The organism is Cellvibrio sp. OA-2007 (assembly GCF_000953825.1).
Taxonomy (GTDB): domain Bacteria; phylum Pseudomonadota; class Gammaproteobacteria; order Pseudomonadales; family Cellvibrionaceae; genus Cellvibrio.
Genome location: NZ_BBUL01000089.1, coordinates 1 through 57,671 on the forward strand (window position 1 = coordinate 1; position 57,671 = coordinate 57,671).

Genomic DNA, 57,671 nt, shown 5'->3' on the forward strand with positions numbered 1-57,671 from the left:
GCCGCGAGTTCATCGCGGCGCGCTTTTTTATTTTTAAAGATATTTTATTTGTTTGCAGCTAATTCAAAATGATCGATCAACTCCATCGCTGCCACAATTAAGTGGTAGAGCGTACTGGCTGGAGCAACATCAACGACAACTTCGTCATTTTTGCCACGCTGATCCACGTAAGAACCCGGTGTTGATGCGCAGAGATAATAGGTAAATAAATCATCCACACCTTTCACTGCGATCGCCTCTGCATCTGGATTTCCTTCACGGATCTGCACCAAACTCGCTTTGATTAATTCAGTGATGCCCCAGCAGCGTTTGTTGGAATCAATCACTGCTCCGGTATAACTCACCGCATCAAACAACAAGCCGGATTTATCCATGCCGATTTCCAAGCCGCGCGCATAAAGCACTTTGGTATATTGCGCAACTGGCCGACCGGTGCGGCGGTGATACCAATCGAGCAGCCATACCCATTCCATCATATGACCTGGCTCTACAGTATCGCCTTTGGCGTTGGGCAAACGCGTCCAGTTATCGTCAAAAAATTCAAACAGTACACCATGTTCTGCATCGAAAAAATGCGATTGAAACAGTACAAATAATTCACCGACTCGCGCAAGGTATTTAGCATTGTTAGTTGCATCGTACAATGCGAGAAAGGCTTCAAATAAATGCATATGCGGATTCTGGCGGCGACAGGCGTAGTCGTAATCACCTTCAATCCAACCGCCCACAGCCGAACCAAAACACGCATCCAAATGGGCAATTAATTTGTCAGCCTCTTGCAGATAAGATTTGTCGTCAAACGCGCGATAACACCATGCATTGGCTAGCAAAAAGAAGGCGTGATCGTAGAGGTCTTGCTTGGTATCAACTACCACAAAATCTTTATCCAGCAGATGGGTATAACCACCACCCGCCGTTGGATGAGCAGCCGCTTTTTGCACAAACGCGAGTAAATTTTTGGCAACCTTTTTGCCCTCGGGGCACCAGCCGCGATGATAGGCAGCCGCAAAGAAAAATGCCTGACGCGCCTGCACCCGCACACGGGTACTGGACTCCAGATCGGGCAGGCCCGCTGGGGTTAAACGCTCGTAATTAGCGTTGGTGTTAGGTTCTATGCCGCGCGCCAACCAAAGTGGCAGGGCATCCTGTTTGATCCAGTGTTCGAGGCGACTGGCCGCCGCACGCAATGCTTGTGTCATAGAGATTCCCAATTCGCAGCGCCGCCCCTGGCGAGAAAAATAATGATCGGATTGATTGCGGCTGATATAGCAGTGGCATTTTGCGGGAGGATTACACCAGGCGCAAATAAAAAACCCCGGCGAACCGGGGCGAAAAAACACAACAGCGGGCTATGGCTTAACAATTCATCACTTACAACTACCGGCAATCCTGGAGTACCGCCTATCGTTAAAATACGACTAACTGTAATCGATTACCAGCAACCAACTGAGAATTAACAGGCCTTAGCGGACAGTATTATCCCTATAAATGTAACCGGTTTCAATCTTTGTAGCAAATTTATCTAAAAATGATTCACACTAGCAGATAAAACAGAGAAGAATTAAAAACCCCCGATCACTCGGGGGTTATGGGAGGCGGGACTATTGCGGTAAAAAATCGAAGGTTTGGTTGAGCGTGGTTCGCGCTACATTGGACGCTGGGAAAGTAATCAGCCGAATGCGCTGCAATATTTTGCCTTCTAACTCTTTATCGCCCAATTCGCTGGAAACCAAACTGGCTTCAACGATTTTGCCATTGGGGTCTATAACTATCTTGACCACCATTTTGCCTTCCAGCGCCGCGTTCTGGCGCAAAGCGCGATTGTAAATTGAATAGATGGCGCCCTTGTGCTGCTCCATCACTTTACGGATTTCCTCTTCGCTACGCGCTGCACCGCCTGCGCCATTACTATTACCAGCAGTTGCCTGACCCGATTTTTTAGTACCCTCTGCCAAGCCACTGGAGACCTTGGTGGTCTCGCGCCCGGAAAGCGCCACACCGCCGGTATCGCGGCTTAACGCGGCAGTATTAATACCGCCACTGGCCTTCTTGGCGCCGCTAGTGATCATCGCCCGGTCGATCTGGGCTGCCTCACCGGTGCTATTGGTTACAGTGGTGGCTGCAGTTTCCACTGCGGAGGTTTGCATCATTTCACGCATTTCTGCGAGGTCGTCTTTGAACTGCATAACACCGCTGTTCTCCGCTTGCTCACGGGCTTTTTCCAGCGTGGGCTTAGGCGGTGCCTTAACTGGCTCTTTCGGCTTTTCTACCGGTTTCGGCTCTGGTTTTTTATCCTCTGGCTTGGGTTCCGGTTTTTTTTCTTCCGGTTTCGGCGGTTCAATCGGTTTGGGTGGCGGCAGCTCTTTTTTCTCCAACACCACACGCGCCAACTGCGGCGGCAACTTTTCTTTTTCGGCCCGCGCAATTTCCGGCAAATTAACGATGGTGACCACAGCACTCATCACTAACATTACCGCTAAAAAAATCAGCAGAATTTTAGTGAAACGTTTGTCGTCATCAATCGATGAACTCCAGGGAAGCTCGAGATTAGGCATCACAATACTCGCCATATCAGCCACCTCCCGCATCGACGCTAACTTCTTTTTGCGTCACTGCCAATGAGATAGCGCGATACTCTGCCGCTGCACAAGTTGCCATTACCTTTTTCAACAGTGCATAAGGCAATTTCTGATCCGCCATAATCGTGACCGGACGCCCAGTGATCAGATCGGTTTCTTTTAAAGGCCCGGCTTTTTGCGCCTGATATTTTAATTCGGCTTCCAGCGGAAGAAATTTATCATCAGTACTGGCCATTAACTCGGTAAGTTTTCCCACACTGCGGCCACCGACTACTACATCGGTTGCACTAACAACGACCAGCAAATTATTTTCGGGCACTTGCTCCGAAACCGAAGCGGGTAGTTTGATGCTTTTATCCGCTTGCAACACTTCTACATCACCGGAGTTAACCAGCAGGAAAAAAACCAGAATGGTAAAAATATCCATGAGCGAAACCAGATTCACTTTGGATGCTTGATTCAAGCGACGGTGGTGTTTGGCCATACGCTTGGCGCGGAGGGATTGTTTCATTGGTCACCTCCTGCTGTGGGTGCCAATGCACCGGTTGACTCGCCTGGTGGTGGCGCATCACCCAAGGCAATTTCCGGAAACAATTCCGCATCGACAACAGAGGCAGCCACTACCGCTTTAAATGAACGCGCGGTATCCATAGTGCTGACCAGCGTTTGATAGTCAGTTTCTTTTTCCGAGAGGATATAAATATCTTTTTTCTCTATGCCTTTGTTTTCTAACAGGCGTTTGGTTTCTTGTAAAACAGTCGCTAGCAGTGCGTAGTCGTACTCACCGGCGGGAGTTTTTTCAATCCATTTAAGTTTAATCCCGGCTGGGTAATTCACTTCAAATTTGTCTGCGCGAATAATCAACTCTAATTGCTGAGGCGGCTCCTCTGTAGGGGGAACACTGGAATCGGCCATGTCGGGCAGCTTTAAATCCAGCACAGTGGTGCGCGCGAGCACCATGCTCATCAACAATACCGGCACCAATATGATCATCAGATTCATAAAGGAGGTAATGTCGAGGTCAGCATCCTCTTTAAATCGGCGTTTAATACGCATAGGTAAATCCTATTCGTTAACTTGGCTATGCAGGGTATAAAAAGCGCTTATTGCGCAGCCTGTGGTTTTGCACCTGTGTCCTGCGTGCGTGTGCGCGGTACATCTTGCACATGGGAAATCATATTCAGGCATTTCACGCCGGCCATTTCCAAGCTATCGATAATTTCAGTGGTTTTACTTTGCAACATAGAGTGAATTAACAGCAGCGGAATAGCAGCGATCAAACCAAATGCCGTGGTGTTCATCGCTACCGCAATAGATGACGATAGCAACGCCGCTTTTTCGGCCGGGTCAGCACTGGCAACTGCAGTAAAGGCTTGAATCAAACCAATGATGGTGCCGAGCAGCCCCAACAGCGTTGAAATATTGGCGAGTGTGGCGAGATAAGCCGTGCGTTTTTCCAAACGCGGCATAGCTTCCATTACACCTTCTTCCATCGCCAACTCAATATCGTCGCGGCGCGGTGATTGCGCCATACGAGCAATGCCTGCAGCAATAATACGGGCGATAGGTGCATTAATACTTTTACCCAAGTTCACCACACCGTTGTAATCCTTTTTTTGCAGCAGCGGCAGTATGCGATTAAAGGCCTGGCGGTTTGCACTTTTTGCATTCGACAACACCAACCAACGCTCAACAGCAATCGCCAAACCAATCACCAATACCACAGCGATGGGATACATAAAGGTGCCGCCATCTTGAAAAAAACGAATCAAAGTATCCATAACCTTATTAACCTCGAAGAAAGAAAATCGTCACAATAATTATTAAAAACTGGTTTAAAAAATAGGTTTAACAAATGCTAATCATCCGCCTGATCCAGCTCGCCAGCGGCTTCCAGGCTGCGCTGCATTTCATCGCGCTCGACATGGCCGAACACGGCATCTTCCTGACTGCTTAACATCTCCATTTCCAGATCCGGACTCAGCGGCGACTGCCAAGGTAAAATATACATTACCCGCGGCTGCTCCTGATTGCCCGTCACTGTGGTTTGCAAATTGATATTGGCAGAACCAATCATTTTTTTATCGTTTGTATTTTTATTGCTCGCAGCAGAAACATTTTGATCGGATACTGGCGCAGCAGCATCAAGTTCCGCTGGCGTTTCTGGCGCTTGCGCATATGCCCCCAGGGTTGCGATACACAAGATTATAAACAAATACTTATTCATCACTCACGTCCTCTGCTGGGGCCTCGGTGGTAGTTGGCGCTGCCGCTTTAGGTTTTGGCGAAACACCCAAGCGCCGCTGCAAATCGGCAATCCAACTGGTAGCCTGCTTATCTTCACCGCCACGCAACTGTAAATAAGCTTCGTAATGCGGCAATGCCTCCGCACTTTTCCCCATATACAAGTCGTAAAGAATGGCGATATTTTTATGGCTCTCGGGATGAAATGGCCACAAGCTCAAGGCTTTTTTATAATTGAGCTCCGCCTCAGAAAAGTTACCTGCTTCACGCTGTAATATCGCCAATTGATTGTAGGCATCTAGGTTGGTGTGATTCGCGGTGATTGCATCATTAAAGGCTTGCGCTGCACGCTTGTCTTCTTTTTGCGCGCGATACACCAAACCCAAATTGAGATAGGCGCCGGATAATTTATTATTTTCCGCAATCACTTTTTGCAACAGTGATTCGGCCAAGGCCCATTGCTTGTTGTTCATCGCCCGGGTGGCATCGGTAAAATGTTGTTGCGCCTGCCGGCTCACTGAAGGTTTATTTTGCAAATAGGGATTCGGAGTTGCAGGCCCAGCAGGTAATATTGATACGCCTGCCGCAAGTGGCGCGGCAGAATCGTCACGGGTTGTTTTAGTTTTTTTACTGGGCCCGGATGAGCAGCCAATCAATAGAGACATTAATGTCATTAGCAATAAACTGACAATGAGCTTAGTGAATCTCATTGCTCACCTCCAGACGTGTTTCCGGTTTGTTGTAGCGCGCGGGCAGGAGTTTGGCGAGCGCATCAAAACTGCGTTTTACCCCCGCATCATAAGTGCCCTTCCAGCTGCGCTGAACATTCACTTCATGAATTGCAATGGCTTTTTCTTCAAACGGATAGGCTTGCTCTTCCAATAAAATTTCGTACTGCTCTAAGGCTAACTCATCCAATTCTTTGGGCCGCTGCGAATTCATTAAATCGCGACTGAGTTGCGCATAGATTTCACCAATTTTAAAACTTGCGTTGGTGGTAAATTCACTCACGCCAAACGCCAAAATTTGCTCTTGGGCTTTAAGCGCTTTTTCCAGTGCGGCGCGTTTGCGCTGCAGGCTATTTTTAAGCGGAAGGGTTAATTGGATGCGAGTAAATTCATCGTAAGCGGGCTGCGCCAATTCAGTTTGGGCGCTTGCCGCCAACCACGCAGAGCGGTCGGTTTTGGCACTGCCCGCGCGGTTGTGGGTGTTAATAATATTTTGCAGCCAATACAGACGTTTTTCTTTATCACCCGCTGCACCATACAATTCGGTTAATTTAAATTGGGCTTCAAGATTATTCGCCAGCGGACGCGGATATTCGGTGGCGTAGCGACGATACTGCTCAATCGACTGGGCGCGCCTACCGGATTTTTCATACAGCTCGGCGCCCATATACAGCGATTGGCGTTTTACATCCGGGTCAGTACTGGTGCGCTCCATTACTACCAATTCATCCGCCGCCAATTGCCACTTATTTTGGTTTTGATAAATCAACACCATCTTCGCTGGCAAGGTAGATGACAATGAATGATCAGGGTATTTTTTGCGGAAACCTAAATACACATTCTCCGCCTGCGCCCACTTTTCTTGTTCAATCAAATAGACACCGGCATCGTACTGGGCTTTGGCGGCAATCTCGGTATCGGGTGTGACCTGGGTGATACGCAACAATTGTGCAATGGCAGCATCTTTATCACCGAATTCCAAACTGGCTTCTGCCTGCCGATAAATGCTCGCCGCAATACGTTCACGCACCTGCTGTGCATTGGGCGCGCCGGGGTTTTTACTGTACGCGGGCAATAACCTTAATACTTCTACATAAGCTTGTTCCGCTGCGGCGTATTCTTTGGTTTCAAAACGGCTGTGACCTAATATCAACCAACTGGAAAATAATAATTTACCTTCCGCAGCTGGCTGCCATTCAATCACCCGTTCCGCCACCATTTTTGCATCGACAAACCGATTTTGCTGCAACAAATCATTTGCTGCTTCGGCGAGCACAACCACTGCGCGCGGATCTGTGTGATACACATCGGCGAAATTTAACGCGTTTTGAATTTTGCGATTCTGCCACTCTTGCAGGCGAGTGTCGGGCAAGCTGCGCGCCGATTGAATTAACTGCTGCGGTAATAAAATCGCCGCATAACCCGCATCGGCGCCGCGCAATTTATCCATATAGCCATAGGCGACTTGCTCGTAAGCATCCATCGCCGCCGGCAGGTTGCCCGCTTCATTGAGGCATTCAGCGAGTAGAAAAGTCATTTCAGCCACCTGTGCATCTTTGGCAAAGGTCTGCACAAATTCGCGATACCATTTTGCCGCGCGCGCAAATGCAGCCGTGGCTTCGCTATTATTTTTTGCTTTGAAGCTTTGCGCCTGCGCGTGCTCAAACTGCGCCAACTCTTGCAAAGATTGATGTAAATAAGCGAGGGCGTTATCGCCAATGGCACCTTGGCGCTGCGTCCAATAATTGCTGCTAATACCGTAGCGCTCTACAAAATCTTGTTTCGCAGGCAGGATCAAACTGGGGAAATCCCCTTCTTGATACACATCGATCACTTTAATACTAAAGCTGGGGGCAAAATCGGAATTGGCATTGTGCTGTACATAGTGTTGATAGGTTTCAGCGCTATCGGTAAAGCGTTTTTGATCCAGATACAATTGCCCCAATTGTTGATAGAGCAAATATTCGTAAGCGCGCCCACCGCCCAACTGGGTTTGCAAATCACTAATGGATTTTGCGCCTTCCAGATAGGAGAGCGACAGCGCCATTACGCGCAAGGTGTCTTTCACCAAATTGGCTTTAGACGCGCCGATTTCCGCCAGCGCGGCATCGACATCTTTTGCGTTAGTCGCATGACCAATTAATTGGTCGAGCACGCCAGCAAATGAATTGAGTGCAAGATCGTAATCGCTGCGTTTAAATTGCGCCCACCCTTTCATATAGAGCGCATTTTGTTGCAGCTCCGGGTTACTTCCTTTTACCACTGCATCGTAATTGCGCTCAGCGGCAGCGTAGTCGCCATCGGCAAAAGACTTTTCTGCGCGGCGAAATTGTGTTTCCGCCATAAATTTGGAATTCGGATTGGTATCTGCTAGTTGATCCAGCACGACTGCGGCCTCGTCATTGCGACCGTCGAGCGACATAGCTTTAGCCAATTTATAGCGCAGTTGATCAGCGGCTATACCTTGCACTGGCTGCGCACTTTCACTCTGCATTTTCAACAGCTCGCGATACATGGCAACTGGTTTGTCGTAAAAACGCCGCATATCCGTTGCATCAAGTTGGGCTTTTTCACTTCGAGCCATTTCCAAATCCGCAAGACGCACCATAATTTGTTGGCGCAGCGCCGGATCTTCTGCCACCGATAATGCACGTTGGTAACTTTCTTCGATGCGCGCCATATCCAACACCGCCACTTTTGCTTTGGCATCGGGCATTTTTGCGGCGGGCAAATCGGCGAGGGTTTTACCGCGTCCGTCATCGCCCATACCAATCATGCTGCAACCTTGCAATTGCAGTGCGGCGCTCACTGCCAGCGCGATAAGCGCGGGTTTGATTGTTAAAAAGTTAAGGCGCTTCATTCAGGCTGCCTCCTTAACTCGGCATCGTATAACCGCGCTACTGCGAGGTGCGCTTGCGCGAGATAATTATTTAACCGCTTTTCATGTGCCGCTAATTGCCCATCAACCTGGTGCCGCAAGACCCGGCTTTGCTGCGCGATCAACTGATCGGTATTCGATAGTTGCGCATCGACATCTTTTTGCAGAACCTGCAAACGCGCCAACGTCGGCTGAATATCCATACTGGTTAAACTAATCTCTTCAATGTTCTGGCGAACCTTGGCGATCTGCGCAAGGGTCTCATCAATCGTATTTAATTCTGCTTGCTGGGCTGCAAGTTGTGCGGGATAGGCTTGCGCCGCGCGCCACATTAGAATTCCGCCAAACATTTTTATACGGGTTTCCAGTTCGCGTGTATCTTGCCCTGCCGCTTTCATTCGTGCGATGGTTTGCTGCCCGCGCTCGATACGTGCGTAGAGCTCTTGCGTTTCTTCATCGGCCAATGCCATGTAGTTTTCGCTGCTGCTAATCTGCGCCAACTTCTGTGCCAGTCGATCTCGCTCAGCGCGCAACTTTTGCTCTTGTTGTGCAACAGTATTTTGTGCAATTTGTTGCTCTTGGCGGCTGCGCGCTGCTTGTTTTTGTAATAGCAGTTCGTTGTACGCATCGAGTTTAGGCAGCCAGTTTTGCAATAGGGTTTGCACGCGCAACAGATCGCGCAAATCCAGCACTGCTGTTTGAAAGGCGTTTTTAGCAAACAATTCATTGAGATAAGCAGAGCGGGTTTTGATAATGCTGGTGCTATCTAACTTCAGCCAATTTTGCCCGTCATCGGTAACAACCGCGGTGAGTGCACCTTCGTCCGGCGAATTACCGCGCAAAATTGTTTTTGCCTCTTCAGCAGGGAGCGGCTCGCTGCCAATCAAGGTGAGTAATTCACCTTCGGTGAGTGTTGCGCGCATATCGCGGATTAATTGTAGCTCTCGCGTTAATAATTCTTCTGCAGTTTGATAGGCATTAACCGCCTCACCCTCTGCGCCTAATTTTTCGTAGGCGTACGGCACGGCCAGCAGCGATTCCTGCACAGCGGGATACATCAAACTGCGCGTGCGCAATAGCTGCCAGGGCTTTAGCGCAACATCATATTCTTCTTGCGCAACCGCAGCCCAACCGTAACCCAGCAATGCTTGGTTGGCGAATACACCGTTGAGGCGCACTTTGGTAAATTCACGAATGGCGGCGGCGTATTTTTTTTCTGCGAGGTAGGAGTAACCAATGGCGGTGTAGGCTTTGTCTTGCAGCGCCCACTGCTCTTTGCGACGCACCGGGTTATCTGTGATATCTATATCGCTCAATTCGCTAAAAAACTGCTGCGCGCTGGCAAAATTTCCTTCGCGTGCATGGGCCGCGCCTAAGTTGTAGAACGTATAGGGGCTCCACGAACGCAGCTCATCGGCATCAATATTTTTCAGCGTTAGATCAGCGTAATTGTTATTGCGAATACGGATATTAATTTGCAGCGCCTGCATTTGTGCACGCAGTGCCGGTTTAAATTTATTGCTGACACGCGCAAAACTCTGCTCGGCTGCATTCCAATCGCCACGGGTGTAATAGAGTTTGCCAAGATAAAACCAAGCGGCATCGCGCACGGATTGTGGGCGGCTCTCGTCCTGCAAAATCTCCTGGAATCCATTTTCTGCATGATTTTGCATGCCGAACGCCAGGCTAACGCCGCCCGCAATTAATTCAGGATTGTCACCGTGCCCCTGAATACCATCGCGAGTATCAGCTACCATTAACTCGGCAAGCGCTGCCATGTAATCTTGCTGATAATAATGATAGAGCGCTACGCCGTAGCGCAAATCGGCCACGGAGGTTTTGGGTTTTTCTTTTGCCGAACAGGGCGATGCGATAATCGCCGTGGTCAACACAAGAAAAAAGCGCAGACTAACCAGCAGCAAGCGCATTACATCTGCCATTGTTTGATTTCAAAAACAGGCTGTAATTGCGCGGTGGAATCGACAATGCGCAGTTCCAACACCACCGGTTCCTGATTTTTGTTAATCACAATCTTAGCGCCGCGCTTGTAATCCTGCTGCGGGCCACGCCCGGTAAAAAATGCGCTGATTTCATGCTCACCGGCTTTTAAATTGCCGATATACAAACGCTGCACACCACCGCGAAACAGGGCTTTGGTTTGTTTTTCGGTATAGAGCTCGCTGGCGACCAGTTTGTTATTGATCTCCAGTTTGATCGCGTCCAGCGCAAAATAGTTGCCCAAATCCATAGACACATAAACGGCAACCTGACTGCTGGCAGGATAGAGCAGCTCCTCTTCCAGAATTAATAGATCGCGGTTAAGAGTCAGCACTGACTCTTTTAGAGATTCCACTTGAGCTGCACTTTGGGCCGGCACGTCTGCTTGTGCAAATACAACTGAACAACATAGCAGGGGAATCAACATTACCAGATGAAACCACTGGCGCAGGGGATGGATCATGCTCTCTCTCCGATTTCTGAGTGGACGACTCTCGTTATCAACAGGCTATTGCCTTGTCCATGGCGGGTAAAGCGCGATCTTGGCATTGGTCGCCGCAATAAACGAATCATTCTAGAAGCCAAACGGTTTCTTGGATGTGACAGTGAGCACAGTTGATCTGGCGCCTGAGTTATTTTTTGATACAGGCTTCAATAACGTTCAAATACTGCCCAATCCATAGAATTTTCATCTAAAGAATCCAAGCTTAGTCGTTTTCATGAGGATTGTAAGTAGCATCGAATCGGCCAGCTGCATCTGCTACAACAAAAAACCGGTGAGCCGCTCGCCGACTCACCGGTTTCTTGGGGCTACTGGCACAGCAGTTACTTATTCTGTGATGCGAATCGTATCGAGATAGATGTAACCAAACGCAAAGGGAGTGCCGGTCGCGTAGACGTGAAAGCCCAAGGTTTTTACGTTGTCGCCATTAAACCCATTGGCGAAGCTACTGCCGACTTGAGTGGTCAGGGTATGCCACTCGGTATCTATCATTGCCGCACTGCTGAAACGCTCGGTAGTTACCGCTCGCCCGGCACCATCCGTTGCTACCAAGGCAAACTCTACCGGGCTGGAATAGCCGGATACGATTGCTGAACGCAGCTTCACTTGCATACTGACTTTTTTATTTTTAATGCTGATGGCCTTCGCTAAACTGGTCTCAAGCGCCCAGTGATCAACACTGCTTTGCCATTCCGGGTAAGTACCTAAACCTTGTGAGAGATGCTTATGTATTTCAAATATCGAGCCGTCATAACGCACAAACTTCCAATTATCTGCCGCTGCAGTGGTATTAAAGTGTTCCGCGTAAACCTCTTTCGGCGTTGCGACTGAGCCGGTTCCTTTAACCCATTTGATATTGTCCAACTGAAATTTAACGCCGGTTTGCGCACCGTGATCGATGGAAGGACGAATCAACAGTGCAGTATCAACCCGTTTCAAGTCCAATCCATCGCGCACCAAATCAGCAATACTAATACCGACGGTTTGCCATTGATTTAATATATTGACCGGCACTTTTACCGAGTGCGAAAGACAGGGCCAGACACACTCTACGATCACATCGAATAGCATTTGCGCTTTGTTGTAATCATAGGCATCGCCATAGCTCAGCACATTAATATCAAAACTCAGCTTACCGGTTGCATAAGCACTGCGATCAACTGGATCGGTATTCACATAGAACTGGCTCTCGTAGCCGGTTTTTTGCCCATACGTCACTTCAACCACTTTTCCGTGTCCGGCAGCGGCAGAGTCCGCCAGTTTCCATTGCACATTACTCCCATTGATCTCGGTCTTATAACCTTGACCTTGGCCGGTGACTGCGTTGCTTTCCCATACCTGAAACGCACCCCACTCTTTGTTAATACATTCCGCGAATATCACCCCTGCTTCACTACAGCCACTGCTGATGGTGCCGGCTGAACTCACTCCGGTAGATCCACCATTATTTCCTCCACCGCCACCACCACCGCCGCACGCAACCAACAACACACTTGCGAACGCCGCTCCCAGTACCGATTTCATAACAACTCCTTAAGATAAATGTAACGCGGCTGCTGTACCTGAAGGCCTCAATAAAAGCAGCCAGAGCGCACCCGATTGGGCGCGCTCATTAGAGCAGAAGGGAGGAATGAAACATAGATTGGCGCGACAAAAGCGTGACACACTAGAGCTCAAAGAGGGCTGGCGAGACCTTCGCTATAAAACACTTTGCCATCGCTGGTAATAATCACTGCATCAAAGCCAGGCAGCTTGTCGATTAGCGCCAAGCCTTTTTCCACGCCCAGCACAAACACCGTGGTTGAGAGCGGGTCGGTATCAAACCCGAGCGGGCCAATGATGGTGACGCTGTTGATGCCATTGGTGGATTTGCCGGTGCGCGGGTTGATGATGTGATGCACCCGCTCGCCCTTGTTATCGATAAAGTAACGCTCGTAATCACCCGAGGTAGAGACAGCTACATCCGCCAGCGGCAGGGTGATAGCCACGGCATCGGCGCGTGGGTTTTTGATGCCCACCATCCAGGGGCGACCAAGTTTATCGCCTATAACGCGGCTATCACCACCGGCGGTAATGCTCGCGTGCTGCACGCCAAACGATTGCACAATCGCAATCGCGTTATCCACCGCATAGCCCTTGGCGATGCCACCCAAATCGATATACAACTTGGGATGCTCAAACCAAAGGGTATTGTTATTGGCGTCGAGATGAATCAGGCGGTAATTGATCGCGGGCAGTAGCGCTTCGCGCTGCTGTTCGCTGGGGGAAAGTTTGTTGCGGTAGTCGTAGTAGCGCCCGAGGGAAGCGAAGGTGATGTCGAACGCACCCTCACTTAAGGTGCTGTAATAATTGGCTTTTTGGATAATTTTCGCCAGCTCGGGGGAGATGCTGATTGGCTTGTCGGCGCTGGCTTTGGGCGCTAATAGATTGACGCGGTAGAGTTCGCTGGTTTCGATATAAGGGCTGAAGTGGGCATCGATACGGCGCATTTCAGCCATTACCGCCGCAACCGCTTGCTCAGCTTTTTCATCGTTCTCTAACCAAAGTGCAACACTGACTTTGGTGCCCATAATATCTTGCGTATCGCCATGCCATGCGGCCCAACCAGATTGACCGCCAAGGGACAATAGGGCGCAGATCAGCCACTGCGACAGACTTAATTTCACAGATTTATATCAACTTGATAGTGAGTTTTGCCCGCTTCATCGACCCGGTTTTCCTGGGCGAACATAGCGAGCATATCTATAGCATTAGCGGCCTCAAAAAAGGCTTTTGGCGCCGCTAACTCACCGGTGACTTTGCCACCACTGGGCGCCGCCAATTCAATTTGCAGGTTCACATCCACCGGCCCGGTCAGCTGGAAGAGTTTGGCGCTAATGCCATTATTGCCATTGTCGCTCAGCTCTGCGCCATAGCTGCCGATATCCAACCAGTTAGTCCCGGTATTCACCCGAGCGCCATTCCACGTGAGGTTGCCTTTAAGTTTGAGCAGTACATTGCCCCGCAATTCAAGTTCATTAATATGGGTCGAGAATTGACCTTGAATCGGTACCGGCAGCTTGGGTTGCAGGAGCGCAACCGGCAGTAACAGATCCGCATTGCGCACCTTAATCGCGCCACCAGAGCCACTGCACAGTTCACCGTCGAACGTTTGCATCGGTAACTTGGCGGCCACCTGCGCACAGGGCGACAGAGTCAGCAATGACAGCGGACTGAGGCTCCAGCTTAACTGACCCAGTGAGTATTCTTGATCGACCGTGCGCACGCTGGCCAAACTGGCGCGGCCGTTCCAGAGCGTTCCAGTGACGCCACTGAGTGCTATGCCGGTACCACGAGTCAGCAGATAAGCGCCCCAAATCGCCGGGATACTACTGATTACAAAGACCAGAAATAGCACGACTCCGAGTGGAATCCAGAGTTTTTTGTGAGTTTTTAATAGCACAGGTAAACGGCTCATAGGGCTGATTTCAATCGTGTACGGGTTGTATCGATGCGTTAGCAAGCAATCGACAGGAGCATCAACTGATCGTTAATGTAGCGTGTTAATTAATTTTTTTGCAGGCGCAAATTGACCGTAACCTGTCCGGGATCATTAGTCGCGGCAATCGACAAATCGCTCACGCGAATCCCCTGTTTGAATTCAATTTCATACAGCCATTGCATTAACGGACCGTAACCAGCGCGATCCAAACGCACTCGCACTTCACCATTAGCGCCTGGCTGAAAACCGCTCATCGACAAGCCATTTGCACGCAAGCTGTTATCGATCAAACCACTGATATTCTCGTTGCTGACACTCGCCCCGGCGTTGCGCGCCTGCTGGATTTGCGCCGCTGCAATTTGCACCCGCCCAAGCGTTTGGGTAGAGGCAATATTGGCCGCCAGCAACTGGTCGCGCTTCTTCTGGATCGGCGTGAGCACTACCAGCCACAGCAGGTACAGTGCCACCGCCACACTACAGCCTAAAATAAGCATTTGCTCGCGGCGGTTGTACTTGTTGAGCAGGGCCAACAATTGATTAATCTGGTTCATAAAGGCCTACCGGTTAAGGATTCTTGGTCACTTTGAGGCGCGCAGTCTGCACATTGCCTTGGGCATTAAAACTCGATGTCTCTGCGTTCAGGCCTTGATCGCGAATTTTTTGGCTGAGCGATTCAAACGCGCTAAAGCTGTCGGCCTGAATATTGATATTCAATTCGCCCGACTCACCCGCATAGGCAATACCTTTGATAATGACATTTGGTTCCTGAGCGATCAGCGGCAGCACCTGTGCCATCAGCGCGACCACGCTGGCCGACTGCCCAACCGGTTTGGATTGGCGCAGCAGGTTGTTGAGTTGTTTTTCCGGATCAACAATACGCCCCTGGGTGATAACACCGCGCGCAGTCGTTTCAATTTGCTGGCGAATTTTCAGGTTTTCGCCACCGAGTTTATGAATTTCAAACATGAGGGTGCCGAGATAAACCGCGACACAAACACCGGCAAAAATCGCCACGGATTGCCAGAGTTTCCACCAGCGCTCAATTGGCAAACGCTGGGAAAAATCGCCTTGGCACAAATCAATCGAGCTATTACTGAAGTCCAGCGCCCACTCATCGGCAAGGGTTTGACTGGCGATAGAGTTTTGCAGCTCGGCAGGAATCAGTTCGCCCAAGCTGGCGAGATCACCCTCAGTGGCCGCGCGCAGGTGCAGGTTGGGCAAGCGATCTACTCGCTCCTGATCACGCAGTAACATTTGTAGTGCCATGCGCGCATGTTGCTGCGCCACACTGAAACCCAGCGTAGCGGAATAGCGCAAGTAAACCTGATCTTGATACAAACCTAACGACCAGTGATTGTCTGTGTCAGTCACCGCTTCAGCGGCGAGCGGCAGTGTCAGCGGCGCAGTCCAGCAGCGGGTCACTTCGATACCCAAGGCGGCAAGCTCAGCAAAAGCGGCTTGCAGCCAGATTTTGTCGGCAAAAGCGACGACGACTTTGCCATCGGCCGGGGTACCCAATGCAAAGTGAAGATCTTCCACATCACCGACTACCGAGTCTTCCAGCTGAAACGGCAAGAGATTGCGCAGGTGTTTTTTCTCTTTTTCGCTGTATTCCAACTGGCGTGTATTCACGCGGCTGCCGGGCAGGATAAGCCAGGCCGATTGTGGATTGACCGGTTTGTCACTCAGCGCGGCACGCAGGGCTTCGCGGTTGCCAGTCTCGCCTTCGCTGGCGGGCGTACCGTCGATACCCAGCCAGCACCAGCGAAACTGATCCGCCAGCGTTTTGCCGTCATCGGAGGTGGTTACAGAGAGCACCAATTGCATGGACATAATTTGCTCTAACTCGTTATTAAAATCAGCTTGTTAGGAGTCTGATCGGGGTTAAGGCTATTCAACCAATTCAGTATCGCCATCGTCATCTTTTTCGCCGCGATCTACGGTGGGCAATTCAAACACATCGTCGCGGCGGATCACTTTAAGCGTGCCCGGCTCAGCGCCGCGCATCAGCAAACTGCGCATGCTGCGGCGCTGATCAACTAGCTGCACAGTGGAATTCAGCCAAAAATATTTGGTCGCCGTGTTGAGCCCGTCTACATCCAGCGGTTTGCCGGCAAACATGCTATCCCAGGCGGCGGATATAGCAGCCTTGTCCGCAAACCCTGTCTGCGGGCGGCTGGTGATAAACCGCTCCATATCGGCGGGGTTCATAGGTTCCAAATCACCCGATCCGTTAAGACACAACAACAGGTTATTCATGCCCTTGCCATAGGGGCTGATCAAGTCCAGGGTATTGATATTCAGTCCGGCATCTGCCACAGGTAAGGCAGTAATATAGGGCTGCAACAGTGTTACCAACATCGGGCTTTCATTAAAACCGCGCACCAGACGCAGTTCATCTACCGATTTAAACATGGAGTTCGCCGCGCGATAGCGCTCTTTTAACCCCTGATAATAATTGGACTCTGCACCGCCCGAACCGGACTCAGCATCATCTGCATCAATCCAATCAACTACGCCAGCCAACAGCATTGTTGCTTGGTTTGTATCGAGGGGCAGCTCAGGAAACGTCTGCAACAAGCGTATAAAACGCCGCTGTGGTTCGCTGTAGCGCTCAGGCATTCCTTCGGTTATGTTCGGGTCGATAGGGCGCGCCAAGTCGTTCAGATTTAACTGGGTAGTGGCATCGGTCATTCTGGCAAAGCCGCTGACGCCTTCATCCTCAATCGGAACCTCACTGCCCCAAGGCTCACCTAAATAATCGATAGTTGGGTCGAGATCCGCTTCGCGGAACATCAATTTGGCCACCTCTTCGGTGCCTTCCAAAAATGCGCGTGCTTGTGCGCCGTGCCAGCGGGTTTCTGCGCGCGCCAAACCCAACTGATATTGGGCGGCAAATTTGACACTGAGCCCAGCCACCAGCGCCACAATCAGCAATACCAGCACCAGCACAGTACCCTGCTCTGCACTTGGCTTGTTGGCCGGAAGACTACTGTTCAGGCATGGCAAAGAGACGCACACTGCTGCCAACTCCTTTAAGTTCGATGGTGATCTCTACTGCCAGCGGCAGATCCTGCGCACTTGCGCCCTGCTGATTATTATCCGGCCACTTTTGCAGCCAATCCTCCGAGAATTCACGCCCTTCCAGCGCCGACTTACCTCTGGATGTGATCGCTCCCTGAAACAATAAACGCAGCTGAAAATCCTCAACATCGTCCAGCAATAACTGGTGGACACCGTCATCCTCTTCCAAATCTACATCGGCTAATTCGAGATTTCGCTCGGGTGCAAAATCGCGCCACAACTGACCATCAACCACCCTGTACCCCACCAGTTGTAGATCGCTACGGGGCAAGTTGGAAAAATTGACCCAACCGCGACGTTTAAATAACAGCACTAGTTGATCGGCATCTTCACCCGAGGAGCGCAGGCTCTCCGCTTGAAACACACTATTTTTATCTGCCGCTGCCGGAGGTATTACATGACGTAAATCCGCTGCGATGATCTGCCAAGCGCGGTCGAGGCGATTGATCTCTGCCAATACCTCATTCGTGCGCGTGGCACCGTTATCGGCTGCATTGAGCGATTCAAATGCCATCACCGCGATTAGCGCCGATATCACCAGCGCAATCAGTACTTCTAATAAAGTGAAACCCCGCGACCGATTCATTGGATCACCTGCACCAGCTCAGGGTCGCTGATATAACCAGTCAACCGCGCCAGCGCTGGCTGATCTTCGTCAACCGCCGAGCGCCCCAAACTCATGCCATCGGCGGTGCCTAACAGGCGCACGGCGATTTCGACTCGTTTAAAACCGGGTACCGGCAAGGTGTCCATGGCGATAGTTTTTAGCTGCCACTGCCAGCGCAACCCCATCATATCCACAGTTCCAGCGTCTTTTTCTGGCACTTTGTAATCGACCAGCGCTTTCTTGGCTTTTTGTTGCTGCAACAGGCGCACTCGCGCCAGCTGGTTTTCCGCCACCCAATAGGCGTAGGTTTTATCGCGGATTGCCGCTGAACCATCTAATTGAGTCATCACCAGGGTAATCAGCGCGGGCAGCGCCATCGCCACAATCATCAATGCAATCATGGCCTCCAGCAGGGTAAAACCGCGCTGCCTAGTGCCCGCAGCCGAGGGGCGCAAGAGAGAGAATTTCATCGCCCGCGCTGCTCCTCTTCAACTCGTTTTTCTTCGCTGAGCCAATGCAGCTCACCGGCCAGATCCAATTCAAATTGCTCGGTTTGAACTATTGCACCGCTGGCTAATTGATCGGCATAAATGCTGATTTCAACCTTGCCTGAGCCATCGCCACTGGGGAAAAAACCCATTACCGGGTCTTGATACTCCAGCTCCGGATCAAATTCCCAAAGCTCATCTTCCACCACAAAATCGATCTTCTGCCCTTCCGCTAAGCAGTGTTGGCTCAGCTCGGGCAAATCCTGCCATTGGCGGTCACGCACCCGGCGCCATTGATAGCACCACTGCTCCTGCCCATCTATATCCTGCGCTGGCCGAGGCTCAACAAACAGGCCGTGGGTTTCGCCCTTAAGCACCGATTGCTCGGCGATATAACTGGCTTGAAGCATAAACTCTTCGGCTTCTTTGCGGGTCATATCCGCCGCCGCATTACCGCCGACTGCGATCGAAATCACACCCACTGCCATACCAATAATAAAGACCACAAAAATGATCTCGATCAGGGTAAAGCCTTGCTGGCTGGATTTCACTGGCGCTGCCTTTGGTGGTTAAAACTTACTGCTCGTCCCAGACGCTGATGTCGGCGTTTTGGCCTTCACCACCACTCACACCGTCGGCACCCAGACTGTAAATATCATATTCATGGCCTTCACCTGGGCTCATGTATTGATAGTCATTGCCCCATGGGTCTTTGTTCAGGTTGTCGATGTAACCGCTCGACTTAAAATTGCGCGGTACCGGTGCGATAGAGCTTTTAGTCACCAGCGCTTCCAAACCTTGCTCGGTAGTGGGGTAATTGAAGTTATCGATGCGGTATAACTTGAGCGCGGTTTGCAGGGAGCTAAAATCCGCGCGCGCTTTTTGCACATTGGCTTTATCCAGGTTGTCCATCACGTTGGGCACTACAATACCGGCCAGCAGGCCGATGATAATTACTACCACCATGATCTCGACTAGCGTAAAACCCGCTTGCTGCGCTCTTGTTTTCATCGATCTTATGTTCATTGTTGTACTCATGACTGTCTCCTGAAATATCACTATAAACGGCTATCAACATCAACTCAGTCGCGTTAACCGAGCTTGGTCATTTCGAAAATCGGGGTGAGAATCGCCAATACAATCACGCATACCGCTCCCCCCATAAAAATAATGGTGGCCGGTTCCAACAAGCCCATGGCCACACCCAACATCATTTCCAATTCGCGCTCCTGATCTTTAGAGGCGTTATCTAACTGTTGCGGCAGAGTGCCATTGGTTTCACCACTGGCGACCAGCTGCACCAATAGCGGCGGAAAATGACCGGTATTTTCCATCGCCCGGCTCAGGCTCATACCCTCGCGCACCGAGGCGGCGACCGTATCGCAAGCCTCTTGCAGGATTTTATTGGTCATCACCTGACCGGAAATATTCAGTGCCTGAAGCAGCGGCACACCACTGGCAGACAATAAACTCAAGGTGGCAGCAAAACGCGCCGAGTTAATCTGTTTCACCAACTCGCCAATCACTGGCAGCTTCAGCTGCACCACATGCCAGGCACGCAGGCGTTTGGGGTCGCGCATCAAGCGCTTGATGAAAAAATACACCCCGATCAAGGCAAATAATAAATAGACGCCGTAATTCATTAAAAAACTACTGGTGGCAATAAGACCCTCGGTCAGCGCGGGCAATTCGCGCTTGCCCTGCTCAAAAATTTTGACCAGTTTGGGCACTACCAGCACCATCAACGCAACAATTACCGCGAGGCTCACCACCAGCATTACCACTGGGTAGATCATCGCCATTTTGATGCGCTGTTGCAGCTGCTGGCTGGTTTGGGTGTAATCCGCCAAGCGCTCCAGTACCGGGCTCAAATAGCCAGATCCCTCACCGGCGCGTACCAGTGCGCGATACATATCGTTAAAGGCGACCGGATTGTCGCCCAGTGCCTGCGCCAAACTAAAACCTTCCAGTACTTTGGTGCGCACCTGTAGCACAACACGTTTAACGTTGGCTTTTTGCGATTGTTTAGCGGTTGCATGCAGGGCTTCGTCGAGCGGCAGACCAGATTTGACCAGCGAGGCCAACTGGCGGGTAATCAAGCTGAGGTCGCGCGTACTTAACTTGGATGCACGGCGGCGGAAACTGGCAGCGATATTACCGCTCTCGCTATTGGCTGCTGCGGTGCTATCACCCGTGGCGCTCACCACCTCCAGCGGCTTTAATTTTTTCGCCCGCAATTGCGTGCGAATATGCCGCTCGGAATCCCCTTCCAGAATCCCTTTTACGGTTTTGCCTTCATCGGTCAGCGCTTTGTAACTGTATGCACCCATAATCTACGTCCGCTACAGCTGGGTGGTGACGCGCAGCACTTCTTCAATGCTGGTGACGCCGTTGAGCACACACTGACGGCCATCGTCGCTCATGGATGGGCTGTGTTTGCGCGCTTCGGCCAACAATTCCTGCTCGCCCGCTTGCTCGTGGATGAGATGGCGCAAACGCTCGGTAATCTCGATTAATTCGTAGATCCCCTTACGGCCGCGATAGCCCTGCTGATTGCAGTGTTTACAACCGCTGGGCGCCGGACGCCAGATGGGCGTTTCTTCCGGTAGTTTGAGCATCTCGCGCTCGGCGTCGCTGGGCATATATTGCTCTTTGCAGTGGCTGCAAAGTACACGCACCAAGCGCTGCGCCATGACCACTTCAATACTGGATGCCAGCAGGAAGGGTTCTACGCCCATATCTTTCAAGCGCAACACCGCGCCAATCGCGGTATTGGTGTGAAGTGTTGATAGCACCAAGTGACCAGTCAGCGATGCTTGAATCGCAATTTCGGCAGTCTCGCCGTCGCGGATTTCACCGATCATCACCACATCCGGGTCTTGCCGGAGGATTGCGCGCAGACCGCGCGCAAAGGTCATATCAACCTTGGTATTCACTTGCGTCTGGCCAATACCAGGCAACAGATATTCGACCGGGTCTTCGATGGTGAGGATATTGCGGCTGCGGGTATTGATATGGCTCAGGCCCGCATAGAGTGTGGTGGTTTTACCCGAGCCGGTCGGACCGGTTACCAGAATAATGCCGTGGGGTTTAAGCAAGTTTTTGGTCAAGCGATCATAGACCAGCTGCGGCATCTGCAATTGCTCAAGCTTAAGTTGGCCTGCGGCTTGATCGAGAATACGCAATACAATCCGCTCGCCGAACGCAGACGGAATGGTCGATACACGAATATCTACCGCATGGCCTGCAAGGCGCACGGTAATACGGCCATCTTGCGGCAGGCGTTTTTCGGCGATATCCAAACGCGCCATTACTTTCAAGCGCGATACCAATACCGGCGCCAATTCCGCCTTGGGCGAGAGCACTTCGGTTAATACACCGTCGATACGGAAGCGTACCGATACGCGGTCTTCAAAGGGTTCAAGGTGGATATCTGATGCACCTTCGCGCACCGCCTGGGAGAGGATCGCATTGATCAAGCGAATGATAGGAGCGTCATCATCACCGGCGAGCAAGTCAGTACGGTCGGCCAAATCATCGGCCATAGACGACAAATCAAATTCGTTGCCTAAGTCTTCCGCTGCACGCTGCGCTGCGCCATCGCCACTTTGATATTCACGTGTCAGGCGTTTCTGGAAGTCTTCGGCGGGCAGCTCTTCCAGCACCAAATCGGCACCCAAAATACGCTGCAGTTCCAACAATACATCCAGTGTCAGCCCAGGGCGATGCAACACCCGCGGCATTAAACCGGGCGCCAGCTCTTCCAACATCACGCCATGTGCGGAAGCAAAACTGAACGGCAAACGCTCATAGACCGGGGGTTCGGCTACAACTTCGTCAAGGACCTCATCGGTCAGCACCAGCGGCTCCAACTCTAGCTCGCTCACGGCTTACTCCCCGGTTGCGTCGGCAGCATTTGCTGCTTCGGCTTGCTTGGTCTCTTCGAGATACTTCTTAATTTCCGCATCCCACTCAGGCAGTACCGGAACTTCGCGCTTAGGCATCAAAATGCCACGTGAGCGCTGGAAGTTAACTTGCTCTTCGCGAATCGTCCGGTATTTTTCTGCGGTAGCGCCGGTTAACACTTCGTCGGTACGAATAATGGTTGAACGCAGAAAGATCAACAAATTGGTTTTGCGCTTGGAGGCGCTCTGGGTGCGAAACAAGTGGCCAAGAACTGGAATACTGCCCAGCACCGGTACCCGCGAATCACCCTTATTGACTTGATCCTCAATCAAACCGCCCAGTACCACGGTTTGACCGTCACCCGCCAGAATTTGGGTTTTGATTTCACGTTTGCTGGTGGTAGGGCCATTGGGAGAGTTTTGAGTATTGCCAATCACCGAGGAGATCTCCTGCTCGATATCCAATACCAAGCTGTCGCCTTCATTGATGTGTGGCGTCACCTGCAGTTTGATACCTACATCTTCCCGGTTAACTGTATTAAATGGACTAGCAAAAGAATTCGCACCGCCGGTAGTGCCAGTGTTAGCTCCCGAATAGGAACCGGTGACAAACGGCACCTGTTGCCCTACCAATATGGACGCTTCACTGTTGTCGGTGGTCAATAGGCTCGGTGTGGAGAGGATATTTGATGATTCCGTGGTCTGCAGCAACTTCAGCACTGCCAAAAAGTCGATGCTTTTACCCAAACGCCCAACACCAAACACAGGCGATTTAACGGTATTTATGCCACCGGCTAAGGCGCCTAGCGCAGTAGTATCATCGGGATTTTCCAATATATTCAAAGCTGGCCCAGCCACGCTACCCAGCGCCCCACCGGAAGTGAAACCACCAAAGCCTTGCTCATCACCTTGATACATCCACTCGATACCAATCTCTTTGGCGTTGTTTCCGGTAATCTCAACAATAATCGCCTCAACCAATACCTGCGCACGGCGAATATCCAAGCTATCGATAATCGACAACATGGTATCCATTGTGTCTATATCGGCGGTGATTAACACCGAATTGGTTGCCTCATCGGCCTGCACCGCAGGTGGCGTAGAATTGGCGGGCGCACCCTCGGCGTTTTTACCTTGCCCCAAGCTTTGCATCATGCCCGACAATACTTTCGCAACATCTTCTGCCTTGGCGTATTTAAGATATTCAACCCGCACATTGTTGTTTTTGGATTGCGGGCGATCCAGATCATCGATCAGGAGTTTAAGCCGCTGACGAGTGAGGTCATCACCACTAATGACTACCGCGTTAGTGCGCTTATCCGCCACGATCACCGGTGGTGATGTAGTCATACCACGGTTGGGATCGGGTTTCTCCAACTGCGACAGCATGGCAACTACGTCAGCAGAGTTGGCGTAGCGCAGTGGAATCACATCGGTATGGGTCACGCCGATTTTATCCAGTTGCACCACTAATTCGTTCATCCGCGCAACGTTAGCGCGAGTGTCGGTAATAATCAGGGCGTTGCTGGGCTCATACGTTGTGAGATGGCCATACTGTGGCACCAGCGGGCGCAAGGCCGCGAGGATCTTGGCAGCACTGGTGTTTTTAAGCGGAATCACCTGGGTGATATAGAGGTCGTCTTTGTTGGTGACATTGTTCTCGGTCGGGATAGGCAGGTTGCGCGCGTCGCGGTTCATCACGATCCGCACAATATTGCCGCTCTCTACCGCGGTAAAACCATGCACATCAAGCGATGCCAGAAATAGCTCGTACAACTCTTTGGCATTGAGTGGCTTGGAATTGATCACCTTGATCGGGCCGCGCACTTTGGGGTCAATGATGAATGTTTTACCCGTCAGACCGGCGATGGATTTGATCACATCCTGAATATCGGTATCGTTAAAATTGACCGCCCAGCGGGTTTCGCCTGATGCGTCAGCCGGCTGCGCTTCTACCTGAGCGAAGACAGCGCCACTCATACCCATAAGTGTCGCCAGCAACAGGCCGCTGATGATGTTGTTATTGTTACGACCATGAAACCGGATCACAAAAACCTCACTTGAGCATTACGTCTAGGTTAACTGTACTGCCACCGCGTCTGATTTCCAGATTCGCCGATGTGGCACTACCCATACTTTTGTAAATTTCCATAATCTTTCCCGGGCTGCTCAATGGCACGCCGTTGACTGAGGTGACTATGTCATCAGTCTGCAGCCCCAGTGAATTAAACATCTCCGCATTGCGGCCAGGGCGAATTTTGTATCCCACCACTTTGCCGCCTTCACGATAAATACTCATCGCCACTACATCGGCGAGGGTTTTACTCGCGGCAGCGGCTGAGGGATCAGCCCCAAAACGCGGAGAATTAACCGCTGGGCTTTTATCGACATAAAGTGGCGGTTGCTGTTGATAAGGTGGGTTGGCATAACCACTTGGCGATACCTGCACATCACTCGTTTGAGGGGACGCAAACGAAGTGGTGAGCTTGGGGGCATTTGGATCTTCTTTGAACAGCCAGAGCGATTCAAAGGAGCCGTTGTTATTGATAATAACCCGCCCATCCAACACCTTGGCGAGGGTCACGTTGTTGCCCACAGGCAGGGTATCGCCTACCGCATACACATCGGCACGCTCACCTGAAGCGATAATAGCCCGACCGGCTTTTTCTTCATTGCTGCCAAGCACCCCGCGCAACACCAAGTTGAGTTGAGTATCGGCAGCATCATTTTCAATGCCCTGAGCGACGGGCTGGGCATCCACCGGCGGAGGCGCTTCCTGAGCGACATCACCAAAGGGAGCCAATGACGTAATCTGACTTATGTTAACGGATTCGGGTGCCGCCCCCGATGGCTGTACATCAGCGGCGACCAGCGACAAGGTTGCCGGCGGAATCACCGGATTGGGAATGATGAGCCAAAACAAGCGCGCCAGACTGTGACTAAGCCAAATCACCAGCAATAGCATGACCAGCCACTGCCAGCGCTGCAGTGACACGCGATTCAAAAGCGCAAAAAAGCGCCTGAGTTGGATTTCCAACTGGGCAGTACGCTGCTCGAAGGCGGCTCGATGACTAAGTGATCTATCTTGCATAGGTCTGATTGAATCCCCACCCGGGCTGTACGACAAGAATCAGTGTGATGGCAAATAGTAGTCGTATCAAAAGCTTAGTGCGTTATGTTTATCAAAGCCATGAGATTCTACTCCATCCATATTACAAAAGCGAAGCACTAACACTGCAGTGTCAAGTCGCTTGGGACGCGAGTTTCGGCGCATTTTGGACGGCAGAACAGCGGGGAAGTTGCACATTCAATGAAATATGCGACAGAGGCCGCAAAATAGACAGCTAAAAAAGCAAAAAACCCTGATTGCAGGAGGGGGCAATCAGGGTTTTTACAGGATGACAGGCCAGACCTTGGCGACAGATGTGCTCGATTCCATTTTACTCCTTGCCAGAGCCGCTTCCTGCGACAATCTCCAATGGCTGTCATTATTGATGAATTAAGCGTCACACAATAGTGGCTAATGTCGGCAAGTTTTGTAGGAGATATCTCACAAGGACACCAATCAAAACGACTGCAGTTTTGCGCGTGCAGGTTTATAATCCGCCGCCCTCACTCAAATTCAGCGAGAAAACACCATGCCGCCCAAGACCTCATCACCCAAAAAGAAAGGTGTCGATTTTGAGCAATCGCTCAGCACCCTCGAAAGCCTGGTGACCCGTATGGAACAGGGCGATATGACGCTGGAAGAATCGCTGCAAGCATTTGAGGCGGGCATTGCACTCACTCGTGAATGCCAAACACGCCTCGCCGCCGCCGAACAGCAAGTGAACAAATTAATCGAGCAACAGGGCAACATCAGCCTGGAACCCTTTCATGCCGATGAAGGCGACGCCTGATGCACAGCGACTTTAAGCAATTTACCCAGCTCTGCCGCAACCGTGTTGATAGCGCCCTCGACCTTTATCTCCCCCTCGGCGAAGACCCCACGCAATTGCGCGCCGCCATGCGCTATAGCCTGTTCAACGGCGGCAAACGTGTGCGCCCGATTCTTGCCTATGCCGCGGCACTGGCGATCAAACCGGAAGCCGATCTCAGCCTGATCGACCCCATTGCCGCTGCACTTGAGTGCCTGCACTCCTACAGCTTGGTGCACGACGACTTGCCCGCCATGGACGACGACGACCTGCGCCGCGGCAAACCCACCTGCCATATCGCGTTTAATGAAGCCACCGCCATACTCGCGGGTGATAGTTTGCAAACTCTGGCGTTTGATTTGCTCACCCAATCTGATTTGCCGAGCAGCATCCAAATCCAACTGGTGCGCCAATTAGCGCTAGGCTCAGGCGTGGAAGGCATGGTGCTGGGGCAGGCAATCGATTTAGCCGCAGTTGCTCATCAATTGAATTTGACGCAACTGGAGCAGATGCACCGCCACAAAACCGGTGCTCTGATTCGCGCCAGTGTTGCTATGGGCGCCATTTGTTCCGGTGCGGATAAAACCCAACTGGCGGCGCTGGATAACTACGCCGCCGCCATCGGCCTCGCCTTTCAGGTGCAGGATGATATTCTCGATGTCACCGGCGATACCGCCACCATCGGCAAACAGCAGGGTGCCGACATCGCCCGCAACAAACCGACCTATGTATCGCTGCTGGGGCTGGATGCAGCCAAAGCCAAAGCGAGCGAATTACACCGTCAGGCACTTGACGCACTGAGTGGTTTTGGCGCGAGCGCAACACCGCTGCGCCAATTGGCCAGCTATATCGTCGAACGCTCGAACTAGCCAAGACTTAGACAAGCCGCCTACAATGGTCGGCCTTGAGCGGCAAACCGTACAACTATAAATGATGACTTGCATGCATAACGAAATCCCCACCAGCCGCCCGCAGACACCACTGCTGGACAGCATCGACTCCCCCGCCGATCTGCGTGCGCTGGATGAAAAGCAATTACCCCAACTCGCCGACGAGCTGCGTGCGTTTTTGCTGTATTCGGTCGGCCAGACTGGCGGGCATTTTGGCGCAGGTTTAGGCGTGGTCGAGCTGACCATCGCGCTGCACTATGTTTATCAAACCCCAGACGACCGCTTGGTGTGGGATGTGGGTCATCAAACCTATCCCCATAAGATTCTCACCTCGCGCCGCGAGCGGATGCACAGTATTCGTCAGGGCGATGGTTTGTCCGGCTTCCCGAAACGCGAAGAGAGCGCTTACGACACCTTCGGCGTCGGCCACTCCAGCACCTCCATTAGCGCCGCACAAGGTATGGCGATTGGCGCCAAAATGGCGGGCATTGAGCGCAAAGTGGCGGCGATCATCGGCGATGGCGCCATGACAGCAGGCATGGCGTTTGAAGCCTTGAATCACGCCGCACACACCGAAACCGACATGTTAGTGGTGCTCAATGACAACAACATGTCGATCTCGCCCAATGTTGGCGGCTTTTCAACTTACCTATCCAAAATCTGGGCAAGCAAGTTCTATAACTCGCTCCGCGCAGGCAGCAAACAGGTGTTGGGCAAGATCCCGCCGGTGTGGGATTTGGCGCGCCGTACCGAAGAACATTTTAAAGGCTTTATGTCGCCCGGCACTTTATTTGAAGAGATGGGTTTCAACTATGTCGGCCCCATCAACGGTCATGATTTAGGTGATCTGGTGCTGTGCTTGCGCAATTTGCGCGACATCAAAGGCCCCAAGTTGCTGCACATCATCACCCAGAAAGGCAAAGGCTTTGAACCCGCCGAGCTGGACCCAGTGGGCTACCACGCACTGAATAAAATCGAGCCAAAAAAAGCGGCGATTGGTGCAGTTGATGCGCCGAAAAAACCAAAATATCAAGATGTGTTCGGCCAATGGCTGTGCGATATGGCCGCGCAGGATAACAAGTTAGTCGGCATCACCCCTGCCATGTGCGAAGGCTCAGGCATGGTGAACTTTGCCCAGACTTATCCCGAGCGGTTTTACGATGTCGCTATCGCCGAGCAACATGCAGTAACCCTTGCCGCCGGTATGGCTTGCGAAGGGCAAAAGCCCGTAGTGGCGATTTACTCCACCTTTTTACAACGCGGCTATGATCAGCTGGTACACGATGTTGCCCTGCAAAATCTTGATGTCACCTTCGCCATCGATCGCGCTGGCCTTGTCGGCGAAGACGGCCCCACTCACGCAGGCAGTTTTGATATTAGCTACTTGCGCTGCATCCCCAATATGGTGATTGCTGCGCCGAGCGACGAAAACGAGTGCCGCCAACTGCTCTACACCGCCTACCAGCACCAAGGCCCTGCGGCGGTGCGCTACCCACGCGGCACAGGCACAGGTGTGGCGATTGAAAAAAACATGACCAGCCTGCCGCTTGGCAAAGGCCTACTGAAACACGAAGGCAAACAAGTCGCTCTGCTCTGCTTTGGCACCCTACTGCCAGTGGCGCAGCAAGTGGCCGAACAATTCGGCTACAGCCTGTGCGATATGCGTTTTGTGAAGCCGCTGGATACCGAACTAGTTGAACAGATGGCCGCCAGCCACCAATTGCTGGTCACGCTGGAAGAAAATGCCATCGCCGGTGGCGCTGGCAGCGGCGTGTGCGAATACCTCAACAGCCGCGCCCTGACCGTACCGGTTTTGCAGCTGGGTTTTGGCGATGAATTCGTCGAACACGCCAGCCAAAAACAGCAACTGGCCAGTCAGGGGCTGGATGCAAAATCTATCGCCGAACGCATCAGCCAGCGCTTGAGTACCGCCGCCAACACCCGCTTAGCCGCACGCTAAGCTCGATCTTGGCGGTGCAAGCGCCAAGTGGTGCTAGTATTGATTAACACCACCACTTTCCATCGATCTAATCTGCGAGGAGCGTTTTACCTTGTCATCCTCTAAAGCCGATCACTCCCAAGGGCTACTGTTATTCAGGCTGCACAACCAACAGGTGTTCGGTTTGGGCACCCTCAAAATTCAAGAGTTAGTGCCTTATCAGCCCGTAACTGCCATGGTCAACCAGCACCGCAGCATTTTGGGCGCACTGAATATTCGCGGGCACACCATGCCCATAGTTGATCTGGCAGCAGCCGTTGGCAAAGGCGCAACCCCCAAAGACGCGCTGGAGAACAGCTTTATTATCGTGACCGATGTACAGCGGCAAAAAGTCGGTTTTCTGGTGCGGCAAATAGAGCGCATTGTGGAGACTAACTGGCGCGACATCCGCGCGCCGGACAAACTGTTGGGCAACAGCATCTACATCACCGGCGTCACCCGGGTGAACGACCAACTGGTGCAGCTGTTGGATGTAGAAGTGATTATGGCGCGCCTGTTCCCACTCGACCCCTCCAAAGCCACCGCAACCATTACCGATGTAGAGCGCGAACAACTGCGCCCTATGCACATCTTATTGGTCGATGACTCACGCACCGCACGCAAACAGTTAAGTGACTCGCTCGATGCCATCAATGTGCGCTACCAAGTAACGGATAACGGCCAAAAAGCGCTGGACATCATGCGCGCTGCCGCCAGCCAAGGGCAGCCTATCGACCTATTGGTAAGCGATATAGAAATGCCCGGGCTAGACGGCTACGAACTCGCCTTTGCCGTGCGCGACGATAAAAAACTGGCCAGCGCCTACATTATTTTGCACACCTCACTGTCCAGCAGCATCAGCGTAAGCCAAGCCCGCCAAGTCGGCGCCGATGAAGCCCTCAGCAAGTTTGACGCGCGCGAATTGATCGATGCCATGCTGCGTGGGGCGGGAAAGAAAACACATTAATCACTCAGCTTGGCACCCCACCCGCAAACCTTTCCGCTAGAAAATCAATAAACAACCTCACCTTGGGCGCCAAGTGGCGCTGCTGGGGGTAGACGACCCAGACGCCAGCGCCTTTGAAGCGGTGGTGGTCGAGTACGGCGATGAGGCGGCCGCTGGCGATATGTTCATCCACGTAATAGTCGGGCAGTTGCGCGAGTCCCAAGCCTTTTAGGGCGGCATCGACCAGTGCGGGGCCAGAGTTGGCTTGCCAGTTGCCGTGCACGACTAAATCCTTGCGCTGCCCCTGATCTTGCAGCAGCCAGTAACCGCGGGTGCCGACTAAACAATTGTGGCGCTCCAGTTCGGTGAGGGTTTGCGGGGCGGAGACGCGCGCGAAGTAGTCGGGCGAGCCGACGATATATTCCTGCCGGTCGCACAAACGCTTGGCGATGAGCGTGGATTCACGCATCACCCCCATGCGGATCGCCAGGTCAAAACCCTCTTCGATCAACTCCACCTGCCGGTTGCTGAAATACATATTCACTTTGAGCTGCGGGTGCAGCAGCTGGAAGTCATTCACCAGTGGGGCGATATAGCGGTCGCCAAAAGTAGTGGCAGCGGTGATTTTGAGCAAGCCGGTCGGCTGCCCCTGATGGTGCTGTAGTAGGGATTCGGCCTCGCGCAAGCCATCAAACAGATGGCGACAGCTCTCGTAATACAGCTGACCTGCGTCGGTCAGGCGGATTTGGCGGGTGGTGCGATAGAGCAGCTGAGTACCGAGCTGCAACTCCAACTGGCTCACCAAGCGGCTCACATGGGAATTGGATACCTGCAGCTCGCGCGCTGCTGCCGCAAAACTGCCAAACCTGACCACGGCGATAAACGCCTCTACCCGCTCCCAATGCTGCATTGTTGCTCCAGAGCAATAATTAAGTGACTTTTAGCCAGCTTATTGCCAGCGAGTCACTAGTCTACACTTTGCACCCAGAAAATCCTCTTACACCGGAATCAGGAGTCATTATGAAATCACGCGCCGCCATTGCCCTTGCCGCTGGCAAACCCTTGGAACTTGTTGAGATTGATGTTGATGGCCCAAAGGCCGGTGAAGTGCTGGTGCGCATAGTGGCGACCAGCGTGTGCCATACCGATGCTTACACCCTCTCGGGCGCTGATCCTGAAGGCGTATTCCCGGCAGTGCTCGGCCATGAGGGCGCAGGAATTGTAGAAGCTGTGGGTGAAGGCGTGACCAGCCTGAAAGTGGGCGACCATGTAATTCCGCTCTACACCGCCGAATGCGGCAAATGCAAATTCTGCCTGTCGGGCAAAACTAACCTGTGTGGCTCAGTGCGCGCCACCCAAGGCAAGGGCTTGATGCCCGATGGCACCACCCGCTTCTCGTTTGAAGGCAAACCGCTGTTCCATTACATGGGCACCTCGACTTTCTCGGAGTACACCGTACTGCCGGAAGTGTCGCTCGCTAAAGTGTCCAAAGAAGCACCGCTGGATAAAATCTGCCTGCTCGGCTGCGGCGTTACTACTGGCATAGGCGCAGTAATCAATACCGCCAAAGTCACTCCCGGTTCGACCATTGCCGTATTCGGCTTGGGCGCTATCGGCCTAGCGGTGATCCAAGGTGCGCAGATGATGAACGCCAGCCGCATCATCGCTATCGATGTAAATCCCGACAAGTTTGAACTCGCCCGCCAGTTCGGTGCGACCGATTTTGTGAACCCCAAAGACCATAGCGCGCCCATCCAGCAGGTGATTGTGGATATGACCGACGGCGGCGTGGACTACTCGTTTGAATGTATCGGCAATGTGAACGTGATGCGCTCGGCGCTGGAGTGCTGCCACAAGGGCTGGGGCGAATCGATCATTATCGGTGTCGCGGGTGCAGGGCAGGAAATCTCAACACGCCCATTCCAATTAGTGACTGGCCGCGTGTGGAAAGGCTCGGCGTTTGGCGGCGTAAAAGGTCGCAGCCAATTGCCCGGTTATGTGGATCGTTACATGAAAGGCGAGATCAAGATCGATGAATTTATCACCCACGATATGCCGTTCGATAAGATCAACGAAGCCTTTGAGTTGCTGCACCAAGGCAAAAGCATCCGCACCGTGTTGCATTACTGATCGAGGGAGCGACCATGAGCCAAATAACCGAGATCGCCGCTAATAAAAGCTTTGGCGGCTGGCACAAACGCTTCAAGCATTACTCCAGCACACTCAGCTGCGAGATGATTTTTGCGGTCTATCTACCACCACAAGCAGAGACACAAAAAGTGCCGGTGCTTTGGTGGTTGTCCGGCTTGACCTGCACCGACGAAAACTTTATGCAGAAGGCGGGCGCCCAGCGCATCGCGGCGGAACTGGGTATCGCCATTATCTGCCCGGATACCAGCCCACGCGGACTCGATTTGCCCGGTGAACACGACAGCTACGATTTTGGTTCCGGCGCCGGTTTTTATGTGAATGCCACCCAGGCGCCCTGGAAAACCAACTATCAAATGTACGATTACGTGACGCAGGAATTGCCCGCATTAGTGATGGCTAACTTACCGCTCAAGGGCCGCGAATCCATTAGCGGCCATTCCATGGGTGGCCATGGCGCACTGGTATTAGCACTGCGCCAACCGGATCGCTATGCCTCAGTATCGGCATTTGCCCCCATTACCAACCCATGCAATTGCCCTTGGGGCGAAAAAGCTTTTAGCGGCTATTTGGGCACTCAGCGCGGCACCTGGGCACAATACGATGCCTGTAAGCTGATTTCCACTCGCCAATCGCGGCAGGAATTATTTGTCGATCAGGGCGAGGCTGATAGCTTTATCGCTGAGCAGCTCAAGCCCGAACAGCTGCTGGCAGTTTGTAAAGAAGTGGGGCATCCGCTGATTTATCGCAGCCACGCCGGTTACGACCACAGCTACTTTTTTATCGCGAGTTTTATTGAGGAGCATTTGCGCTATCACGCAACGCATTTGTTCAGCAGTTAAGACAACCAGCGGGAGCATCAGAGAAACACAAAAGAGGGTTATTCAAGGAAGGTACTACTGGGGGAAGGGTGGAAACTCAAATCCTTTTGAGCTCACTAAACCACTCACTCATATCATGGTCATGCCAGTTATTTATACACTTGGTTTTTAAAAAAACCCAATGTACCGCAACACAAATGTGACGTACGTCCTGTATTTGTCGCCAAATACATCTAGATATTACAAAGCATTACAGTATTTTTGTGATTGGCATCAAATAACACCTACAAAAAAAGCGCCAAAGGGCGCTTTTTTTGTAATAAGTGGAATCAGTTAATTGCTGTGCGCAAAACGTTTACGCAAGACAAACAACACAGTGAAAGCAACAATCAGGAACGCTGGAAACAGAGCAAGATTTTGCAATGTTGCCTGGCCTGCAGTTAGCTCTACCGCCTCAGCCGGAATACCACTGGCAATCGCTTCTGCTTTAGCATCATCCAGCCATCCACCAATTACCGGATTCCACATGCTCATGGAGAACATGCCCGCACCACCCAATAGTGACATACCCAGGGCGCCGGTTTTGGGTTGGTATTCGCTGATAAACCCAATCATAGTCGGCCAGAAATAGGTTACGCCCAGCGCAAACACCATCGCAGCGATATAAATCAATCCGCCAGAGGCGATGCTCAACAAGTAGATTCCAATAGTGGTCACCACCGCCGACATCAGCAGCACACCAACCGGGTTAAGCGCTTCCACAATCGGCCCTGCAAAAAAGCGCCCCAGCGCCATCAAGCCGGTAACCAGCGCAAGCACCAACATAGGGTGCGCACCCGATGCGCCAAAAATACGGTCTACCCATTGCTGGGTGCCGAATTCAGATGCGGCAGTTACGGTCATGCAGAAGAACATAAAAATAAACAGCGGTGAGAAGAGCGCTTTAATATTGGTTTTAGTCGAAGTCTCGGAGTTCGCCATAGTCGGGAACGGCTGCCCAAAAATCATCACGCCGTAAATAATGGTGGGGATAATCATAATCGCGATTTGCCACTGCCAATCAAGCCCCAGCTTGGTCATCAGGCTCGATATCAAAGCACCAATCACAATGCCGCCGGGGAACCAGACGTGGAATTTATTGAGCATCGCCGTTTTGCGGGTGTGATAAATGTCGGCGATTAATGGATTGCAAGCGGCTTCCACCGAGCCATTAGCAAAGCCAATAAAAAAGCTCGATAACAACAGCGTGACAAAACCATTGGCGGTAATGGTCAGAATCAAACCGAGCAGATGGCAGGCAAATGCCAAATACATCAGTGTGCGTGCGCCCACGTGGTTGTAAATCAAACCGCCAAACATCATCGCGACCGGAAAGCCGAGAAATGCCATGCCGTTGATCCAACCGAGTTGGGCGTTAGTGAAATCAAATTCGGCGCTAAGTTGGGTGAGGATACCGGCGCGAATTGCGAAGGTCATTGCCGTCACAATCAGCGCAACACAGCAGGCGGTAAACAGCCGCTGTGGATTAATAGTTACAGTGGAAGTGGTCATCATTGTTATACCTTTTGTTATTGTTAATCACACATAAAAAATTATATCAGCGGCGTCCAAACACCATCGCGCTGGGATGAGGTTAGCACGGCTTGGATAAAGCGCATACCTTCCACACCTGTGTCTATATCCGGCACCCAGTGTTGTAGAAAATGGGTTTCACCTTGCTGACGCGCGACCAAAATATCGGCGATGTCTTTATACAAATTCGCAAAGCCTTCGAGATAGCCTTCCGGATGTCCGCCCGGTGTACGCATCCCGCGCGCCGCAATATCGCTACCTATATCACCACGACGGGTGATGCGCTGACGCGGTTTATTTAATTCGCCAAACCACAATTCATTAGGATTTTCCTGCGCCCATTCGATCCCGGCTTTTTCACCGTAAACGCGAATGCGCAAACCATTTTCACAACCCGGTGCAACCTGGCTGCTCCACAGCATACCTTTTGCGCCGCCATCAAAACGCAGCAGCGCATGCACGTTGTCATCCACCGCGCGGCCATCCACAAAACTGGTCAGGTCCGCGCTCACTGCACTGAGTTTTTGTTGCGTAATAAAACGCGCAAGTTGAAATGCGTGCGTGCCAATATCGCCCAAGCAACCTGCAGCACCCGAACGTGCGGGATCAGTGCGCCATGAGGCTTGTTTGTTATCGTCCGCGGCCGCTTCCGTTAACCACTCTTGCGGATATTCCACTTGCACTACGCGGATTTTGCCGAGCTTGCCCTGCTCTACTAATTCACGGGCATAACGCACTAATGGATAAGCGCTGTAGTTATGCGTGAGCGCAAAAAAACAGCCGCTCTTTTTTACTATCTGCTCCAGCTCCAGCGCTTCTTCTAAAGTGCGCGTCACTGGCTTATCGCAGATTACATCAATACCCGCTTCCAAACAGGCTTTAGCGACGGGGAAGTGCATGTGATTCGGCGTAACGATGACAACAGCTTGAATGCCATCGGCACGTGTTTTTTCTACGCGCAGCATTTCTTCATAAGAGGTGTAAGCGCGATCCGCAGCGATATGTAAATCGGCCGCTGAAGCTTTGGCATTTTCCGGGTTAGCTGAAAGCGCACCGGCAACCAATTCAAAACGATCATCCATACGCGCGGCGATGCGATGCACCGCACCGATAAATGCACCGCGACCACCACCGACCATGGCATAACGAATTCGTGGAGTTGTCATAGCGTTGCTCCTTATTTTTATAGGCCGAGGATTCGGCGATTCTTGACTTCATCAATTCCGCTTTTAGCAAAATCATCAAATGCGCGCTCAGTCACTTTAATAATATGCTGCTGAATAAACGGCGCACCTTCTGCTGCACCTACCTCTGGGTGTTTCAAACAACATTCCCATTCCAACACCGCCCAACCGTCGTAATCGTAAGCGGCGAACTTGGAGAAAATTTGTTTGAAATCCACTTGGCCATCGCCGAGTGAACGGAAGCGGCCAGCGCGATCTACCCAGCTCTCGTAACCGCCATAAACGCCTTGCTGCGCACTCGGATTAAATTCCGCATCTTTTACATGGAACATTTTAATGCGCGCGTGATAGCGGTCGATAAACGCCAAGTAATCGAGCTGCTGCAACACAAAATGGGATGGATCAAACAAAATATTCGCGCGTGGATGATTATCTACCGCCGCGAGGAAGCGCTCGAACGTTGCGCCGTCATGCAGGTCTTCACCCGGGTGAATTTCGTAGCAGACATCCACACCGGCCTTATCAAAGGCATCCAGAATCGGCAGCCAGCGATTCGCCAACTCTTCAAAACCTTTCTCTACCAAACCAGCAGGGCGCTGTGGCCAGGGGTACAGATAGGGCCAGAGCAAAGCGCCAGAAAAAGTGGCGTGCGCAGTGAGGCCAAGATTTTTACTCGCCTGAGCTGCAAACATTAATTGCTCCACCGCCCAAGTTTGACGCGCTTTGGGATTACCACGAACCGATTCGGGCGCAAAGCCATCAAACATATCGTCATACGCTGGGTGAACCGCAACTAATTGACCTTGCAGATGCGTTGATAACTCTGTCGCTACCAAGCCGTGTTTCGCTAGCGTCGCCTGAAACTGAGCACAGTATTCAGGGTTTTTCGCCGCCTGCTCCAAGTCAAATACGCGCGCGTCCCAAGTGGGAATCTGCACACCTTTAAAACCCAAACTTGCCACCCATCCGGCAATGGCATCAAGGCTGTTAAAGGGGGCTTCATCACCTAAAAATTGGGCTAGAAAGATGGCGGGACCTTTGAGGGTTTTCATAGCGTTTCTCCGAGCAGTGGCAGAACTTGGGATTTTTAATTATTGGCTTTGCAACCCACATGCAGGGCGCAAGGCGACAAATATCAGATTTATTATTTCAGGCGCAAGACTTTATGCCATGTCGCTCTAGGGCGCGATACTAGAAACAGTTATTTACACTTCTTATAACCATTGGCTGCGCAGGTCGCCGCCAATGGCTTGAGAATAGAACAATTTACTGCAAAGCAGCCAGTATCACTGGAAACGACACCTCCGCCAGCGCACCAAATGCACGATGGGATTTCAACGTGGAGCGGCTAGTCGCTGGGCTGGGTAAGCCGCACAAAAACCGCGCCAATTGACGCGGCTGGCGCAATACCGCGTGACCTTCGCGGTTAAGATTAGCGATCAAGCTTTGCTGTGCCGTGGTAAGCGGTGCTGCAGCGGGTAAATTAACCGGTGCCAGTGCAGTGCTGCGGCAGTGATTACAAATGCCGCAGGGCTGCGCACTGGCCTCGCCAAAATATTGCATCAGTTGTTGGCTCAAGCACGCGGGATTATTGGCAAACGCAAGCACGCTGTGAATGCGTTTGATATCGCGCGCTTCGCGTTCAGCAAATAAGGTATTTAAATGTTCGCACAGCGCAGCAATTTGTTCGGGCGATTTGACCGTCTGATTATTCTTGTAGCCCTGGCGCAAATTGGCGACAGTTAATTCGATCCAACCTTTCTCGGCGATGTAATCCAGTGCTCTGGTGATACGTTCTTTGGATTCATTTAATTGCAGTGGGATGGTGAGCATATCTAGCGATAGCCATTTTCTGCCCATGCGTCCAGCGGCAAATAACTGCTGTAAAAACGCGGCGCGATCTGCATCAAATTGGGAGAGGATAAATTGTTTATCCTGAATGAAATTGACTTTGTATTCAGTGTAAAACGGACTCTGCGCGCTAATCACATGTTGCAGCTCAAGATAGGTGAGCGCGGTATTTAATACCAGCGGACGCAAATCAAATTGGTTGGATAATTCGTAGGTAGAAATATCAAACACATCATCAAACGCGAGCAAGTGCTGAACCAGCGCGCGCAAACTCTCCTCCGTAGGTGTATCGCCGTAGGTGAAGTTTTCCAATACACGAATATCATCACCCACCGCCAACATTTCACACAGCGACGGATTGCCATCGCGGCCGGCGCGGCCAATTTCTTGCACATAGTTTTCAATCGATTTAGGCAAATTGAAATGGTACACCGCGCGGATATTGCTTTTATCGATCCCCATACCAAAGGCGATGGTCGCCACCACAATCGGCACTTCACCGCTCATAAATTGGTTTTGCACTTGCTCGCGCTCATCGTCTTTTAAACCAGCGTGGTAATGCGCAGCATTCAAGCCCGCTGCGTTAATTGCTGCAGCAACTTCTTCTGCAGTTTTTTGCAGGGTGACGTAAACAATGGTGGCGGCATCACGCGGGTGTTTGTGCAAACGGGCGAGCAATAAATCCATGCGCGACTCAACCGTGCAAGGCGTAACACGCAATTGCAGATTGGGGCGCGCGAAGCTAGTTTGAATATGGTGCTCAGGTTGTATCGCAAACTGTTTGCAAATGTCAGCCGCGACACTCGGCGTTGCGGTCGCGGTTAAGGCGAGCACACGACCGACACGCAATTTTTTCGCAAGATCGGCAAGCAGTAAATAATCCGGGCGGAAGTTGTGACCCCACTCAGAAATACAATGCGCCTCATCAATCGCCAACATACTGATATTTAACTGACTGAGCCGCTGCACAAAACGCTCGTTCTTTAAACGCTCAGGCGATACGTAGAGCAACTTCAAACTGCCGTTTTGCAGCGCCGTATAAATTGCTTGGGTTTCATCTTTATCGAGCGATGAATCCAAGCGCGCCGCGTTAATTCCCAACTTCTGCAATGAATCCACCTGATCTTTCATCAACGCAATCAGCGGCGATACCACCAGCGTTAAACCTTCAAGCAGTAATGCGGGCAATTGATAACAGAGACTTTTGCCGCCGCCGGTGGGGAATACGGCAAGCGCCGACTGCCCATGCAAAAGCGCGGTGATTACCGCCTCCTGGCCGGGGCGAAATGCGGGTAATTTAAACGTATTATTTAACAGTGTTGCGGGTGTAGTCATAAGGGTTTCCGTTGTCTTTAATTTATCTTCCATGATGATTTGAGGGCTATACAATCCCTCTGGCTTTATTCAGAGGGATTGTAAGATTAAGCTTAGATGAAATTTAACAACTAACGCAAACGCTTCACCAATTCCACGCGGCGATTTTTTTGTTTGCCTGCATCGCTGGTGTTATTGGATGCTGGTGCGTAAGGGCCAACACCCTGTGCTTGCAAACGGTTGCTAGCGACCTGGTAATTTTTTACTAGTTCAGCAACCACTGAATCAGCGCGCTGTTTGGATAAAGTTACGTTAGCAGCGCCATCTCCCGTATCATCGGTATGGCCAACCACATAGAGCAACAAATCCGGATTGCGCTTTAATAGTTCGGCGATGGCATCCAGTGTGGGTTTGGATTCGCTTTTAATATCGGCTTTGCCGGTATCAAAATAAATACCGTAAATCAGCGCTTTGCCGTCCGCATCGATTTGCTGTTTTAAACCATCGGCATTTACATTTACCAAACCGGTTTGTACCGTTTTCTCTTGCACAATGATTTGCTGCACACCCACTTCAGCTTCGTAACCGCCAATAAATAAACCGATATAGACATTGCCGGTTGGCAGGGATTTTTTGGCTAACAAGTAATAGGGTTTGCGATACCAGTTATATACATCACCTGACAAGGCCAATTGATCACCAAGGTCATTTACCTGCTTTTCAGTACCGCACTGCTCCAATTCGCATTGGGAAATAAAATTAAATCCGGCACTAGTTAACGCCGCTTTGTAATTTTCATACACTTTTAACGTTGAAATATTTTCCATTGTGTAGGTGTGCTTGGTTAAATCACCGGTTAACTGCAGCGGCGTTTTTTCTGCCGCATTAATCGCAAACGGAATTTTTACTATTTCGGTATCGATTTTTTTATGATCATAAATTTTTGCCCCAGGGTAGCGCGGTAGCATAGGGTTATCTTCTGCTTTCTCTTTTTCTGACAGCGGCTCAACATGCGCTACTGCTTGCCCCGCGTAAGCAGCATCCACTTTAATCAAACCCGTTTCAAGCGATTCAGTTTCGACAATCACCTGCTGCACATTGACTGTATCTTCATAGGCGCCCACAAACCAGGCCACCACAACCTTCCCTTTAGGTGAGTCTTTTTCACCGATCCAATAATAAGGGTTGCGGTAGTTGTTATACACACTTCCACTGATTGCCAGCTTTCCACCAAGAGCTTTGGCATCCCGCTCTGCCCCGCAGGCATCTAACGTACAAACAAAAATTTCCTTGAAGCCTAATTGCTTAGCTGCGGCCAAATAATTCTCATATACCTTCAATGATGAAACATTTCTTATCTCATAAGTGTGGCGATAAAGATCCCCTGTCAGCGCCAGTGGTGTGAATGTTTCGGGGTCAGACTCACCATTTACCACAGACACCGGCAAAGTGAATTTTTCATAATCGATCATTTGCCCATAATTAATACTGGCTTGAGGATACGCGGAAAATAGCGGGTGATCTCTGTCATAACCCGCATATAACGGCTGACTAAATAAGGCCAGAGAAAATGACAACAACGATAAGGTGCGAAGCAGCATAACAACTCCTTGATTCATTTGCAGTGAGGGACAAACGCGAGAAAGGCAACAGAAAGATTGCAAGACTAACCACAAAAGCTGAACAAACGATGAACTGGAATCACAAAAGCCGTTTTTTAAAGTGAACAAACGCCACCGAGAGATAAGTGGCGTTATCTAACAGCGTATATGACCTAGCACTGAACCACTTTGGTTTTAGCAACCAAGTCATGAATGCAGCGTTTTTCTTTAGTAAAGATAAAGAGAATGTTAATTAGATTAAAAAGCTGGCCAACAAAGGGACTTGCCCAGGTAAAAAATAGACTGCGTAGCGAACGAGTAAGTGCGACCACCTCTATTCTATTAACACAGATGTGTCTTTAATTAGCGCACAGAACTATAACGAGAATCAGCAAGTTTGTGAAGGCACAGGAAATTTCAAACTGAATGGGTATTGCGATGGGCTTAGCAAACTCGCCATTAATGCAGGAGGACTTGTGCAGGATTTAGGTAAAACGCCTTCTTCCAACCCTGCGTTGTACCATCAATCCGCCAAAGGTAGGGAACCAAGGTCACAACCGAATAATGCAAATGCGGCTGTTTACCTTTGGCATTGCCGGTATCGCCAAGAGCCGCAATCGTTTTACCACTCCACACCGGCTCACCGATAAAAACCGAATCGGAATTTAAGTGCGCGTAATAATGCACTCGCCATTTTGGCCCCAATACCGCCACCACTTTGCCACCGCGCGGCAATTCGCCTGCAAAAATCACCACACCATATGTGGTCGATAAAACGGGGGTATTCATCTTGCCAAAAATATCAATCCCCTTATGCACCCCGGATTTCCCCCAAGGCTCAAACCAAAATGATTTTGTATTCCAATCTTTTGCAGTGGCATTTTGTACGGGGATTTGGGGGAATTCGGGCAGAAATAGAATGATTACGAAAATTGCGAGAAAGATTTTTAACGCTTTGCGTTTTTTGGTCATGGCAGTTTGCCTGTTATTTTTGTAGGTTGGCGCTGAGCGCAGCGATGCCCAACATGAATATCAATAAAAAAGCCGATTCTCTCGAATCGGCTTTTTAAATTTAACACTCAATTATTCATTAAAAAACTTCTTAACCCCATCAAACCAACTCGACTGCTTGGGGGAATATTTTCCGCCTTTCATAGTCGCTTGGAATTCTTTGAGCAGGTCTTTTTGTTTGCTGGTTAAACCCACAGGAGTTTCAACTACTACACGGCAGAGCAAATCACCGACACCGCCACCGCGCACTGGCGTTACACCTTTGCCGCGCAGTTTAAACAGTTTGCCAGTTTGAGTTTCTGGCGGGACTTTTAATTTTACGCGGCCATCCAGTGTTGGCACTTCCAATTCGCCGCCGAGTGCTGCATCGACAAAATCAATCGGGACTTCGCAATATAAATCGGCGCCGTCACGCTTGAAAATATTGTGTTCGCGCACGTGAACTTGTACATACAAATCACCGCTTGGGCCACCGTCTGCACCTGCTTCACCTTCGCCGGATAAACGAATACGGTCGCCAGTATCCACACCTGCTGGCACTTTAACGGAAAGCGTTTTGGTTTCTTCTACGCGACCTTGGCCGTGACACGATTTACACGGATCAGAAATAATAGTGCCGCGCCCGCGACAGGTTGGGCAGGTTTGTTGTACCGAGAAAAAGCCCTGCTGCATACGCACTTGGCCGTGGCCGCCGCAAGTGGTACAGGTTACGGGTTTACTGCCCGGTTTTGCACCGGAACCATCACAAGGTTTACAACTAACCAGGGTGGGAATTTTAATTTGTACGCTGGTGCCTTTAACGGCTTCTTCCAAACTCAGCTCAAGGTTGTAGCGCAGATCGGAACCGCGCGCTGGGCCGCCGCGACCACCGCGTCCGCCGCCGCCAAAAATATCGCCGAACACATCGCCAAAAATATCGCTGAAATTATTAAAGCCAGCGCCGCCGCCCATGCCTGCTTGACCATCTACACCGGCGTGACCGTGACGATCATAAGCGGCGCGTTTATTGTCATCGGACAATACTTCGTAGGCTTCGTTAGCTTCTTTGAATTTTTCTTCCGCAGAAGGATCGTCCGGATTTCTGTCCGGATGGAATTTCATCGCCACACGGCGGTAGGCTTTTTTCAATTCTGCTGCGTCTACATCTTTTTTGACGCCGAGGACTTCGTAGTAATCGCGTTTAGCCATAATAAAACCAGATATTTATAAATGCGGCGCAGGTCGCGCATACACAATGATTGTTTATGTTTCTGTCGTCATTCCCGCATGCGGGAATCTATAGGTTTTAGTTTCCCTAACCCGCTTAAAAGCTGGATCCCCGCTACGCGAGGATGACGACGGATAACTTAATAAAAATATTTGCTTCTTACATGACAAATGCGGGCAAGCCCGCATTTGTTGTTGGATTCCAAGAATGAATCCTGAATATTGATGGGTATCGCTTGCGCTCCACCCATCCTAAAACTTACTTGTCTTCTTTCACTTCTTCAAATTCAGCATCTACTACGCCGTCATCTGCTGCTTTGCTGTTGCCGCCCGCTTGTTGTGCGCCAGCACCAGCACCGGCTGCTTGTTGTTCGGCATAGAGTTTTTGCGCCAGTGAACCAGACGCTTCAGTTAACTTGGTAGTAGCTGCTTCGATTTTTGCCAAGTCTTCTGATTTAGCGGCTTCGCGACCTTCAGTCAGCGCTGCTTCGATGGCTGATTTCTCATCGGCAGTGGCTTTATCGCCCGCATCTTTCAAGGTTTTTTCAGTTGCGTGAATCAAACCTTCCAAGGTGTTGCGCGCGGTGACAACCTCAGCAAACTTGCGGTCAGCATCGGCGTTAGCTTCTGCATCTTTAATCATTTGCTGAATTTCGTCGTCGCTCAAACCAGAAGACGCTTTAATTACGATGGACTGCTCTTTGCCAGTTGCTTTGTCTTTTGCACTTACGTTCAAAATACCGTTGGCGTCGATGTCAAAGGTCACTTCGATTTGCGGCATACCGCGTTGCGCCGGTGGAATATCGCTCAAGTCGAAACGGCCGAGTGATTTGTTTTGCGACGCTTGTTTACGCTCACCTTGCACTACGTGAATGGTTACCGCTGTTTGGTTGTCATCTGCAGTCGAGAAAATTTGCGATTTCTTGGTCGGAATCGTGGTGTTTTTGTCGATCAACGGAGTCGCAACGCCACCCATGGTTTCAATACCCAGCGTCAGCGGAGTTACATCCAACAACAATACGTTGGTAGTATCGCCCGACAATACTGAACCTTGAATTGCCGCACCGATTGCTACTGCTTCATCCGGGTTTACATCTTTGCGCGCTTCTTTGCCGAAGAAATCCGCAACGGCTTTTTGTACCAGTGGCATACGGGTTTGACCGCCCACCAGAATTACGTCGTCGATTTCACTCAGGGATTTACCTGAATCTTTAATCGCTTGTTTTACTGGCTCCATTGAGCGAGTAACCAAGTCTTCAACCAAAGATTCCAACTTCGCACGAGTCAGTTTTACTACCAAGTGTTTTGGACCGGTTGCATCCGCAGTGATGTACGGCAGGTTCACTTCGGTTTGCTGACTGGATGACAATTCGATCTTGGCTTTCTCTGCCGCTTCTTTCAAACGTTGCAACGCCAAAGGATCGTTGTGCAGATCGATGCCGGTGTCTTTCTTGAAGGTATCAGCCAGGAATTCGATCAAACGCATATCGAAGTCTTCACCACCGAGGAAAGTATCGCCGTTGGTTGAAAGTACTTCGAATTGATGTTCGCCATCAACATCAGCAATTTCGATAATGGAAATATCGAAGGTACCACCACCCAGATCGTAAACCGCGATAGTGCGATCGCCTACACCTTTATCCAAACCGTAAGCGAGTGCCGCAGCAGTCGGTTCGTTGATGATACGTTTTACATCCAAGCCTGCGATGCGACCGGCATCTTTAGTGGCTTGACGCTGTGAATCGTTGAAGTAAGCAGGAACAGTAATTACCGCCTCAGTTACAGACTCGCCGAGATAATCTTCAGCGGTCTTTTTCATTTTCTTCAGTACTTCAGCAGAAATTTGTGGCGGTGCTTTTTTATCGCCTTTCACTTCTACCCAAGCGTCACCATTGTCGGCAGCAACGATTTTGTAGGGCACCATTTTGATGTCTTTTTGCACCACATCATCTTTGAATTTACGGCCGATCAAACGCTTAACCGCGAACAAAGTATTGTGCGGATTTGTAACTGCCTGACGCTTGGCGGATTGGCCAACCAGAATTTCATCGTCGTTGGTGAATGCAATAATGGACGGCGTAGTGCGATCGCCTTCGGCGTTTTCGATCACTTTTGGTTTGCCGCCTTCCAATACAGATACGCAAGAGTTGGTGGTACCCAAGTCAATGCCGATAATTTTGCCCATGGTGTTGCTCCTAAAAATGCTATGTGTTGCTAAGTACAATTACACGAGTAACTTGTACTGAATTGTTAGTTTCTTGCCCTAGTTAGCGCAGATCTGTGACGATTTGCGTTTAGTTGGCAGTTGTTTTCTATATTGGCACGCGGGCAATTAATTCAAGCCCTGCGCACAAAAAATCCTTACTTTCTTTGTGGTTTCCAACACCCTATGTGTTGCTGCGCGCGAATCAGGGCGCCTTGGAAACAACCACCATCGCCGGGCGCACCAGACGACCGTGCAAGGTGTAACCTTTTTGGAAACAGTTGAGTACGGTATTGGGTTCAACATCCGGATTTGGCACCGCAGAAACCGCTTGATGCAAGTTTGGGTCAAACGGCTCACCTTCCGGGCTAACGGCAATCACTTGATGACGCGCGAGCGCATCGACAAAAGATTTGTGCGTTAACTGGATACCCTCAACCACCGCAGCAAACGCTTCGTTGCTGGTATCTATAGCCGCTAGTGCGCGCTCCAAATTATCCACTACGGGAAGCAGATCATTGACCATCTTTTCCAAACCGAACTTATGGGCTTTTTCTACATCTTGCTCGGCGCGACGACGGGCATTTTGCGCATCTGCCTGCGCACGCAGGGATTGCTCTTTGGCAGACTCGTAAGCTGCAGCCAAACTCGCCAATTGCGCCTGCAAGGTTTCCATACTCGGCTCATTGGATGTTGACGCCTGCTCCGCTTCGCCTTCGGCGGCATTGTGCGGCTCAGCTGTATTTTGAATATCGCTATAGTCTTGGGTTGACACTCTTTTCTCCAATCGCAGGTTGGGCGGCAACAGGCGTAACACTGTTCCGCTTGAATTACTGTGTGGGCTATATGGGGTTAGCGTGAGGGGATTCAAGTTTTATTACCAAAGTTTTTCCCAATGCGGCCGCAATAGTAAATATGCAGCCGCAAGCGGTGGCAGTATCGAATTAATGCCTATACTCAAATCTGGGATTCAGCTGGATACCCCAACCAGTTGAGACCAGAACAAATTGGGCAAAACGCTCGAATCAGAAGAAAAACAATGGCTTATGCACCAAAAAGATGAATCTGTGCCGCGCCAATCGCTGCAACACAAAAGCCTGACTTATGCAGTCAAATACCATTTGACAACGTTGTCCCGAGCGCATAATGTCAACCATTATTTGTTTATTACTTAGCCACTCCCAGGGGGCACAATGTCACTGCGTATCAAAATTTGGATCGTCTCTGCTCAAATTCTAATTGGCCTACTGGGAATTATGCTGATTGGCCTGTATACGGTGCGCTATTCCAGCGGTCAGGACAATGAGGCGCGTGTTGAGCAGCTGCTCAACAGCACTTACGCCACTGTTATCCAAATGGAACAAATGGCCGCACGTGGTGAGATGGATGATGAAACCGCTAAAAAAATCGCCACCACGCTACTGCGCAACAACATTTATCACAAATCAGAATACGTGTACGTCGCCGATGAAAAGCTTAATTTTGTCGCCGCGCCACTCGACCCGCAAATTCACGGCACCAGTTTTCATGAGTTTAAAGATGGCAATGGCCGCAGCGTGGGTGAAATTCTGCTCAAAGCCGTCAACAAAGCCAATGGCCAGCTCGCACGTTACAACTGGACCCAGAAACAGGCCGATGGCTCGATTGAAGATAAACTCTCCATCGCCAAGCTCTCACCGCGCTGGAGATGGGTGGTAGGCACCGGGATTGGTTTCAATGAAGTCAATGCACGCTTTTGGCAGACAGCCAAATGGCAGCTCACTGTATGTTTGCTGGTGATGCTGGCCATTGTAATACCTGTCGTGCTGTTTGCACGCAAGCTAGACCGCGGCCTGGGTGCCGAATTAAAAGAGGTATTAATTCTGGTGCGCGCGGTAGCCAGTGGCGACCTGACCGAACGCAATGTACACCAGGCGCCGGAGGACAGTATTTACGGTTCAGTGGTACGGATGCGGCATGCACTGCGCGAAGTGATTGGCGGTATATCGCAAATGGTTTCACGCCTGCACTCTATTAGTGACGATATAGTCCATAAAGCGGAAACCAGTACCGCTATGGCCGAAGATCAAAGCATCAATACCATTAAGATCGCCTCATCTGCCGAAGAATTTAATATGCAAACCAAGGATGCTATGCAACAGGCCAAAGTCGCCACCAACCAAACTGATCACGCATCCAAAACCGCAACCCAAGGCCAGCAACTCATCTCCAATGCAGTAAAAAGTTTTGTTGAAATCGATAATAGCGTGATTCAAACCCAGGGCAGTATCGATGATCTGGCCAATCGGATTAGCAGTATTTCAGCCGTTATTTCGGTAATCAGTGAGGTCGCCAACCAAACCAATCTGCTGGCGCTGAACGCGGCAATTGAGGCGGCACGCGCTGGCGAACAAGGGCGCGGCTTTGCGGTAGTAGCCGATGAGGTGCGTCAACTAGCTCAACGTACAACTCAAGCAACCAGTGAGATCAGCGAAACCATCACCTCAGTACAAAACTCCAGCCGCATTGCCAAACAAAATATGGACGACATGGTGATTCAACTCAAAGAGGGTATTGGGCAAACCCGACAAGGCGGTGAAATTGTAGAAAGCGTGCGCCACGAGACCGATGAAGTCGCCAAAATGGTGGCTCATATCGGCAGCTCACTCATCGAACATGTGCAGGCGAGCAGTTTAATTCTGGAGTACGTGAGTCAGGTGGAGCAGTCATCTCTGGGCACCAAAGATGCAGCGCGCGGCACCTTGATGGCATCGCAACAAATTCGCGAAGCATCCGACGAGCTCAGCCGCCGACTCGAAGGCTTTCGCTTGTAATTAGATCGCTTTAATGCGGCGAGTTACTTGCCTCCCTCGCCGCAATTACTGTATAAATAGCCAGACATTTAGTCACCCTAAGTGTCTGGCTTTTTTATTGCTGCAACGCTTGCGAGGCGCCTATGCTCACTCACCTGAATATCCAAAATTTTACGCTGGTTGACCAACTCGATCTGGATATAAAGCCCGGTATGACAGTGATTACCGGTGAGACGGGCGCGGGAAAATCGATTGTATTGGATGCACTCGCACTGACACTGGGTGATCGCGCCGAGGCAGAGCGAGTACGTGCAGGCGCCAGCCGCGCCGACATTACCGCCACCTTTGACACCAGTGCGATACCCAGTGCTCAAGAATGGCTGTTCAATATGGATTTGCAGCAACCGGACAACCCGCAAGAATGTCTATTGCGCCGCCTGATCAATAACGAGGGCAAATCCAAATCTTATATCAATGGCCAACCTGTCACCTTGCAGCAATTGCGCCTGTTGGGTGAAATGCTGATTGATATTCACAGCCAACACGAACACCAATCGCTGCTAATTAAAGATACCCATCGCCGCCTGATTGATGAATTTGCCGGCCAAACCGATCTAGCCAAACAAGTGCGCCTTGCGTTTCGCGAGTGGCAGAGCCGCCTAGAGCATTTTATTCACCTGCGCGATAACGCCGCCGATGTGAGCGCGCGCTTCCAGTTGCTTAGCTATCAATTTAATGAACTGGAGCAGCTAGGTTTGCAGCCGGGTGAGTTGGCCAAACTGGAGGCGGAACAGCGCAGCCTTGCCAACGCCGAAGAAATATTGCACGGCAGCCAACAGCTGGTCGCTTTTTGCAGCGACGACGAACAGGGTTTGAGCGTTAACCTGCATCGCGCCTTACACATACTGCGCAATTTGCCAGAGAAGTCACAGGCGCTGCAGACCGCAGAAGAGCTGCTGACCAGCGCCCAGATTCAAGTTGAAGAGGCGCAGCATGAAATTGATCGCCATATCGATAGTTTTAATCTCGATCCGGAGCGGCTGAAGTTGGTGGAAGATCGTCTATCGGCGATTTATGACCTGGCGCGCAAACACCGTATCCAGCCCGAAGAATTACCTGCTTTTATCGAAAAACTCAGCGCTGAACTGGAACAGCTGCAGGGCGGCGATGGCAAACTCGACCAACTCGCGCAGCAAGTCGAACAGGCTGAAAAAGCCTATCGCCAGCTGGCGGAACAACTCTCCGCCAAGCGCAGCAAAGCGGGTACCAGTCTCGCCAAACAAGTTAATGAGCAACTCAAGTTGCTGGCGATGACTAACGCTAATCTCAGTGTCAGCTTAATCCCACTCACCGAAAAACCGGGGCCTAATGGTTTGGAAGATGTGGAATTTCTCATCAGCACCAACCCCGGCCAAGCGCCGCGCCCACTGGCCAAAATTGCCTCGGGCGGCGAATTGTCGCGGATCAGTCTGGCGATTCAGGTGATTACCGCCAAAACTTCCGCCACCCCCACACTGGTGTTCGATGAAGTCGACGTAGGCATTGGCGGCGCCACAGGTGATGTGGTGGGGCAATTACTGCGGCAACTGGGCGAACGTGGGCAGGTGATTTGTGTTACCCACTTGGCGCAGGTGGCCAGCAAGGGGCATCAGCATTTGCAAGTGGTCAAAACCGCCAGTAAAAAAAGTGCAGAATCCACCTTGGTGGAACTGGAAGGGGAGAGAAAAGTTGAGGAAATTGCACGTATGCTCGGCGGCCTAAAGATTACCGATCAATCACTGGCGCACGCGCGCGAAATGTTGGAGTTATAGCGAGTAGACATTCCCGCCACACGGATAGAGAGCACCAGAAAATAAAAAGGGCGCGATAAATCGCGCCCTCAAGCGAGTAACACAAATCAACGTTTTCTTTCATACAGCACTAACGTTTACCGCATCTAACACTTGCATTGCTACCTAAAATACAAAAGCTATCTAACATCAACTTTTCTTCACTAACGCTTCTTTCTTACATACAACACTAAACTGTGATCAGTCAGTTCGAAACCATACTCCGCTACGATACGCTTTTGCAAGGCTTCAATTTCATCATTATGGAACTCAATGATGCTGCCGGAATCTATATCGACCATGTGATCGTGATGTTCGCCGCGGGCAACTTCAAAAACTGAATGTCCGCCGTCAAAATTGTGTCTCACTACCAAACCGGCGCTCTCGAATTGGGTCAAGACCCGATAAACAGTCGCCAAACCTACGTCATCACCCTGCTCCATCAGCGCTTTATACACATCTTCCGCGCTCATGTGATGCTGTTCAGAGGATTCGAGCATTTGCAAAATTTTCACACGTGGCAAGGTCACTTTAAGACCCGCTTTGCGCAGTTCGTGGTTACCGTCTGCCATTATTTCCCCCAAACCCTTCTCAGTCTTCCTGTGGTTCGGGTATTATCCGCGTTCATTTTCGTTAGTGGAAGCCCTTGTATGAAATTAGCCAGCCGTGTTTTCCTGGCCGTGGTCTTAGTCTCCAGCCTCACCGCTTGCTCCAGCTTCCGCTTTCCCGGTGTATACAAAATTGGTATTCAACAGGGTCACATCATTACGCAAGAGATGGTGGAGCAACTGAAACTGGGCATGTCCAAGCGGCAAGTGCGCTTTGTACTCGGCAACACATTGCTACCCGATAGCTTCAACGATGATCGCTGGGACTACCCCTACAGCGTACGCCGCGGGTCTCAGGGTGACATCACCCAATATCTTTACACCGTGTATTTTGAAAACGACAAGTTGGTAAAGACCGAAGGTGATTTTCTACCTGGTAAAGCCCCACTGTCGGGCGATAAGTCTGAAAAGTATCTGGATGATATGAATCGCGATGTGCCGGTTCCCACTGAAGACAGCACACCGCCAAAAGTGCCTGACCCAGAGGAACTTGAATAAACCCAGGCATTACCCTGATTAACCAAAACGCCCGGCAAGCCGGGCGTTTTGGTTAATGGGCATAAAGGGAATCAGTTAACTGCCAAAACAAATCCGGTCGCGACCTTCAGCTTTAGCGCGATATAGCGCAGCATCAGCCTCTTGCAGCAACTGCTCCGCGCGCTCCACACCGGGACGATAAGCTGCAATACCGGCGCTGAGTGTCACGTTAAAACTGCGCTGATCCGCCGTGAAAGTGATATCTCGCAGCCGCTGGCGCACATCATCCATCAAGGCTTGCGCCTCTTCGCGACTGCAGCGCGGCAACACGGCGACAAACTCTTCTCCTCCATAGCGCCCCACTGCGTCCGTCTTGCGCAGCCGTTGACGCAGCAGATGGGCAACCGCCTTGATTACCTTGTCGCCAGCAGGATGGCCATAGGTATCATTAACCCGCTTGAAATGGTCGAGATCCAGCATCACTACACTTAGGTTTTCACCACCACGTGCGGCACGATTTACCTCGGCATCCACCTGATCTTTGATGCGTGAATGTTTGAGTAGCCCCGTCAGGCTATCGCGATCCAGCGCATCACTTAACTGGCGGCTGCGCGCTGCGCGCACTGACACAGCGGTAATTAGTTCGCGGTCACCCAGCGGTTTACTTAAAAAATCATCACCCGCCCGCCCCATTGCCATCGCCCGCTTTTCCTCATCTTGCTCCGATGACAGATAAGTAATAGGGACGCGCAGCCAATCCTGATTGAGACGAATCACCTGCGCCAATTCGATGCCGTTACAGCCAGGCATGTTGATATCGAGCAAAATTAATTCCGGGTGAAAATCCTGCAGCACTTCAAAAATATCGCGCGGGTTATTGCTGACTTCGGCGCGAATATCGGCCGAACTCAGCACCAATTTATAATGCTCCGCCAACGCCAAATCATCATCGATAATAAGTACGCGATGCGGCGCACTGCGATGACGATCAAGATAGTATTCAAAACATTCGACCAGGCGAATGATGTCCAGTGGTTTTACAAAATAACCCACTGCGCCAGCGCGCACAGCGGCATGATAGGCATCAAAATCGGTGCGGGTTGATACAAAAATAACCGGGATGGGAACGGGTAAATGAGATTGTAAATTAGCGACGGCAGCGGGAGTTTCACGCCCCTCTTCGGTAAACATGATGTCGCAAATCATGAAATCAGGCGGCTGTCGTAATACTTCCACCTCCGCTGCTGCGACAGTAGAGAAGTGCACAACTTGATGGCCAAAATGGCGCAGCGTCATGCAGACCTCGGCCGCCACGTCCGGATCGTCTTCCAATACGTAAATCAGGGTGTTGGTTTTGAGTGGCGCGCTTTGCGACACCAAGGGGATTTTTTTGGCGCCATCGTTTTGCGCCTGTCCATCGAGCGCCGCAACTGCAACGGCAAAAACGCGCAACATCCCCATATCCAACTGATTAGCAGAGAGCCATGCCTGCGCTTGCAGCTCTAATTTTTTCGCTTGTTTACCCAAATCTGCAAAGCCAAAACTGCCCGCCGACCCCGCCAATTTATGCAGTTTTTGGCTCAGTTGATCCAGTGCGCCATGCTGCAAATCAGGATCGCTCAACTTATTGACCAAATCGCGCAGCGACTGGATCTCTGCAGGTAAACGCGCCGCATAGTCGTCGCGCAGAGCCTGCAGTTTTAGCGCAATTTCAGCATTCTTATCCATAGGTGACCGATATCTGGGGGCAGCAGGAGATTCTTATTATAGTGCGCGCATGGGTGCCTGACACCCACACCGCCACTATTCTCGACCAGAGCTTTAATCTGAATAATAGGAATGAATTCAGGGTTTAGCCAATCTTAATGGCATAACTACACAACCTCATCGCCGCGGCAGGCAATTTATTACGCATTCATTCCGCTTGGTAAAAAATCCCTGACTATACTAATCAAAACACAACAATATCCCTCTTTTTGCTTTCATTTATTGGATCGACATGCTCAAACGAATTGCGGTTAAAGATATTCAGCTCGGCATGTTCATTTGTGAATTTTGCGGTTCATGGATGGAACACCCGTTTTGGAAAACCAAATTTCTGTTAACCGATGAAAAGGACCTGCACGATATACAAGCGAGCGGCGTTAAAGAACTCTGGATCGACGTAGAAAAAGGCACCGATTTGGCGGCGGCTGTGCAAGGAAAAACCGAAGAGGAGGTCGCGCAGGAAACCGAAGCCGTATTACTGGAAGCAGACACTACACGAAGCAGAGAAAAAACGTCGCTTGACGATGAGATAGCAACCGCAGCAAAACTCTGTGCTAAAGCGAAAGAGGCGGTGATTGCTATGTTCAGCGATGCGCGCATGGGCAAGGCGATTCAAATCGAGCAAGCGCGGGAATTAGTGGAAGATATCTCCAATTCAGTCCTGCGTCAGCCCCACGCATTAATCAGCTTGGCGCGCCTGAAAACTGCTGATGAATATACCTACATGCACTCGGTGGCGGTCTGCGCGCTGATGATTGCCCTCGCGCGCCAATTAAACCTTACCGAAGACATGGTGCATGAAGCTGGTTTTGCTGGCTTATTACACGATATAGGCAAAGTTGGCATCCCGCTCAAGGTGCTCAACAAACCTGGCAAACTGACCGATAGTGAATTTGCGATTGTAAAATCCCACCCGGATGTAGGCGCTAAAATCTTAATCGAAAGCTATCAAGTCAGCCCTCTGGTGCTGGATGTCTGCCTGCATCACCATGAAAAAGTGGATGGCACCGGCTATCCCCACGGGCTCAAGGGTGACACTATCAGCCTGTTCGCAAAAATGGGCGCAGTCTGTGATGTTTATGATGCAATCACCTCCAACCGCCCCTACAAAAAAGGTTGGGCGCCAGCAGATTCAATACGCAAAATGGCCGAGTGGAGTAAGGGCCATTTTGATGAAGCGGTGTTTCAAGCGTTTGTTAAAACCGTAGGCATCTACCCAACGGGTTCACTGGTACGGCTGGAGAGTGGCCGGCTGGCCGTGGTGGTAGAGCAACATGAAAGCTCTTTGCTCAGCCCCAGAGTAAAGGTGTTTTTTTCAGCCAAAACCAAAATGCCGATTATTCAAGAAACCTTGGACTTAGCAACGCTGGTGGGAAAAGAGAAAATTATCGGGCGCGAATCGCCAGACGACTGGGGTTTTAAAAATCTCGATATGCTCTGGTCAGGTATTAGCTAAACCTACGGATCCTCGCTACGCGAGGATCACGATTCTCCGCCTATAGGGCAACTTATTGTTTAGCCCATATAGCGCGCAACTCATCTGCTAGCGTCATAGGATCAAACGGTTTAGCGATGACGCCGACCGCCCCTAAATTGAGATAACCCTCCACCTCTTGCGGCTGCACCTTGGCAGTCATAAACACTACCGGTGTGTTGGCCAGTTCAGGAAAAACACGCAGCCCTTTAAGCGTTTCCGGGCCATCCATGCCTGGCATCATCACATCCAGCAGTATTAAATCCGGTTTAAATGGCACGGCTTTTTGCAGTGCTTCACTGCCGCAACTGCAAGACTCCAAGGTAAAGCCATGAATACTCTCCAACACCATCACCGCAATCGCTTGAATATCCGGATCATCCTCAACGTATAAAATACGATTCAACTCGTGTGCCATTGCCAGTCACCTATAAAGAAACGAATGATGCGCACTTGCGCGGAATTTATTGCAAAAAAGCCGGCTGTTCTATCGCTGGAAAGCAGGCAAAAAAAGTGGCGCCCTGCCCCGGCTCTGACTCAAAACCAATAGTGCCATGCATGCGTTCGACAAACGCTTTACTGATTGCCAAGCCCAACCCAGTACCGCCGCGCTGGCGCGAATCAGACGCGTCTGCCTGGGCGAACTTCTGGAAAATATGCGCGCGAAATGCATCGCTAATACCTGGGCCATGATCGACTACCGCAATCATTACCTGCTCGCCTTGCTGCGATAGCTGCACATCCACTCGCCCGCCGGCGGGTGAAAACTTAACTGCATTAGAAATAAAGTTGGCCAACACCTGCTGCAAGCGCTGCGCATCGACGCTGGCCCACAGTTCACCCTCCTCGGCTTGCAACGCCAGAGCAACATCAAACGTCGCGGCATAGGCTTTGTTGCTCTCAAGCGATGCAGCCAAAATCGGCATGATCGCTTGCTCCTGCATATCAAACACCATTTGCCCTGCAAGGATTTTTTCCATGTCCAGCAAATCATTGATTAACAGCGTCAGGCGCTGCGCATTTTTGTAGGCAATTTCTAACATGCTTTTCATTTTGCCCGGCAAATCGCCGAGCATGCCGCTGTTCATTAAGCCCAGCGAACCGGAAATAGAGGTGAGTGGGGTGCGCAATTCATGGCTCACGACCGATACAAATTCATTTTTCATTTGCTCGATGCGTTTGCGCTCGGTGATGTCTTGAATAAACGCCCATATCTGTTGCTCGCCACTGGGCGTTTCAATCAGCACACCATTAAGTAAAACAGGAATTAAATATCCTTCTTTGTGAATGTATTGTTTTTCATAGGGGCCGTAACGGCCATGGAGCAAGAGGTTTTGCAACTCATTTTTATCGGCCTGCGCGTATTCCGGCGGCGTCAAATCCATATAGTTCATGCTCAGAATTTCATCGGCACTGTAGCCAACCATACGCAAAAATTCCGGGTTGCATTCAATAAAACGACCATCGGTAAAATCATTCAAAATAATTGCCACCGGCGCCTGACTGTAAAGCGTTGAGAGCTTTTGCTCACTCAATAAGGTTGATTTATAGGCCTCTTCCGCGTCGGTAACATCCCAAATAAAACCATCGATACATTTCAGCTCGCCGCGCTCGTCATAGACGCCACACCCCACCTCTTCAACCCAACGCAAACAGCCATCCGCGTGCTGGATACGATAGATCACGTGAAAAGATTCTTTGCGGAGCAAGGCTTCTTGTGCAATTTCATAAATCACCGGAACATCATCGCAATGGGTGATATCGGTCATGCTGAGCGCATTCTCGCCCATAAATTTTTCGGCTGGGTGGCCAGTCAATTGCAATACCGCTGCGCTCAAATACAACATGGTCCAATTAGGATTATTTTCGCAGCGATACACCGCACCGGGGAAATTACTGATCATGGTCTGCAAGCGAAGCTCGCTTTCCTGCAGCTGGATGCGCGAATTGTGCAGCTCAGTGACGTCACCATGAGTACCCGCCATCCACAAAGGGGCTCCCTCCGAGGTAAAACTGATCACCCGACCGCGCGCAAACACTATCACCCAGTGGCCAAGCTTATGCCGCATGCGGAATTGGTTTTCGTAAAAGTCCAATTCACCACTAAAGTGTTGTTCCAACAGCGCCCAGGATACTTTTACATCCTCTGGGTGGGTGAGCGATAACCAGGTGTCGATTGAGACTGGCGACAGTTCAGCGAGGCTATAGCCGAGTATCTCGGCCCAGCGCTCATTAAAAATAGTTTCACCGGTTTGCACGTTCCAGCGCCAGGTGCCCAGATTGGCGCCCTTAAGTACATCATCAAGAAGCTCACGCTGTTGAACAAGTGCGTAGTTTGCCTCGCGCAGCTCTAGCAACTGAACAATTTGCCGCGCTAATAATTTCAGCGTCGATAACTGCACAGGGCTGAGTTGACGCGGAACGCGGTCAATCACACAGAGAGTGCCCAGTGCATAACCTTCTCTCGTGACAAGAGGGGCACCGGCATAAAAACGTATGTAGGGTTCACCTAATACCAGCGCATTGTCGTTAAAGCGTGAATCGACCAATGCATCTTCCACTACCAATACTTCGTCTGGCGTGAGTATGGCGTGTGCGCAAAAAGCGAGGTCGCGCGAGGTTTCCGTTGCGCCCAAACCAAGGCAACTTTTAAACCACTGGCGCTCGCGATCAACCAGCGAGACAACTGCAATCGGCACTTCACACAAGGTCATCGCCAAATAGGCAATATCATCAAAACTTTGTTCGCGCTGGGTATCTAAAATGCCCAGGCGATATAAGTGCGCGAGCCGTTGATCCTCATCGATTGGCTTAGCTGCTTTCATTGCACTGCCCCTCGCGACATAAGCGCCACCTCTGCCAATATTTGCACGACCAAATCGTTTAATTGATTACTTATCATTGGTTTCTGCAACCAGAAAATAGCATCGCCTTCTTGCAGAGAGACCAAATCTCTTTTGCTCTGTTCGATATCATCAACCACCATGATGAGCGGTAATTTTTTCTTGCCTTTGAGTTGGTGAGATTCCCGCTCGCGGATATGTTGCACTATGGACATACTCCACAACTGCCAATCGAGCACTATTAAGTCGTAATCGCGCAATTGCAAATGCTCTAATGCTGACTGCTCTGTCATAACACAATCCACATCGTATTCTTGTACGGGCAAGGCGCTACGCATCACTTTTTCCGATTCGGTTGCATTGGTAATGCCCAACACATGGGGTTTTATTTTTTGCGGTTCGACGCGCGTAGCTGGAACTTTGGGCGTGGAATCTTCACAGGGCAAATCAAAATAAAAACTTGCACCCTCACCCGGCACAGAATTTACTCCCACACTACCGCCCATACGCTCAATAATTTCTTTGCAGATAGCAAGCCCCAACCCCGTACCGCCTTTTTGGCGCGAGTCAGAAGAATCAGCCTGGGAAAACTTTTGAAACAAGCGCGCGCGAAACTCATCAGGCACTCCCGGCCCTTTATCGGCCACCACCACTCGCACATAACCAAAATGCGACTCAATATGAATTGTAACCACTTCATTTAACGGCGAAAATTTCGCCGCGTTAGACAAATAATTTGCCAGCA

At 50.9% G+C, this 57,671-nt stretch carries 49 protein-coding genes (1 of these 49 running past the window's edge); 10 read left to right on the plus strand and 39 right to left on the minus strand.

Features of this window, described 5'->3' with window-relative positions; translation table 11 throughout:
- Nucleotides 1-44: 44 nt before the first annotated feature.
- The 24 genes from AWU77_RS09975 to gspC all read right to left on the minus strand — a co-directional run bounded on the left by AWU77_RS09975 (nt 45) and on the right by gspC (nt 25,585).
- The gene (locus tag AWU77_RS09975) at nt 45-1,199 is read right to left on the minus strand and encodes an AGE family epimerase/isomerase (RefSeq protein ID WP_062062615.1); all 1,155 of its coding nucleotides are present in this window, start codon (nt 1,197-1,199) and stop codon (nt 45-47) included.
- 402 nt (nt 1,200-1,601) lie between these two features.
- Entirely contained in the window at nt 1,602-2,570 is a 969-nt protein-coding gene (locus tag AWU77_RS09985) for an AgmX/PglI C-terminal domain-containing protein (protein ID WP_062062621.1), read from the minus strand.
- 1 nt (nt 2,571) lies between these two features.
- Nucleotides 2,572-3,090: a biopolymer transporter ExbD gene (locus AWU77_RS09990; protein WP_062062625.1), complete on the minus strand. Its 519-nt coding sequence runs from the start codon at nt 3,088-3,090 to the stop codon at nt 2,572-2,574.
- Nucleotides 3,087-3,635 carry a biopolymer transporter ExbD gene (locus tag AWU77_RS09995; RefSeq protein ID WP_062062633.1) on the minus strand — a complete coding sequence of 183 codons (549 nt, stop codon included), beginning with the start codon at nt 3,633-3,635 and terminating at the stop codon, nt 3,087-3,089. Before AWU77_RS09995 ends, AWU77_RS09990 begins: the two co-directional genes overlap by 4 nt.
- Nucleotides 3,636-3,682: 47 nt before the next feature.
- Nucleotides 3,683-4,360: a MotA/TolQ/ExbB proton channel family protein gene (locus AWU77_RS10000; RefSeq protein WP_062062638.1), complete on the minus strand. Its 678-nt coding sequence runs from the start codon at nt 4,358-4,360 to the stop codon at nt 3,683-3,685.
- 77 nt (nt 4,361-4,437) lie between these two features.
- Nucleotides 4,438-4,806 (minus strand): hypothetical protein, encoded by a 369-nt coding sequence (locus AWU77_RS10005; protein WP_062062640.1) that lies wholly within the window; start codon nt 4,804-4,806, stop codon nt 4,438-4,440.
- Nucleotides 4,799-5,533 carry a tetratricopeptide repeat protein gene (locus AWU77_RS10010; RefSeq protein WP_062062643.1) on the minus strand — a complete coding sequence of 245 codons (735 nt, stop codon included), beginning with the start codon at nt 5,531-5,533 and terminating at the stop codon, nt 4,799-4,801. The genes AWU77_RS10005 and AWU77_RS10010 overlap by 8 nt, the downstream gene beginning before the upstream one ends.
- Nucleotides 5,520-8,411, minus strand: a complete 2,892-nt coding sequence (locus tag AWU77_RS10015; protein ID WP_238582368.1) for a tetratricopeptide repeat protein — start codon at nt 8,409-8,411, stop codon at nt 5,520-5,522. Before AWU77_RS10015 ends, AWU77_RS10010 begins: the two co-directional genes overlap by 14 nt.
- Nucleotides 8,408-10,369, minus strand: coding sequence for a hypothetical protein (locus tag AWU77_RS10020; protein ID WP_238582369.1), 1,962 nt, complete (start codon nt 10,367-10,369; stop codon nt 8,408-8,410). The genes AWU77_RS10015 and AWU77_RS10020 overlap by 4 nt, the downstream gene beginning before the upstream one ends.
- Nucleotides 10,357-10,854, minus strand: a complete 498-nt coding sequence (locus AWU77_RS10025; RefSeq protein WP_062063170.1) for a hypothetical protein — start codon at nt 10,852-10,854, stop codon at nt 10,357-10,359. Before AWU77_RS10025 ends, AWU77_RS10020 begins: the two co-directional genes overlap by 13 nt.
- A 402-nt stretch (nt 10,855-11,256) precedes the next feature.
- A complete protein-coding gene (locus AWU77_RS10030; protein WP_062062646.1) occupies nt 11,257-12,453 on the minus strand; it encodes a hypothetical protein in 1,197 nt (398 codons plus the stop codon).
- A 149-nt stretch (nt 12,454-12,602) separates the two neighbouring features.
- Entirely contained in the window at nt 12,603-13,595 is a 993-nt protein-coding gene (locus AWU77_RS10035) for an FAD:protein FMN transferase (RefSeq protein ID WP_062062649.1), read from the minus strand.
- Complete coding sequence (gene gspN / locus AWU77_RS10040) at nt 13,592-14,386, minus strand: type II secretion system protein N (RefSeq protein WP_062062652.1); 795 nt, start codon at nt 14,384-14,386, stop codon at nt 13,592-13,594. Before gspN ends, AWU77_RS10035 begins: the two co-directional genes overlap by 4 nt.
- An 89-nt stretch (nt 14,387-14,475) precedes the next feature.
- Complete coding sequence (gene gspM, locus AWU77_RS10045; protein ID WP_238582371.1) at nt 14,476-14,961, minus strand: type II secretion system protein GspM; 486 nt, start codon at nt 14,959-14,961, stop codon at nt 14,476-14,478.
- A 13-nt stretch (nt 14,962-14,974) separates the two neighbouring features.
- A complete protein-coding gene (gene gspL / locus AWU77_RS10050) occupies nt 14,975-16,243 on the minus strand; it encodes a type II secretion system protein GspL (protein ID WP_062062655.1) in 1,269 nt (422 codons plus the stop codon).
- 57 nt (nt 16,244-16,300) lie between these two features.
- Nucleotides 16,301-17,431, minus strand: coding sequence for a type II secretion system minor pseudopilin GspK (gene gspK / locus AWU77_RS10055; RefSeq protein ID WP_062062658.1), 1,131 nt, complete (start codon nt 17,429-17,431; stop codon nt 16,301-16,303).
- Entirely contained in the window at nt 17,400-18,080 is a 681-nt protein-coding gene (gene gspJ, locus AWU77_RS10060) for a type II secretion system minor pseudopilin GspJ (RefSeq protein ID WP_062062661.1), read from the minus strand. The genes gspK and gspJ overlap by 32 nt, the downstream gene beginning before the upstream one ends.
- On the minus strand, nt 18,077-18,571 hold the full coding sequence (gene gspI, locus AWU77_RS10065; RefSeq protein ID WP_062062664.1) for a type II secretion system minor pseudopilin GspI: 495 nt from the start codon (nt 18,569-18,571) through the stop codon (nt 18,077-18,079). The genes gspJ and gspI overlap by 4 nt, the downstream gene beginning before the upstream one ends.
- Nucleotides 18,568-19,140, minus strand: coding sequence for a prepilin-type N-terminal cleavage/methylation domain-containing protein (locus tag AWU77_RS10070; protein ID WP_062062667.1), 573 nt, complete (start codon nt 19,138-19,140; stop codon nt 18,568-18,570). The genes gspI and AWU77_RS10070 overlap by 4 nt, the downstream gene beginning before the upstream one ends.
- Before the next feature lie 25 nt (nt 19,141-19,165).
- Nucleotides 19,166-19,600, minus strand: a complete 435-nt coding sequence (gene gspG / locus AWU77_RS10075) for a type II secretion system major pseudopilin GspG (protein WP_062062671.1) — start codon at nt 19,598-19,600, stop codon at nt 19,166-19,168.
- Nucleotides 19,601-19,680: 80 nt separating this feature from the next.
- Nucleotides 19,681-20,919 (minus strand): type II secretion system inner membrane protein GspF, encoded by a 1,239-nt coding sequence (gspF, locus tag AWU77_RS10080; RefSeq protein WP_062062674.1) that lies wholly within the window; start codon nt 20,917-20,919, stop codon nt 19,681-19,683.
- A gap of 12 nt (nt 20,920-20,931) precedes the next feature.
- On the minus strand, nt 20,932-22,452 hold the full coding sequence (gene gspE / locus AWU77_RS10085; RefSeq protein ID WP_062063176.1) for a type II secretion system ATPase GspE: 1,521 nt from the start codon (nt 22,450-22,452) through the stop codon (nt 20,932-20,934).
- A 27-nt stretch (nt 22,453-22,479) separates the two neighbouring features.
- Entirely contained in the window at nt 22,480-24,543 is a 2,064-nt protein-coding gene (gspD, locus tag AWU77_RS10090) for a type II secretion system secretin GspD (protein ID WP_062062677.1), read from the minus strand.
- A gap of 7 nt (nt 24,544-24,550) precedes the next feature.
- Nucleotides 24,551-25,585, minus strand: coding sequence for a type II secretion system protein GspC (gene gspC / locus AWU77_RS10095; protein ID WP_062062680.1), 1,035 nt, complete (start codon nt 25,583-25,585; stop codon nt 24,551-24,553).
- Nucleotides 25,586-26,132: 547 nt separating this feature from the next.
- Between gspC and AWU77_RS10105 the strand changes: the two genes are divergently transcribed.
- The 4 genes from AWU77_RS10105 to AWU77_RS10120 all read left to right on the plus strand — a co-directional run bounded on the left by AWU77_RS10105 (nt 26,133) and on the right by AWU77_RS10120 (nt 30,246).
- The gene (locus AWU77_RS10105) at nt 26,133-26,393 is read left to right on the plus strand and encodes an exodeoxyribonuclease VII small subunit (protein WP_062062686.1); all 261 of its coding nucleotides are present in this window, start codon (nt 26,133-26,135) and stop codon (nt 26,391-26,393) included.
- On the plus strand, nt 26,393-27,280 hold the full coding sequence (ispA, locus tag AWU77_RS10110) for a (2E,6E)-farnesyl diphosphate synthase (RefSeq protein ID WP_062062689.1): 888 nt from the start codon (nt 26,393-26,395) through the stop codon (nt 27,278-27,280). The genes AWU77_RS10105 and ispA overlap by 1 nt, the downstream gene beginning before the upstream one ends.
- A 73-nt stretch (nt 27,281-27,353) precedes the next feature.
- Nucleotides 27,354-29,261 (plus strand): 1-deoxy-D-xylulose-5-phosphate synthase, encoded by a 1,908-nt coding sequence (gene dxs, locus AWU77_RS10115; protein WP_062062692.1) that lies wholly within the window; start codon nt 27,354-27,356, stop codon nt 29,259-29,261.
- Nucleotides 29,262-29,352: 91 nt separating this feature from the next.
- Entirely contained in the window at nt 29,353-30,246 is an 894-nt protein-coding gene (locus tag AWU77_RS10120; protein ID WP_062062695.1) for a chemotaxis protein, read from the plus strand.
- A 4-nt stretch (nt 30,247-30,250) separates the two neighbouring features.
- Here the strand turns inward: AWU77_RS10120 and AWU77_RS10125 are convergent, their stop codons facing one another.
- Nucleotides 30,251-31,135: a LysR family transcriptional regulator gene (locus tag AWU77_RS10125; RefSeq protein ID WP_062062698.1), complete on the minus strand. Its 885-nt coding sequence runs from the start codon at nt 31,133-31,135 to the stop codon at nt 30,251-30,253.
- Nucleotides 31,136-31,242: 107 nt separating this feature from the next.
- On the opposite strand from AWU77_RS10125, the gene AWU77_RS10130 reads away from it, so the two are divergent.
- On the plus strand, nt 31,243-32,355 hold the full coding sequence (locus AWU77_RS10130; protein ID WP_304413299.1) for an S-(hydroxymethyl)glutathione dehydrogenase/class III alcohol dehydrogenase: 1,113 nt from the start codon (nt 31,243-31,245) through the stop codon (nt 32,353-32,355).
- Between the two features lie 14 nt (nt 32,356-32,369).
- Entirely contained in the window at nt 32,370-33,215 is an 846-nt protein-coding gene (gene fghA / locus AWU77_RS10135) for an S-formylglutathione hydrolase (RefSeq protein WP_062062703.1), read from the plus strand.
- 312 nt (nt 33,216-33,527) lie between these two features.
- Here the strand turns inward: fghA and AWU77_RS10140 are convergent, their stop codons facing one another.
- The 9 genes from AWU77_RS10140 to grpE form a co-directional block, all read right to left on the minus strand.
- On the minus strand, nt 33,528-34,748 hold the full coding sequence (locus AWU77_RS10140; protein WP_238582372.1) for a sugar MFS transporter: 1,221 nt from the start codon (nt 34,746-34,748) through the stop codon (nt 33,528-33,530).
- Nucleotides 34,749-34,786: 38 nt separating this feature from the next.
- The gene (locus tag AWU77_RS10145; protein ID WP_062062706.1) at nt 34,787-35,932 is read right to left on the minus strand and encodes a Gfo/Idh/MocA family protein; all 1,146 of its coding nucleotides are present in this window, start codon (nt 35,930-35,932) and stop codon (nt 34,787-34,789) included.
- A 17-nt stretch (nt 35,933-35,949) separates the two neighbouring features.
- Nucleotides 35,950-37,002, minus strand: a complete 1,053-nt coding sequence (locus AWU77_RS10150) for a sugar phosphate isomerase/epimerase (protein ID WP_062062709.1) — start codon at nt 37,000-37,002, stop codon at nt 35,950-35,952.
- Nucleotides 37,003-37,216: 214 nt separating this feature from the next.
- Nucleotides 37,217-39,136: an ATP-dependent DNA helicase RecQ gene (locus AWU77_RS10155; RefSeq protein WP_062062712.1), complete on the minus strand. Its 1,920-nt coding sequence runs from the start codon at nt 39,134-39,136 to the stop codon at nt 37,217-37,219.
- A gap of 110 nt (nt 39,137-39,246) precedes the next feature.
- Nucleotides 39,247-40,716 carry an OmpA family protein gene (locus AWU77_RS10160; RefSeq protein WP_062062715.1) on the minus strand — a complete coding sequence of 490 codons (1,470 nt, stop codon included), beginning with the start codon at nt 40,714-40,716 and terminating at the stop codon, nt 39,247-39,249.
- Nucleotides 40,717-41,175: 459 nt separating this feature from the next.
- Entirely contained in the window at nt 41,176-41,688 is a 513-nt protein-coding gene (locus AWU77_RS10165; protein ID WP_062062718.1) for a M23 family metallopeptidase, read from the minus strand.
- Nucleotides 41,689-41,799: 111 nt separating this feature from the next.
- A complete protein-coding gene (dnaJ, locus tag AWU77_RS10170; protein WP_062062720.1) occupies nt 41,800-42,915 on the minus strand; it encodes a molecular chaperone DnaJ in 1,116 nt (371 codons plus the stop codon).
- Nucleotides 42,916-43,192: 277 nt separating this feature from the next.
- Nucleotides 43,193-45,118, minus strand: a complete 1,926-nt coding sequence (dnaK, locus tag AWU77_RS10175; protein ID WP_062062723.1) for a molecular chaperone DnaK — start codon at nt 45,116-45,118, stop codon at nt 43,193-43,195.
- A gap of 223 nt (nt 45,119-45,341) precedes the next feature.
- Nucleotides 45,342-45,911: a nucleotide exchange factor GrpE gene (grpE, locus tag AWU77_RS10180; RefSeq protein ID WP_152625327.1), complete on the minus strand. Its 570-nt coding sequence runs from the start codon at nt 45,909-45,911 to the stop codon at nt 45,342-45,344.
- 418 nt (nt 45,912-46,329) lie between these two features.
- Here grpE and AWU77_RS10185 point away from each other — a divergent pair, with 418 nt between their 5' ends.
- Both AWU77_RS10185 and recN read left to right on the plus strand, forming a co-directional pair.
- Nucleotides 46,330-47,949, plus strand: coding sequence for a methyl-accepting chemotaxis protein (locus tag AWU77_RS10185; protein WP_062062726.1), 1,620 nt, complete (start codon nt 46,330-46,332; stop codon nt 47,947-47,949).
- A 122-nt stretch (nt 47,950-48,071) separates the two neighbouring features.
- Nucleotides 48,072-49,739, plus strand: a complete 1,668-nt coding sequence (gene recN, locus AWU77_RS10190) for a DNA repair protein RecN (RefSeq protein WP_062062728.1) — start codon at nt 48,072-48,074, stop codon at nt 49,737-49,739.
- A 182-nt stretch (nt 49,740-49,921) separates the two neighbouring features.
- Here the strand turns inward: recN and fur are convergent, their stop codons facing one another.
- Complete coding sequence (gene fur, locus AWU77_RS10195; RefSeq protein ID WP_062062731.1) at nt 49,922-50,329, minus strand: ferric iron uptake transcriptional regulator; 408 nt, start codon at nt 50,327-50,329, stop codon at nt 49,922-49,924.
- Nucleotides 50,330-50,407: 78 nt separating this feature from the next.
- On the opposite strand from fur, the gene AWU77_RS10200 reads away from it, so the two are divergent.
- Nucleotides 50,408-50,863 (plus strand): outer membrane protein assembly factor BamE, encoded by a 456-nt coding sequence (locus tag AWU77_RS10200; RefSeq protein WP_062062734.1) that lies wholly within the window; start codon nt 50,408-50,410, stop codon nt 50,861-50,863.
- Between the two features lie 75 nt (nt 50,864-50,938).
- Here AWU77_RS10200 and AWU77_RS10205 read toward each other — a convergent pair whose 3' ends face one another.
- A complete protein-coding gene (locus AWU77_RS10205; protein WP_062062737.1) occupies nt 50,939-52,570 on the minus strand; it encodes a diguanylate cyclase in 1,632 nt (543 codons plus the stop codon).
- A gap of 271 nt (nt 52,571-52,841) precedes the next feature.
- Here AWU77_RS10205 and AWU77_RS10210 point away from each other — a divergent pair, with 271 nt between their 5' ends.
- Nucleotides 52,842-54,065, plus strand: coding sequence for an HD-GYP domain-containing protein (locus AWU77_RS10210; protein WP_062062740.1), 1,224 nt, complete (start codon nt 52,842-52,844; stop codon nt 54,063-54,065).
- Between the two features lie 52 nt (nt 54,066-54,117).
- On the opposite strand, the gene AWU77_RS10215 is transcribed toward AWU77_RS10210, so the two are convergent.
- The 3 genes in view from AWU77_RS10215 to AWU77_RS10225 are tightly spaced (at most 46 nt apart) and all read right to left on the minus strand, a layout consistent with a single transcriptional unit that may run on beyond the window.
- Nucleotides 54,118-54,501, minus strand: coding sequence for a response regulator (locus AWU77_RS10215; protein ID WP_062062743.1), 384 nt, complete (start codon nt 54,499-54,501; stop codon nt 54,118-54,120).
- A gap of 46 nt (nt 54,502-54,547) precedes the next feature.
- Nucleotides 54,548-56,908 carry a PAS domain-containing protein gene (locus tag AWU77_RS10220; protein WP_062062746.1) on the minus strand — a complete coding sequence of 787 codons (2,361 nt, stop codon included), beginning with the start codon at nt 56,906-56,908 and terminating at the stop codon, nt 54,548-54,550.
- Nucleotides 56,905-57,671: the 3' portion of a PAS domain S-box protein gene (locus AWU77_RS10225; protein ID WP_062062749.1), read on the minus strand. The gene runs 3,184 nt beyond the window's last position; the window shows 767 of its 3,951 coding nt (coding positions 3,185-3,951); the start codon falls outside the window, past its right edge — the gene reads right to left on this strand; its stop codon occupies nt 56,905-56,907. The genes AWU77_RS10220 and AWU77_RS10225 overlap by 4 nt, the downstream gene beginning before the upstream one ends.

Coding starts and splice junctions, on each gene's coding strand:
- gspG (WP_062062671.1), bottom strand. CDS start 19,600: ATGAAAACAAGAGCGCAGCAAGCGGGTTTTACGCTAGTCGAGATCATG.
- AWU77_RS09990 (WP_062062625.1), bottom strand. CDS start 3,090: ATGAAACAATCCCTCCGCGCCAAGCGTATGGCCAAACACCACCGTCGC.
- AWU77_RS10220 (WP_062062746.1), bottom strand. CDS start 56,908: ATGAAAGCAGCTAAGCCAATCGATGAGGATCAACGGCTCGCGCACTTA.
- gspF (WP_062062674.1), bottom strand. CDS start 20,919: ATGGGTGCATACAGTTACAAAGCGCTGACCGATGAAGGCAAAACCGTA.
- AWU77_RS10020 (WP_238582369.1), bottom strand. CDS start 10,369: ATGGCAGATGTAATGCGCTTGCTGCTGGTTAGTCTGCGCTTTTTTCTT.
- dnaJ (WP_062062720.1), bottom strand. CDS start 42,915: ATGGCTAAACGCGATTACTACGAAGTCCTCGGCGTCAAAAAAGATGTA.
- gspI (WP_062062664.1), bottom strand. CDS start 18,571: ATGAAATTCTCTCTCTTGCGCCCCTCGGCTGCGGGCACTAGGCAGCGC.
- AWU77_RS10205 (WP_062062737.1), bottom strand. CDS start 52,570: ATGGATAAGAATGCTGAAATTGCGCTAAAACTGCAGGCTCTGCGCGAC.
- AWU77_RS10005 (WP_062062640.1), bottom strand. CDS start 4,806: ATGAATAAGTATTTGTTTATAATCTTGTGTATCGCAACCCTGGGGGCA.
- AWU77_RS10015 (WP_238582368.1), bottom strand. CDS start 8,411: ATGAAGCGCCTTAACTTTTTAACAATCAAACCCGCGCTTATCGCGCTG.
- gspM (WP_238582371.1), bottom strand. CDS start 14,961: ATGAACCAGATTAATCAATTGTTGGCCCTGCTCAACAAGTACAACCGC.
- AWU77_RS09975 (WP_062062615.1), bottom strand. CDS start 1,199: ATGACACAAGCATTGCGTGCGGCGGCCAGTCGCCTCGAACACTGGATC.
- AWU77_RS10210 (WP_062062740.1), top strand. CDS start 52,842: ATGCTCAAACGAATTGCGGTTAAAGATATTCAGCTCGGCATGTTCATT.
- gspL (WP_062062655.1), bottom strand. CDS start 16,243: ATGTCCATGCAATTGGTGCTCTCTGTAACCACCTCCGATGACGGCAAA.
- AWU77_RS09985 (WP_062062621.1), bottom strand. CDS start 2,570: ATGGCGAGTATTGTGATGCCTAATCTCGAGCTTCCCTGGAGTTCATCG.
- ispA (WP_062062689.1), top strand. CDS start 26,393: ATGCACAGCGACTTTAAGCAATTTACCCAGCTCTGCCGCAACCGTGTT.
- gspJ (WP_062062661.1), bottom strand. CDS start 18,080: ATGAATCGGTCGCGGGGTTTCACTTTATTAGAAGTACTGATTGCGCTG.
- AWU77_RS10010 (WP_062062643.1), bottom strand. CDS start 5,533: ATGAGATTCACTAAGCTCATTGTCAGTTTATTGCTAATGACATTAATG.
- AWU77_RS10165 (WP_062062718.1), bottom strand. CDS start 41,688: ATGACCAAAAAACGCAAAGCGTTAAAAATCTTTCTCGCAATTTTCGTA.
- AWU77_RS10200 (WP_062062734.1), top strand. CDS start 50,408: ATGAAATTAGCCAGCCGTGTTTTCCTGGCCGTGGTCTTAGTCTCCAGC.
- AWU77_RS10105 (WP_062062686.1), top strand. CDS start 26,133: ATGCCGCCCAAGACCTCATCACCCAAAAAGAAAGGTGTCGATTTTGAG.
- fghA (WP_062062703.1), top strand. CDS start 32,370: ATGAGCCAAATAACCGAGATCGCCGCTAATAAAAGCTTTGGCGGCTGG.
- AWU77_RS09995 (WP_062062633.1), bottom strand. CDS start 3,635: ATGCGTATTAAACGCCGATTTAAAGAGGATGCTGACCTCGACATTACC.
- AWU77_RS10155 (WP_062062712.1), bottom strand. CDS start 39,136: ATGACTACACCCGCAACACTGTTAAATAATACGTTTAAATTACCCGCA.
- AWU77_RS10140 (WP_238582372.1), bottom strand. CDS start 34,748: ATGATGACCACTTCCACTGTAACTATTAATCCACAGCGGCTGTTTACC.
- gspC (WP_062062680.1), bottom strand. CDS start 25,585: ATGCAAGATAGATCACTTAGTCATCGAGCCGCCTTCGAGCAGCGTACT.
- recN (WP_062062728.1), top strand. CDS start 48,072: ATGCTCACTCACCTGAATATCCAAAATTTTACGCTGGTTGACCAACTC.
- AWU77_RS10160 (WP_062062715.1), bottom strand. CDS start 40,716: ATGCTGCTTCGCACCTTATCGTTGTTGTCATTTTCTCTGGCCTTATTT.
- AWU77_RS10185 (WP_062062726.1), top strand. CDS start 46,330: ATGTCACTGCGTATCAAAATTTGGATCGTCTCTGCTCAAATTCTAATT.
- gspN (WP_062062652.1), bottom strand. CDS start 14,386: ATGAGCCGTTTACCTGTGCTATTAAAAACTCACAAAAAACTCTGGATT.
- dxs (WP_062062692.1), top strand. CDS start 27,354: ATGCATAACGAAATCCCCACCAGCCGCCCGCAGACACCACTGCTGGAC.
- fur (WP_062062731.1), bottom strand. CDS start 50,329: ATGGCAGACGGTAACCACGAACTGCGCAAAGCGGGTCTTAAAGTGACC.
- AWU77_RS10030 (WP_062062646.1), bottom strand. CDS start 12,453: ATGAAATCGGTACTGGGAGCGGCGTTCGCAAGTGTGTTGTTGGTTGCG.
- dnaK (WP_062062723.1), bottom strand. CDS start 45,118: ATGGGCAAAATTATCGGCATTGACTTGGGTACCACCAACTCTTGCGTA.
- AWU77_RS10025 (WP_062063170.1), bottom strand. CDS start 10,854: ATGTTGATTCCCCTGCTATGTTGTTCAGTTGTATTTGCACAAGCAGAC.
- AWU77_RS10125 (WP_062062698.1), bottom strand. CDS start 31,135: ATGCAGCATTGGGAGCGGGTAGAGGCGTTTATCGCCGTGGTCAGGTTT.
- AWU77_RS10215 (WP_062062743.1), bottom strand. CDS start 54,501: ATGGCACACGAGTTGAATCGTATTTTATACGTTGAGGATGATCCGGAT.
- AWU77_RS10145 (WP_062062706.1), bottom strand. CDS start 35,932: ATGACAACTCCACGAATTCGTTATGCCATGGTCGGTGGTGGTCGCGGT.
- AWU77_RS10150 (WP_062062709.1), bottom strand. CDS start 37,002: ATGAAAACCCTCAAAGGTCCCGCCATCTTTCTAGCCCAATTTTTAGGT.
- AWU77_RS10000 (WP_062062638.1), bottom strand. CDS start 4,360: ATGGATACTTTGATTCGTTTTTTTCAAGATGGCGGCACCTTTATGTAT.